This is a genomic window from Mesorhizobium sp. M0276, from assembly GCF_040321755.1.
Classification (GTDB): Bacteria; Pseudomonadota; Alphaproteobacteria; order Rhizobiales; family Rhizobiaceae; genus Mesorhizobium.
The window spans coordinates 110,651-167,290 of record NZ_JAMYSC010000010.1; the positions used below are offsets into that span (position 1 = coordinate 110,651).

Below are 56,640 nucleotides of genomic sequence, written 5' to 3' on the forward strand. Positions count from 1 at the left end.
CTTCGATGGCGACCACCTTGCGCTTCAAGCCGGCGTCGTCGACGCCGGTGCCGCGCCCAGTCCATTTTTCAGCACCACCGCCGAACAGCGCCGCCGTAATGGCGGCGGCCGGCGTGGTGTTGCCGATGCCCATTTCGCCGAAGCAGACGAGGTCGAGGTCTTTGGTCACCGCGTCGTAGCCGGCCGACACGGCGGCGAGGAAGGCTTTCTCATCCATCGCCGGCATTTGAGTGAAGTCGCCGGTCGGCTGGTCGAGATCGAGCGGAATGACGTCGAGTTCGGCGCCAGCCATGCGGGCGAGCTGGTTGATGGCGGCACCGCCACCGGCGAAGTTCGCCACCATCTGCACGGTGACCTCGGAAGGATAGGCCGACACGCCTTGCGCGGTGACGCCATGGTTGCCGGCGAAGACGAAAACCTTGACGCGATCGAGTTTTGGCATGTCGCGGCTCTGCCAGCGCGCCAGCCATGCAGCGATCGTCTCCAGCCGGCCGAGGCTGCCTTGCGGCTTGGTCAGGGTGTCCTGGCGGCGCGCAACGGCATTGGCCGCGGCGTCGCTGCCAGCCGGCAGCTCGAGGCAAGCGGCGCGCAGTCCATCGAGTGATTTGAAGGGCATGGGGGCAAAGTCTCCAAAAGAGAATCAGGTCAAAGGGAATCAGGAAAGGGCTACTGAAGCGACGAGAAGCACCGCGATTTCGCTCGCCTGCTGCAAGGCGCCGATCGTGTCGCCGGTCTGGCCACCGATCTGGTTGAGGCAAAGGGCGCAGAACGCGGCAAACAAAAGGCCGAGCAGGATGAGCGCAAAAACGGCGCCTCCCAGCCCGAGCAGGAGCAGCGGGATCGCACCGACCACGGCGCCGGCCATGGCGGCTTCCCGCGAGACGGCGCCGGCGTCGGCCGACAGGCCATCGGCCCGGGCCGGCGGCAAGAAATGCATGAAGGCGCCGAGCAGACCGCGCGAGGCCGCGTGTGCGGCCACGAGGGCGAAGAGCGCCTGTGTGGGGTCGACGAGTTGCGAAAGGACGCTCCAGCGGATCAGCAGCGACAGAGCCAGCGCCGCAGCACCATAGGCGCCGATGCGGCTGTCGCGCATGATCTCGAGTTTTTTGCCGCGCGACTTGCCGCCGCCAAAGCCGTCGGCAACATCGGACAGCCCGTCCTCATGCAGGCAGCCGGTGGTGAGCAGGGTAGCCGCAAGGGCAAGGGCGGCCGCCGGAGCCATGGCAAGGCCAAACCGTTCCGCCGTGGCAAAGACGATGGCGCCGATCAGGCCGACGACGAGGCCGGTGACCGGTGCGGCCCAGATCGCTGCGGCAAGGCTGCGGCCGCGAAAATCGAACACGGGCAGCGGCAGACGGGTGAAGAAGACCAGGCAAAGCGCGATGTCGTCGAGGACCTGCCGAGGCGACGGACTGATGTTTCGGAGCCTCATGCTCTAGCCCTTCGCTATGGCGTGGAAGAAGGTACCGCTGACATGGCCCCGCCGAAAGCCCGAGGCGCCGATCGGATTGCCCTGGCCGTCGGCAAGGTCGGCCAACGGCTCGTCATTACCGATGGCGGTCATCTGCGCATAGTGGAATTCGTGGCCGCGGATCAGCGCGCCAGCTGAGCCCAGCGGACAATCGGCACGCAACCGGGCCTCGCGGTAGCCGAGGTTCATCTTGCGCTTGGCAAAGCTGGTGGAATGGCCGAGCAGGCCAAGCATCGCATGCGTTTCGCCGGAGGCGGCCTCGAGCGCTTCGCCAAGCACCATGAAGCCGCCGCACTCGCCATGGATGGGCTTCGTCGCGGCGAATCTTGCCATTCCGGCGCGGAAATTTGCGGCGGCTGCGAGCCGGCCGGCGTGAAGCTCGGGATAGCCGCCGGGCAGCCAGCAGACGTCGCAATCTTCATCGGGTGCCTCGTCGGCGAGCGGAGAGAACGGGACGATTTCGGCACCCGACTTGCGCCAGTAGGCGGCGACATGCGGATAGAGGAAGGTGAAGGCGGCATCTTCGGCCAGCGCAATGCGTTGACCGGGCGGTGCCAGCGCGTCGGCGAAGCCGCCGGGCGCCGGGGTAAGGGGTGTCGCCAGGGCCATAATGGCGTCGAGGTCGAGCGATTTTTCCGCCATGTCGGCAAGCCGGTCGAGATGTGCCATCAGGTCGTCATATTCGCCGGCCTGCACAAGACCGAGATGGCGCTCAGGCAGGTTGAGGGTCGGATCGCGCAGGATAGCGCCGACGACCGGCAGGCCGATCGCCTCGATGGCATCGCCGGACAGCCGGCGGTGCCGCTCGCTGCCCAGCCGGTTGAGCACGACGCCGGCCATGCGCACGTCCGCATCATAGGTGGCAAAGCCCTTGGCGACGGCGGCCGCGGTGGTCGACTGGCCGGACACATCGAGCACCAGCAGCACCGGCAGGCCGTAGAGCCGCGCCAGGTCGGCTGCCGAACCGCTGCGCCCCTGCGAAGCCGGAATCCCGTCGAACAGTCCCATGGCGCTTTCGAGGATGACGAAATCGGTGTCGTCGGCTGCCTGCGCTGCCAATGCGTTGAGCAGCGACGGCGGCATCGCCCAGCTGTCGAGATTGACGCCGGAAAGCCCGGTGGCTGCGGTGTGGAAGCCTGGGTCGATATAGTCGGGACCGGATTTGGCGCCCCGCACCTTCAGCCCGCGCCGGGTGAGCGCGCGCAGGATGCCGATGGTGACGCTTGTCTTGCCAGAGCCCGAGCGCGGCGCGCCGATGATGATGGCGCGAGCCGTCATGCGTTCCCCGCCAGTGCCGCGCGCATGGCGACGATGCCGCCGACGACGATCAGCGCCGGCGAGGCAAGGCCGGCGGCAGCGGCTTCCTCGGCAATGGTGGCCAGCGTGGCGACGACCGTCCGCTCCTGCGGTGTCGTTGCGGCGACGATCACCGCCGCCGGCGTCGACGGCGCCAGCCCGCCATCGAGCAGCGCCGCGGCGATCAGCGGCAGATTGGCCATGCCCATATAGACGACGACAGGCTGGCCGGTGCGGGCGATTGCCGCCCAGTCGAGATCGTCATCGGTGCCGGCGGCATGGCCGGTGGCCAGGATCACGGCCTTGTTGATGCCGCGCATGGTGGCCGGGATGCCGGTGGCGGCCAGCGCGCTGAGCCCCGAGGTCAGGCCGGGCAGGACGCGAAATGGGATAGCTTCCCGCGCGAGCGCCAGAGCCTCTTCGCCGCCACGGCCGAAAATATAGGGATCGCCGCCCTTCAGCCTGACTACGCGACGGCCAGCACGCGCCAGCCGCACCAAGAGGGCGGTGATGTCGTCCTGTTTCATCGACGGCTTGCCGCCGCGCTTGCCGGCAAAGAAAAGCTCGGCATTTTCGGCAACGGCGACGACATCAGATGAGACCAGCGCGTCGTAGACCAGGGCATCCGCCTCGGCTAACGCCGCAAGCACTTCCATTGTCAGGCAGCCGGGGTCGCCGGGGCCGGCCCCGGCCAGCCAGACATGGCCTGGCTCGAGCCGGCGCGGTTTGAAATTCAGCCGGGACAAAGCTCTTTCGAGCGTGGCATTTTCGCCGGTATTTTTGGTGCTGCCGCTCACAATCCGTCCCGCCCGCGAAAACGCCGCTGATAGTGCGCGTCGTACAATGAACTCTCACCAAAACCTTCCGCTGCCAGCGAGCGGCCGACGAAGATGATCGCCGTACGCTCCATTGGGTCGGCGGCGAGCTGTGCCTCGATTGTGGCCAGCGTGCCGGTCAGCACGCGTTCGTCCGGCCAGGAGGCGCGGAAGACGATCGCCACCGGGCAATCGCTGCCATAGTGCGGTGTGAGTTCGGCGACGACGCGGTCGATGGCGTGGATAGCCAGATGAATGGCGAGCGTGGCGCCGGTGCGACCGAAGCCCGCAAGCGTCTCGCCGGGCGGCATTTTTGAGGCGCGGCCGGAGATGCGGGTCAGCACCAGGCTTTGCGCGACTTCGGGAATGGTCAGTTCGCGGCGAAGTGCTGCGGCAGCGGCGGCGAAGGACGGCACGCCCGGTGTCAGCGTGTAGGTGATGCCATGCTTTTCCAGCCGGCGGATCTGCTCGGCAACGGCGCTCCACACCGACAGGTCGCCGGAATGCAGGCGGGCGACATCATGGCCGGTATTATGGGCGTCCAGAAATGCGGCCTCGATCTCATCAAGCGACATCGGCGCGGTGTCGATCAGTTTTGTCCCCGGCGCGCAGTGCTGCAACAATTCGGGCGCTACGATCGAGCCGGCATGAAGGCAAACCGGGCAGCTTGCCAAGAGCCTCGCGCCGCGCAGCGTGATGAGGTCGGCGGCGCCTGGACCGGCGCCGATGAAATGGACGGTCATGGCGCGTCTCCGCTGATGGCGATGGCGCAAGTGACCGGGCCGAGCACCGTGCGGGGGCCAAGCAGTCTGGCGCCTTTGCCGGCGACGGCAAGGGCGGATGCCTCGGAAACCGATGGCGTGCCGGCCAGATCCTGCGAGAGGTCGGAATGGCTGAGCGTTTCCGGCGAGGCGGCCTGGAGCGCTGAGTCATCGACGACGATGACTGGAAGACGCAGCGCGCGGCCAGCGGCAGGGATGGCTTCTTCATCCTTCTTCAGCGTGGCAGTCGCCAGCGCCGAAAGAGCCGTCATCGCCAGCCCATGCGCTTCCAGGGCGGTTTCTATCGCGGCAAGCACGTCCTCGACGCGTACACCTTTTCGGCTGCCGATGCCCGCGACCATCATGGCTTCACCCAACTCCATTGGGTGACCGGCATGGCCGGCCGCCAGGCCTGCATCGAGCCGACGGGCGATGCGCGGGATATGGCGATCCGGGTAAGGTCGCCGCCGAGCTTCGTATGCTGGGCAAGAAGCAGGGCTTCCATCTCCAGCGTCACCGCATTGGCAACGAGGCGGCCGCCGTCGCGCAAGGCCTTGATGGCGGCGTTCAGCACGCCGGGATCGCTGCCGCCGCCGCCGATGAAGATCGCGTCAGGCGTGTCCAGCCTGGCAAGCGCCTTGGGCGCGGTGCCTTCGACCACGACGAGACCGGGAACGCCGCAGGCGGCGGCGTTGCGGCCGATGCGGGCGGCGCGGATCGGGTCGGCCTCGATGGCGATGGCGCGCATCGAGGGGTGGGCCAGCATCCATTCGATGCCGATGGAACCGGAGCCGGCGCCGATGTCCCACAGCAATTCGCTACGCCTCGGCGCCAGAGCCGACAGGGTGACGGCGCGGATTTCGCGCTTGGTGATCTGGCCGTCATGGTCGAACAGATGATCGGCAAGGCCTGATGTGAGCGGCAGCACGCGGGCTTGCGGGCTAGGATCAATCTCAATAGCCAGCACGTTGAGCGGATTGATGTTTTCGAGATCGAAGGCATCGGCGCGGGCCGAGCGCCGATTCTCGTTTGGCCCGCCCAGCGCCTCCAGGACAGTCAGCGGCGAGGCACCGAAATCGAGTTCCGTGAGCAGGCGGGCGATTGCCGCAGGGGCTTCGGCATCCGAGGTCAGCGCCAGGATGCGGGCGTCCGGCTGCAGCAGCGGCCGGATCAGGTCGATCGGTCGGCCATGCAGCGACACGGTCTCGATGTCCTGCAGCGCCCAGCCAAGCCTGGCGGCCGCCAGTGAAACGGCCGACGGGGCGGGAATGACATGCATCTCTTGGGGCTTGACCTTGCGGGCGAGCGTGGCGCCGACGCCGTGGAAGAAGGGGTCGCCGGAGGCGAGCACGCAGACGTTTTTGCCGGCAAGCGCCAGCACGTCGGCCATCTCGGCATCGAATGGAACCGGCCAGGGGCGCGCTTCGCCCTTGGCGAAGGAAGCAACAAGCGCCAGGTGCCGCTTGCCGCCGAAGATGATCTCCGCCTGCGCAATCCGCTGCTTGGCCTCGTCGCCGAGACCCGCTAAACCGTCCTCGCCGATACCGACGATGGTGAGCCATCGTGAGTTGACCCTGGCACCGTGCGGACGCTCAGCAGGCATGATGACCCACCGTATTCTGATCCTCGGCGGCACCGCTGAAGCCCGGCAACTGGCCGGAAAACTGGCGGCGCGTGCCTCGGTCACGCTGTCGCTGGCTGGCCGTACCGAGAGCCCTGTCGAACAGGGCGTGCCGGTGCGAACCGGAGGCTTTGGCGGTGCCGATGGATTGGCCGCCTATCTCAGGGAGATGCGCGTCGACCTGATGATCGACGCCACGCATCCTTATGCGGCGCAGATCTCCGCCAATGCCGCGCAAGCCGCACGCGCGTCCGGCGTGCCGATCCTTGCCCTGCGACGCCCTGGCTGGGAGCCTGTCGAAGGCGACCGTTGGACGCTGGTCGATACGTTTGGCGATGCCGCGCAGGCGCTTGGGCCGTTGCCGCGCCGTGTCTTCCTGGCGCTCGGCCGGCAAGAGGTTGCGGTTTTCGAAGCCGCGCCCCAGCACCACTATCTCATTCGCAGTGTCGATCCGGTCGAGCCCACGTTGGCCGTGCCTGATGCCGAATATCTGTTGGCCCGTGGCCCGTTTCGCGAGCCCGATGAGCGCGCGCTGCTCGAAAAGCATCGCATCGAAGTCGTCGTGTCCAAGAACAGCGGCGGCGCGGCCACATACGGCAAGATCGCTGCGGCGCGGGCGCTTGGCCTCGACGTGGTCATGGTCCGACGGCCTGATCTGCCGGATGTCCCTTCGGCTGAAACCGTCGAAGCGCTGACCGCCATTGTTGATCAATTTGGGGTCGATCATTTTGTCGAGCCCGCTGCCGAACGCGGCGTGTAGACCAGCGCCGGCTTCTCCGCGCGCCTGATGATCCGGGTTTCCGGCGAACCGATGATGATGCAGGTCGCCATGTCGGCCTTTTGCGCGTCGACGTCTGCCAACAGGTAGACCTCGATACGCTCGTCCGGGCGGCCGGCGGCGCGGCCGAAAATCACTGGCGTGGTGCCTGGCAGGATCGCGGTGAGACATTCGAAAGCGCGGCCGAGCTGCCAGGGGCGCGCCTTGCTGATCGGGTTGTAGAGCGCGATGACGAAGCCTGCGCCGGCCGCTGCCAGCAGGCGCAGTTCGATCAACTCCCACGGCTTCAGATTGTCGGACAGCGAGATGGCGCAGAAATCATGGCCGAGCGGGGCGCCGATACGGGCGGCAACCGCGAGCATGGCGGTGATGCCGGGCACGACGGCGACATCGACCGCGCGCCATTCGGCCGGGCCAGCCTCGATCGCCTCGCAGACGGCCGCCGCCATGGCGAACACACCGGGATCGCCGCCGGAGACGACCGCAACATCGTGGCCCTCGGCGGCTTTGACCAATGCATCCTTGGAGCGGGCGAGCTCCTCGCGATTGTCGGAAGCGACGCGGGTCTGATCCGAGCGCAGTTCCAGCCGGTCGAGATAGGGTTTGTAGCCGTAAAAGAATTTGGCCTCGGCGACAGCGCGGCTGGCTTCCGGCGTGACCTGATCGGCATTGCCGGGGCCAAGGCCGATGACGGTGAGACGGCCACTCATGCTTTGCCTCCCAGGGCGCCGGGGCGGCCGGACCAGCCGGCGACCAGCACGATGGCGAAGTAGGGCGCCTTGTCATCCTGCTTGTCGGCAAGCTTCATGGACACACTGCCAGCCATGGTGCCGCGCTCCACGTAGACGGCGCGCGTCAGCTTGCCGGTAGCTTCCAGAGCCCGCCTGATCTTGGGCAGGTTGCGGCCGACCTTCATGATGACGGCGGCATCTGTGTCGGCCAGCCGGCGTGTCAGCTCGAACTCGCTCATCGTGCCCGGCAGAACCGTCAGCACATCATCGCCCTGGACGATCGGGACACCAGTCTGCGACCAGCAGCCGGACATGGCGGTGACGCCAGGAATGACCTCGGTTGGAAAGCGATGGGCGAGCCGCACATGCAGATGCATGTATGAGCCGTAGAAAAGTGGGTCGCCCTCTGACAGCACGGCAACCATCCTGCCTGCCTGAAGGTGTTCGGCGACCTTCTCGGCCGAGTCCTCGTAGAATGCCGTGATCTGCGACCGATAGTCGTCGTGATCCTTGTCGATCTCTATGGTGACGGGATAGAGCAGCGGCAATTCCGTCATCTCGGGCCGGAACTGCGCTTCGACGATGGCGCGTGCGTTGCTGTTGTTGCCGCGCTTGGCGAAGTACGCCACGACATCCGCCTCGGCCAAGACCCGCGCGGCCTTTAGCGTCAGCAGCTCAGGGTCGCCGGGACCGGTGCCGACGCCAACGAGACGACCTTTTGGGAGTGCGTTCACAGGCCCGGCCTCGCCAACGCATTGACCGCCGCGGCGGTCATGGCGCTGCCGCCGAGCCTGCCGCGAACAATGGCGTATGGCACGCCATAGGAATTCTCGGCCAAAGCATCCTTGGATTCGGCCGCACCAACGAAGCCGACCGGCATGCCGATGATGGCCGCCGGCTTCGGCGCGCCGTCGCGCAGTTTTTCCAGCAAATAGAACAGCGCGGTCGGCGCATTGCCGATGGCGACCACTGACCCCGCCATGCGCTCGCCCCACAGGTCGATCGCGGCGGCGGAACGGGTGTTGCCGATCGCTTTAGCGATGTCGGGCGTGCGCGGGTCACGCAAGGTGCAGATCACCTCGTTGCCGGCCGGCAACCGGGCGCGGGTAACGCCATGCGAGACCATTTCCGCGTCGCAGAAAATCTGCGCGCCCGCCGCCAAAGCGGCGCGCGCGGCGGCAACGAAATCCGTGGAGAACACAAAACGACCTGATGCTTCGACCTGGCCGCAGGCATGGATCATGCGGACGGCGACATCGGCCTCGGCTTCGGAGAAGCGCGACAGATCAGCCTCGGCGCGGATGATCGCGAAGGAGCGCTCGTATATCGCCGTGCCGTCATGGATATAGTCGTAGGCGGCCATGCTCATTCCTGTTGGTAAGTTCGGGCCTGTCGGTAAGCCTCGGCGATAGCGGCCGGCCCGAGCCTTGTCAGGCAAGCAGCGGCGGTCTCGCCTTGATATCGTGCGCTGCGGATCATTGCCGCGACGCGGCTGATGCCGCGCGCGGCGTCATAGCCCGGCCTGTAGCCGGCAGGAAGAGCCTTTGCCGTCGCGTTCACGACAAGTCCGGCTCCGTTTTCGCCGCCGACCAGAGTGAGGGCTGCCTTGCCTGGGTGGGCGCAGCCCTTGGCGCAGCCTGAAATGTGCAGTGTGAAGTCGAGAACGTCGGCGTTTTCGGCGGCGATCGTCTCGGCAATATCACGCGTGGCGATCCGGCCGGAACCGCAGGCCGGCGTGCCGGGGCAAGCGGCGATGCGCGTGCGCGGATCGGTGGCGGCGGTGACGAAGCCGAGGCTGGCGGCGGCGTCTTGGAGGGGCTGGCTGGCGGCTGCTGGTTGGCCGAGGAGAAGCAAGGCGCGGCCGGGGGCGAGGCGGATTTCGGTTGTGCCGAGGGTGAGGGCGTTTTGGGCAAGGGTGATGATCTTGTCGGCTGGCATGCTGCCATAGGGGAGGCCGGTGCCGAGGGCGATGGCGTGGCTTATGTTGAAGAAGCCAATTGGCCGGCGAGAGTGCTCTACGGCGCCCCCCTCTGTCCTGCCGGACATCTCCCCCTCAGGGGGGGAGATTGCGCTCCCATCTTTGCTTTCGCCAATCACCAATGTTGAGCTGCGGGCGCGGACAGCGAAGCTGCCAATCTCCCCCCTTGAGGGGGAGATGTCCGACAGGACAGAGGGGGGTGTGAAGGAATGCCAACCTGCGAGAGAAGCCAACTGCCTCTCCGACAAATCCCTCGCGCGGACCAAGCGGCCTTTCTCGGCGACCATCCTGAGCACGGCAACAGCAATATCGCGCGCTGCATCGTCTTCCACCGTGACCAGCGGTCTCGCGTTCTGCCCATCGCCCGCGACAGACACCCGCCATCGAACTCCCGCATCGGTGCGCATTGCAGCAAGCCGCACATCGGCCGTCACCGAATCCAGCCCCAGCTGCCCGCCGCCGTCCACGACGACCGACACCTTCGGGCCGAGCCGTTGCGTTAGCCCAGTCTCTTCGACCGCTGCCCTGATCCGTTCCGCCAAAGGCCGGGGATCGACGATCTCCTGAGGATCGATGCCGGCAAGCGGCCCGGTCTCGACCGGCACACCGGTGCGCACCGCGATGCCCAGCGCATCGACCTCCGCCGCCAGCACGGTCGCGCTTTCCGCCGTCAGGCCGCGTATCTGCAGGCTGCCGCGCGCGGTGACTTCCATGATGCCATTGCCAAGCCGCAATGCGGATTCGGCCAGTCCGATCAAAAACTTCGGCGACAATTCTCCCGCGACCGGGTTGAGCCGCACCAGCAGGCCGTCGCCGGTCTGCATCGGCGCTGACAGGGCGGGGCAGGCGCCACGACGTGAGAAGTCGTTCATGCCGCCACCCCAAGCGCTTCCGCCTCGGCAATCAGGGCCGTGAGATCGTCGTCGATGGAATTGCGCAAGGGATGCCATAGGCCACGCCGGCGCGCCGACAGCAAGCGCTCGGCGATGATTTTTGCGGCGGCGGGGTTCTCGCGCAGGATGAAGGCGCGGACGGCTGGATTGCCGACATACGCATCGTGAACGGCCTCGATCAGCGTTCCCGATATGGCATGAGTGGTTTCGGCGAAGCCGACCAGCCGGTCGACCGTTTCGGCGAATTCGGAGGCGCCACGCGGGCCGTGGCGCATCTGGCCCGATATGAAGCGCGGATTGACGGCGCGGGCGCGCACGACGCGGGCCACCGCCTCGCCAACCGAGCGCGGCTTCGGCTTTTGCGGGTCCGTGGTGTCGAGCACGATGACGTCGGCGTTCCTGCCCAACGTTGCCAGGGCTGCCGAAAAGCCGCCGATGAAGGCGACATCGGCGGAGCCTTCGAGAATGTCGCGGCCTGGATCGTCGCCGGTGTGGACGAGAAGATCCGCTTCGGCGATGCGACCCTCGAAGGCGCCAGGGGCCGAGATGCCTTCGCCCTCGGCGCCGCCATAGGCATGCGAGGTCGCGTCGAGATAGGCGCGGCCGACCTCTTCGCGCACTCCCCAATCGCCGGAGGACAAAAGATCCTCGACGCCGGCGCCATAGGTGCCGGGCGAGGTGCCGAAAATGCGTGGGCTGACCTTGCCATCGGCGCGGGTCCTCGCCGCGAGCGGGTTTTCCGAATCCTCCTCGTCACGCGCGGCAACGGCGTTGGCGGCGGCATCGATCAGTGCGATCTGGGTCGGGAACATGTCGCGAAACAGGCCTGATATGCGCCAGGTGACGTCGACACGTGGGCGGCCAAGCGTGGCCGGCGGCAGCACTTCGATGCCGGTGATACGGCCGGTCGCAGGGTCCCATTGCGGCCGGCAGCCCATCAGCGCCAGCCCTTGCGCGATCTCCTCGCCGCCGGTGCGCAGCGAAGCCGAGCCCCAGAGATCGATGACCAGCGAGCGCGGCCAGTCGCCATGCGATTGCATGTAACCGCGTACTACCTCCTCCGCTGCCGCTCGGCCCAGATCATAGGCGGTCGGCGTCGGCATGGTGCGCGGGTCCGACGTGAAGAGGTTGCGGCCGGTGGGCAAGACGTCCGAGCGTCCCCGCGCGGGCGCGCCGGCCGGACCGGCCTTGACGTGGCGGCCATCGAGCGCCGCTAGCAATGCCGCCTTCTCCGCGTCAGCACTTTGGCGGCGCATGGCGTCGGGCTCGTCCTCGGGGGCGCGGCCGTAGATGTGCAGCCCGTCCTTGATGGCGAAATCCTTGAGGTCGCAGAGCCAGGCGTCAATGCGGCGCAGCGCTTCGTCGGGCGCGTCGGTCGTTGCGACGCCGGCTTCGGAGGCGAGGCCGGTCTTCTGCGCGGTGTCGACGATCAGCTTGGCCAGGCGGTCACGGCGGCGGCGGTCGAGCCCGTCGGCCTGGGCATATTCGTCGACCAACCGTTCCAGCTTGTGCTGGTTCTCGTCCAGTCCGGCACCGGTCAGTGGCGGCGGCAGATGGCCAAGGGTGACGGCGGCAATGCGCCGCTTGGCCTGTGCCGCTTCGCCGGGGTTGGAGACGATGAAGGGATAGATGACGGGCAGGGGACCGGTGACGATCTCGGGAAAGCAGTTTTCCGAAAGCGCAATCGTCTTGCCCGGCAGCCATTCCAGCGTGCCATGGGCGCCGACATGGACCAGCGCATGGACGTCCAGCGACTTGCGCAGCCACAAGCCGAAGGCGATCAGCGCATGGCGCGGCGGCAGTGTCGGGTCGTGATAGTCGGCGCGGCGGTCGGCCGAGCGGCCGCGGTCGGGGGCGAGGGCCACGGTGACGTTGCCGAAGGTGGCGGCACGGAAGGGGAATTTGGCAGGGGTGTGCGCTTGAACACCCCCCTCTGTCCTGCCGGACATCTCCCCCGCAAGGGGGGAGATTGGCAGTGCCGCCGCCTGCGCCTCTTCTGCAACGCTTGAGATTAGCGAAAGCGCAGATGACAGCTCAATCTCCCCCCTTGCGGGGGAGATGTCCGGCAGGACAGAGGGGGGTGCCTCGCGCAAACCTGTCTCGTCCTCTGCTTTGCCCCAGGTCGCCTCTACGGCACCCATTGCCGCCTTCGGCAATTCGGTCGAAGAGACGAGATAATCGTCAAGTTTCAGCCCGTGGCCGGACGTTTCCAGGCTCTCCAGCAACGCACGCGGTGTCTCCGGAATCCCCTCAACACCATAGCCCTGTTCCCTCAGGTCGTGCAGCATCGCCAACACGCTGGACGGCACGTCGAGGCCGACGGCGTAGCCGGTGCGGCCGGGGGCGCTCGGATAATCCGGGATCAGGATGGCGAGCTTGCGCCCGGCGCGGGGCGTCTGCTGCAGGCGGATGAAGGCCGCGACGCGGTCAGCCACCTGCGCGACGCGATCGGGTTCCGGTCGGTTGGCGAAGGCGCGGTGGCCAAGCGCGGGATCGATCTCGCTTTCGCCCTTGAAGGAAATGGCGCCGGCGAGGATGCGGCCGTCGAGCTCGGGCAGCACGACATGCATGGCAAGGTCGGCGGGGGCGAGGCCGCGCTGGTTGTTCTGCCAGATGTCGCGTCGGGTGGTGGCGACGATGACCTGGAAGACGGGCACGCCGGCGCGGTCGAACAGAGTTTCGACGCCGGGCTCGGCGCCGGAAGCGAAAGCGGTCGCGGTGATGATGGCGGCGGGTTTCAGGAAGGCCAGTGACGTTTCCACGAACGCCAGGGATGCTGGGTCCTTGAGGCTGGAGACGAAGATGGGGACGGGGTTGATGCCGCGCTGCCGCAGCGCCTCAAACAGCGCGTCGATGGGCGCGACATCGGCGGCCAGCAGCATCGAGCGGTAGAACAGGATGGGCACGACTGGGGCGTTGACGTTGTCAACGTCGAGTTCCGTCACACCCCCCTCTGTCCTGCCGGACATCTCCCCCGCAAGGGGGGAGATTGCGCCGTCATCAGGGATTTCGCCAATCGCGGATATCCGAGATAGATTCCTATCTGACGGGGCAGATGAGGAGCCGGCTTTGGTGACAGCCGATCTCCCCCCTTGCGGGGGAGATGTCCGGCAGGACAGAGGGGGGTGTGACGGAACGCCAACACTCGATGCGTCCGGCTTCTCCACAACTCCGCATGCGGGCTCGTAAAACCCAGCCTTCGGGACCGCGACCGGCTCGACGACAGGCTCATTCTGTCCCGCTAACCTTGCCAGCTTCCGCACCAGCGCGCTCATATTCGCCAGGCCGCCCTCGCGGAAATAGTCGAGCAAGCCGTCGAGTTCTTCGCGCGGCAGCGTCGAGGCTTCGATCAGCCTTAGGTCCTCGTCGCGGCATTCGCCAGGCAGCAGCGCCAGTTTTATACCGCGCGCCCGCGCCGTCGAGGCAAGCTGGTCGCAGCCGTAGCGCCACCAGTCGTAGCCGCCGAGGATGCGGACGAGGATGATCTTGGCGTGACGGGCGACGCTGTCGACCCAGAGGTCGACGGACATGGGATGGCGCAAGTCGCGCAGAGCCGCCAGCCGCATCGAGGGCAGGCGGTCGGCGTCGGCCTTCCACGCTGCCGCCAACCCGGCGAGGTCGCTGTCGGTGAAGGACAGGGCCACGATATCCGCCGGCGCCTGCCGCAGATCGACCGGCTCGGCGAGGTCGTCGAGCGAGGCGGATGTCGTGGTTAGGATGTGCATCGCAACCTGTGTCCGAAATCAGCCGGCGAGTATACGCTCGATAGCCGGGCGGTTCAGCCCCTTGAGGCCGATCACGACGAGGCGCGAGCGGCGGTCGTCCTGCGCCGTCCAGGCGCGGTCATAGTAGTGGTTGACGCGCGGCCCGACGGCCTGCAGCAGCAGCCGCATCGGCTTGCCGCCGACCTCGACGAAGCCTTTCACACGCAGCACGTTCTCTTCCTCGGCAGCCGTGGCGACGCGTTTCGCCAATTCGTCCGGATTGGCGATCGAGGCAATGTCGACGATGAACGTATCGAAGTCGTCATGCTCATGGTCGAAGGCGCCGTCGTGATGGGACTTGCGGTTCTCGATATCGTCCTCGACCGCGAGACCGAGGCCGAGCAGCACGGAGGGATCCACCTTGCCATGCGACGTCGGCACGATCTTCACCGCGCGGGCGGAGTGTTCGTTGATGATGGCGTTGGCGCGGGCGGTGCCGGTGGCGTCCATCAGGTCGCTTTTCGACAGGATGATCAGGTCGGCGCAAGCGATCTGGTCCTCGAACACTTCCTCGACCGGGTCGTCGTGGTCGAGCGTCTCGTCCTGGGCGCGCTGCGCCTGGAGTGCCTCCATGTCGTTGGCGACGCGTCCCTCGGCCAATGCCGGCCCGTCGACCACGGCGATGACGCCATCAACGGTCACGCGGCTTTTCACGCTCGGCCACTGGAAAGCCTGGACCAGCGGCTTGGGCAAAGCGAGGCCGGAAGTCTCGATCAGGATGTGGTCGACCTTCGGAGTCAGCGCGAGGATCTGGTCGAGCGCCGGCACGAAATCGTCGGCGACGGTGCAGCAGATGCAGCCATTGGCCAGTTCGACGATGTTTTCCTCGGGGCAGGTGTCGATGCCGCAGCCCTTCAGGATCTCGCCGTCGATGCCGATGTCGCCGAACTCGTTGACGATGATGGCAATACGCTTGCCGCCGGCGTTTTCCAGGAGATGGCGGACCAGCGTCGTCTTGCCGGCGCCGAGAAAGCCGGTGACGACGGTGCAGGGGACGCGGGAGACGGAAGCGGTCATTTCAGGTCCTTCACAGGTCGAGGGGAGGGATGCGGGCAACAAGGCCGCGCTTCAGGCTATCGGGGCGGCCGCGCCATGGGATCAGGCCGTCCGTCGAAGTGGCGAAGAGTTTGGCTCCAGTGACCAGATCGGCGCCGCTGGTTGGTGTCAGGTCGCCGAAGACATAGCTCCAGCAGCCGTTGCGCAGGATGGCGGCGCTGAGCCGCCGCTTGCAATTGCCGAGACATTCGACGCTGCTGATGCGAATGTTGTCGCCCGACGCGGCGCGTCGCGTGTCGTCCGCCAGCAGTTCGCCGGCGCGGGGATGGGCGTCGGAGCCGGTTTCATCGCGGCAGGAGGCGCAGACGATCACGGTGACGCCAGCCAAGGCATCATCATGGCCGGACGAAACATCCGCTGTGCCAGCCGAAAAACTGCTGTCGTGGTCCAAAGATCGTGCTCCTTGCCCGGAAACCCGCCGGACGATCGGATTCTGTAGTCGCAGACGGCAGGTCTCCTGGCTCGCGGGTCATTGCCTTGGGTAGCCGCCTTCCCGGGATCACCCAGTGGCTTTCGGCCTTGGCTCTTCGCTTACAGTTGCGGGGACAGCCGCGGATTTGGGATTTCGTCCCTCACCGCATTCCCTCTTAGCTCCTCTCGTTGAAGAGAAGAGACCGTCTGTACCGGATTTAGGCTTTTGCAGGCGGCAGTGTCAACGCGGCTTACGACACGGCGATGTCGGCCAGCGCCGGACCCAAGTCACCGGCGGGCGTCACTTCCATGCGCTCAAGGCCAAGCCAGCCCTGCATCTGTTTCAATTCCTCGAAGAGCTGAGCAGCGGTTTCAGGCGGCGCACCGGACTCGGCATAGGTGGCATGGACGCGCAGGGCACTGGCCGGCCGGTCGGCCTTGAGGTCGACGCGCGCGACGATCCTGTCGCCGAGCAGGAACGGCAGGACATAATAGCCGTATTGCCGCTTGTCGGCCGGCGTGTAGATTTCGATGCGGTAGTGGAAATCGAACAGCCGCTCGGTGCGCGAGCGTTCGAAGACGACCGGATCGAACGGTGCCAACAGGGCGCGGGCCTCGATCTTGCGCGGCAGACGGGCATCCTTGTGAAGATAGGCCGGCTTGTCCCAGCCTTCGACGCGCACCGGCAGCAATTCGCCTGTTTCAACCAATTCCTCCAGCCGGCCTTTCATGTCGGCCGGCGAGAGGCGGAAATAGTCGCGCAAATCGCCTGATGTCGCGATGCCGTGGGCGCGGGCCGAAATGCGCAGCAATTCGCGGTGCGCGTCCTCGGCGGCCGGAACCGGAAGATCGAGGATCGCCTGCGGCAGCACACGCTCCGGCAGGTCATAGAAGCGTTCGAAACCGCGACGGTGCGCCGTGGTGATGCGTCCGGCCCAGAACAGCCATTCGAAGGCATGCTTGGCATGGCTCCAGCCCCACCAGCCGCCCGAGCCCTTCTGGCCCTCGAGCGCGGAGGCGGCGGTCGGGCCGCGCTCGACGACCTGGCGGTAGATCTCTTCGACATAGGCGGCGTGCTCGCGACCCCATTTGGCGAGGCCCAGATACATTTCGTCGCCGCGCTCGGCCCGTTGCATGCGCCAGCGCATCAGCGGGTATGTCTCGACCGGCAGGAAAGAGGCCTCATGCGCCCAATATTCGAAGACCGTGCGCTTGCGCGTCATGGCCGCATTGTCGAGCAAGGCGAGAGGGTAAGGGCCAAGGCGCGAATAGAGCGGCATATAATGAGCGCGCACCACCGCGCTGACGGAATCGATCTGCAGCAGACCGGTTCGAGCCAGCACGCGGGCAAAATGGCGGCGGTCGGGCGTAGCTGTTGGGCGGGGATCGAGAAAACCTTGGGCTGCAAGCGCGATGCGCCGGGCCATGGGGAGCGAGATCTTTTCCTTCATGCAGGCGTCACTCTGAGGGCGATGATGGGTGATTCCGGACAATGCTAGCAGGGTTTTGGCGGCAACCATGTCAGGAGAGAAAAGTGGAGTAAAAGGCGAAGGAAATCAAACAGGAGCGGATCGGACCAGTTTGCCGCGATAAGCCGTCCAGGTCAGTGTTTTGAACAAGGTTTGACTTGCTTCGCTGGAAGTGCTGCGCTAACCCTCGCCGCGTTGCAGCATAGGCCCTTAAAACGGTTCAGCGGTTAAACTGTCACGCTTCCGCATTAGGGTCCGGTGCTGTAATCAACGTGGATTGGCGCCAACGGAAAGCCGAGCATGAACGCACTCTTGAGCTCATACCTGCCCATCGTCCTGTTCATCGGCGTGGCGCTGGTTGTCGGCCTGGCGCTGCTGGCCGCACCCTTCCTGGTGGCTTACCGCAACCCCGATCCCGAAAAGCTTTCCGCCTACGAGTGCGGTTTCAACTCGTTCGACGACGCCCGCATGAAGTTCGACATCCGATTCTACCTGGTGTCGATCCTGTTCATCATCTTCGACCTGGAAGTGGCCTTCCTTTTTCCGTGGGCGGTGTCGTTCTCGAAGATCGGAATGCTCGGCTTCTGGTCGATGATGGTGTTTCTGGCGGTGCTGACCATCGGCTTTGCGTATGAATGGAAAAAAGGAGCGCTGGAATGGGATTGAACGACAGTTCAGGCACCCTCGTCGCGCCGAAGCCTAAAGGTATCCTCGATCCCAATACCGGCCGGCCGGTAGGGGGAGACGATCCCTTCTTCCTCGAGATCAACAACGAACTGGCCGACAAGGGCTTTCTCGTTACGTCGACAGAGGCGCTGATCACCTGGGCGCGCAGCGGTTCGCTGATGTTCATGACCTTTGGTCTTGCCTGCTGCGCGGTCGAGATGATCCACACCTCGATGCCGCGCTATGACTCGGAGCGGTTCGGCGTCGCGCCGCGCGCGTCTCCGCGCCAGTCCGACATCATGATCGTCGCCGGCACGCTGACCAACAAGATGGCGCCGGCGTTGCGCAAGGTCTACGACCAGATGCCGGAGCCGCGCTACGTCATCTCGATGGGCTCATGCGCCAATGGCGGCGGCTACTACCACTATTCCTATTCGGTGGTGCGCGGCTGCGACCGCATCGTGCCGGTCGACATCTATGTGCCCGGCTGCCCGCCGAGCGCCGAAGCGCTGCTTTACGGCATTCTTCTGCTGCAGAAGAAGATCCGCCGCACCGGCACGATCGAACGGTAAATCCATGACCGCATCCCTGAGCGAACTGTCGACCTATCTCGGCGAGAAGCTGATCGACCGCGTGAATGACGCTGATATCGCCTATGGCGAGCTTACCATTCGCGTCGAGCCGCGCGATCTGGTCGAGGTCATGACCTTCCTGCGCGACGATGCGCGCTGCCAGTTCATCTCGATCATCGACATCTGCGGTGCGGACTATCCGTCACGCGCCAAGCGCTTCGACGTCGTCTATCATCTCCTGTCGCCGAAGCAGAATGTGCGCATCCGCGTCAAGGTGCAGGCCGACGAGGAAACCATGGTGCCGTCGATCACCGGCGTGTTCCCCGGTGCCGACTGGTTCGAGCGCGAGACCTACGATCTCTACGGCGTGCTGTTCTCCGGCCATCCCGATCTGCGCCGCCTGTTGACCGACTACGGCTTCGAAGGCCATCCGCTGCGCAAGGATTTCCCGCTGACCGGTTTCGTCGAAGTGCGTTACGACGACGAAGCCAAGCGCGTCATCTACGAGCCTGTGGAACTCAAGCAGGAATTCCGCAATTTCGATTTTTTGTCCCCGTGGGAAGGTACTGATTACGTGCTTCCCGGGGACGAGAAGGCAAAGCAGTAAATGGCTGAGACCTCCGTCCGCAATTTTAACATCAACTTTGGGCCTCAACACCCTGCGGCGCATGGTGTTTTGAGGTTGGTCCTTGAACTCGACGGCGAAGTCGTCGATCGCGTCGATCCGCATATCGGGCTGCTGCACCGCGGCACGGAAAAGCTGATCGAGGCCAAGACCTATCTGCAGGCGATCCCCTATCTGGACCGGCTCGACTATTGCGCGCCGATGAACCAGGAGCACGCTTTCGCGCTGGCCGCTGAGCGCCTGCTCGGCATCGACGTGCCGAAGCGCGGGCAGCTGATTCGCGTGCTCTACTGCGAAATCGGCCGCATCATGTCGCACATCCTCAATGTGACGACGCAGGCGATGGACGTCGGTGCGCTGACTCCGCCGCTGTGGGGCTTCGTCGAGCGCGAAAAGCTGATGGTATTCTATGAGCGCGCCTCCGGTTCGCGCATGCACGCCGCCTATTTCCGTCCTGGCGGCGTCCATCAGGACCTGCCGCAGAATCTGGTCGAGGATATCGGCAAGTGGATTGACCCGTTCCTGAAGTCGATCGACGACCTCGATCAGTTGCTGACCGGCAATCGCATCTTCAAACAGCGCAATGTCGATATCGGCATCGTAACGCTGGCCGATGCCTGGGCCTGGGGTTTTTCCGGAGTCATGGTGCGCGGCTCGGGCGCTCCTTGGGATCTGCGCAAGTCGCAACCCTATGAATGCTATTCGGAAATGGATTTCGACATTCCGATCGGCAAGAACGGCGACTGCTTCGACCGTTACCTCGTGCGCATGGAAGAAATGCGCCAGTCTGCAAAAATCATGCGCCAGTGCGTCGATCTCTTGCTGGGCAAGGAAAGCACCGGTCCAGTGTCGAACCTCGACGGCAAGGTGGTGCCGCCCAAGCGTCAGGCGATGAAGCGCTCGATGGAAGCGCTGATCCACCACTTCAAGCTCTACACCGAGGGTTATCGCGTGCCGGCCGGCGAGGTCTATGCGGCGGTCGAGGCGCCGAAGGGTGAATTCGGCGTCTATCTGATCTCCGATGGCTCCAACAAGCCCTACCGCTGCAAGCTGCGCGCGCCCGGCTTCGCGCATCTGCAGGCCATGGATTTCCTCTGTCGCGGCCACATGCTGGCCGACGTCACCGCCGTTCTCGGCTCCCTCGACATCGTGTTTGGTGAGGTCGATCGCTAAATGTCAGTCCGCCGTCTCGCAGAAGCCAGCGTCCAGCCAGCATCCTTCGCCTTCAACCGCGCGAATGCGGCCGCGGCGAAGCAATGGATCAAGAAGTACCCGAAGGGCCGCGAACCGTCGGCCATCATCCCGCTTCTGATGCTGGCGCAGGAGCAGGAAGGCTGGGTGACGAAGGCGGCGATCGAGACGATCTCCGACATGCTCGGCATGCCCCGTATCCGTGGCCTCGAGGTGGCGACCTTCTACACCCAATATCAGTTGAACCCGGTCGGCACGCGCGCGCATATCCAGGTCTGCGGCACCACGCCCTGCATGTTGCGCGGCTCGGAAGCGCTGATGGATGTCTGCCGGTCAAAGATCCATCACGACCAGTTCCACACCAACGACAAGGGCACCTTGTCGTGGGAAGAGGTCGAATGCCTCGGCGCCTGCGTCAACGCGCCGATGGTCATGGTGTTCAAGGATACTTTCGAAGACCTCACCCCCGAACGGCTGGCCGAGATCATCGACCTCTATGATGCGGGCAAGGGCGCCTCGGTAACGCCGGGGCCGCAGAACGGCCGCACGGGCTCGGAGCCGGCCTCCGGCCTCACCAGCCTGAAGAGCGAAAAGGCGATTCTCAAGTCGACCCGCGATAGGGAGGCCAGGGAGGCGGCCAAGGCCGCCAAGGCGGCGCCTGATGCGATCATCGCCACGGTCGCGCCAGTAGCAGCTGACGCTCCGGTTGCGCCGTCGAAGGCCAGCAAGCCGAAAACCGATGCGCCGGAAACCAGCCCGGCGCTGAAATCGCCTTCGCCGGTCAAAGTGGCGCCGGCCGTTGAAAAGGCGGCGAGCGTTTCGGCACCGTTGCATTCGGCCGCCAATGCCAACAAGGCGGACCCCGAGGTCGAGCAGGTTTCCAAGCAGCGCAGCGGCCCGAAGAACAAAGCCGAGCCGGCGACCGCCTTCAAAGCACCGGAAGTCAAAGTGCCGGCGGCGAAAGCCGCCAAGCCTTCCAAGCCGTCGCTGGAGGACAAGAACCGTCCAGCCGGCATCGACAGGCCGGCACTGGTCGACGACCTCAAGCTGATCTCGGGCGTCGGGCCGAAGATCGAAGGCATCCTGCATTCCCTTGGCATTTTCACTTTCGCGCAGATCGCATCGTGGAAGAAGGTCGAGCGTGAGTGGGTGGACGGCTATCTCTCCTTCCAAGGCCGCATCGAGCGTGACGACTGGGTCAAGCAGGCCAAGGCGCTCGCCAAGGGCGGCGTCGCCGAATACATCCGCGTCTTCGGCAAGAAGCCGGTCTGAGGGACGAAAAATGCTTCAGGACAAAGATCGCATCTTCACCAACATCTACGGCCTATTCGACAAGTCGCTGGCCGGCGCGCAGGCGCGCGGTGCCTGGGACAACACGCCGGGCATCGTCGCGAAGGGACGCGACTGGATCGTCAACGAGATGAAGGCGTCGGGCCTGCGCGGCCGCGGCGGCGCAGGCTTTCCGACGGGCCTCAAATGGTCGTTCATGCCCAAGCAGAGCGACGGCCGGCCGAGCTACCTCGTCATCAATGCCGACGAATCCGAGCCAGGCACCTGCAAGGATCGCGACATCCTGCGCAATGACCCGCACACGCTGGTCGAGGGGGCGCTGCTTGCCGGTTTCGCGATGGGTGCGATTGCAGCCTACATCTATGTGCGCGGCGAGTTCGTCCGTGAGCGCGAGGCGCTGCAGCGGGCGATCGACGAGGCCTATGAGGCCAAGCTGATCGGCAAGAACAACACCTCCGGCTATGATTTCGAAATCTACATGCACCACGGCGCCGGCGCCTATATCTGCGGCGAGGAGACAGCACTCCTCGAAAGCCTCGAAGGCAAGAAGGGCCAGCCCAGGCTGAAGCCGCCATTTCCGGCCAATGTCGGCCTTTATGGTTGTCCGACCACGGTCAACAATGTCGAATCGATCGCCGTGGCGCCAACCATTCTGCGCCGCGGTGCTGCCTGGTTCTCGTCCATCGGCCGGCCCAACAATGTCGGCACCAAGCTGTTCTGCATCTCCGGCCACGTCAACAATCCGTGCACGGTCGAAGAGGCGATGTCGATCCCGTTCCGCGAGCTGATCGAGACGCATTGCGGCGGCATTCGCGGCGGCTGGGACAATCTTTTGGCGGTCATCCCCGGCGGTGCATCGGTGCCCCTGGTGCCGGCCGAGCAGATCATCGATACGCCGATGGATTTCGACGCATTGCGCGACCTCAAGTCCGGCCTCGGTACGGCGGCTGTCATCGTCATGGACAAGTCGACCGATATCGTGAAGGCGATCGCTCGGCTTTCCTACTTCTACAAGCACGAGAGCTGCGGCCAGTGCACGCCGTGCCGCGAAGGCACGGGCTGGATGTGGCGGGTGATGGAGCGCCTTGTGCGCGGCGAGGCGCAGAAGCGCGAGATCGACATGCTGCTCGACGTCACCAAGCAGGTCGAGGGTCACACGATCTGCGCGCTGGGCGATGCGGCGGCATGGCCTATCCAGGGCCTGATGAGGCATTTCCGCGGGGAGGTGGAGCGGCGCATCGACGAGTTTTCGCGCAACGCGCACCGGGCCGAACCGGTGATGGTGGCGGCGGAATAGAAGAATTTTTTGAATGCGGGCGAGAGCCCGAAGGGAAATACGGGCAAGTGCCCGATCTGAGATAACCGGGGCGGGCGAACGAAGAAACGACCAGGAGAATCTATGGCGCCGTATTCGACTCCCAATCCATTGATGCCCAATTTGGACCAGCTCGAGAAAATGAACCAGGATCTGACCAGGATGATGCCGAAGGAGATGGCCAGTGCCGTCAACCTTCTCGTACATCCCGTGGCGGGTGTGGCGGCGATGTCGGCGCTTGGCCTCGGGTTCGCCAATCACGCATTCGGCGTCTGGCTGGGCGCGCTTTCGGGGGCGGCGGAGGCCTCGCAACGGCTGCTGCAGCCGATCGTCGATGATTTCGAGGCGCGCGTCGCGCAGTTCGACGATCCGAGTCCGTCCTCCACCAGGGCGCGCGCGACGGCGAAAACCATGATTGCCGAGGCGCAGTCCTTTGCCCAGGAAGTCACGGACATTGCCGCGAAGGAACCGGCCGCTGCAGTGCCGGCGGCGAATGCCGTCCCGGCGGCCGGCGACGCCGCCGATGTGCTGATGCCAGAGGATTTCAGACAGCCCAAGGCGATAGAAAAGCCGGCAGAACCGGCGGACCTCAAGGCCATATCGGGTATCGGTCCCAAGCTGGAAAAGGTTCTCAACGGCCTGGGCATCTGGACCTATGCCCAGATCGCGGCATGGACGCCGCAAGAGGTTGCCTGGGTCGAGGACTATCTGTCGCTCGGCGGACGTATCGGCCGCGACGACTGGACGGCCCAAGCGGCGGCGCTCGCCGTCACGAAGTGAATGAAATGCCCGGTGTGGTTTCGACCATGCCCGGAAAAAGAGATTGCGGGAACTCCGCAGGGGTTTGAGGCGAATGGCAAAGCTCAAGGTCGACGGGAAAGAGATCACTGTACCCGACCACTACACGCTGCTGCAGGCGGCGGAAGACGCTGGCGCGGAAGTGCCGCGCTTCTGCTTCCATGAGCGGCTGTCGATCGCCGGCAATTGCCGGATGTGCCTGATCGAGGTGAAGGGCGGACCGCCCAAGCCGCAGGCTTCCTGTGCCATGGGCGTGCGCGACCTGCGCCCCGGCCCGAATGGCGAGGCGCCGGAAATCTTCACCAACACGCCGATGGTCAAGAAGGCCAGGGAAGGCGTGATGGAGTTCCTGCTGATCAACCATCCTCTGGATTGCCCGATCTGCGACCAAGGCGGCGAATGCGACCTGCAGGACCAGGCGATGGCCTTCGGCGTCGATTCCTCGCGCTATCATGAAAACAAGCGCGCGGTCGAAGACAAGTATATCGGGCCTCTGGTCAAGACGGTGATGAACCGCTGCATCCATTGCACGCGCTGCGTCCGCTTCACCACGGAAGTCGCCGGCATCTCCGAACTCGGCCTGATCGGCCGTGGCGAGGACGCCGAGATCACCACCTATCTCGAAAGCGCGATGACCTCGGAGCTGCAGGGCAATGTCATCGACCTGTGTCCGGTCGGCGCCCTTACCTCGAAACCCTTTGCGTTCCAGGCGCGGCCGTGGGAGCTAACCAAGACCGAATCCATCGACGTGATGGACGCGGTCGGCTCGGCGATCCGCGTCGACAGCCGGGGCCGCGAAGTGATGCGCATCCTGCCGCGCGTCAACGAAGCGGTGAACGAGGAGTGGATTTCCGACAAGACCCGCTTCATCTGGGACGGCCTGCGCACGCAGCGCCTCGACCGCCCCTATGTGCGCAAGGACGGCAAGCTGGTTCCGGCAAGCTGGGCCGAGGCGTTCGCCGCGATCAAGGACGAGGTGTCGAAGACCGCTCCCGAGAAAATCGGCGCCATTTCAGGCGATCTCGCCGCGGTCGAGGAAATCTACGCGCTGAAGCTGCTGATGGCCTCGCTCGGTTCAAGAAATATCGACTGCCGCCAGGACGGTGCCGCCCTCGATCCGGCGCTTGGCCGTGCGAGCTATATCTTCAACCCGACCATTGAAGGCATCGAGCAGGCCGATGCGGTGCTGATCATCGGCGCCAACCCGCGCTACGAAGCCTCGGTGCTCAACGCCCGCATCCGCAAGCGCTGGCGGATCGGCAATTTGCCGGTCGGTGTCGTCGGCGATGTCGGCGACACGCGCTATGACTACGAACAGCTGGGCGCCGGCCCGGATTCGCTGAAGGATCTGGCGGACGGCAACGGCAAGTTCTTCCAGGTGCTTAAGAAGGCGACACGTCCGCTTGTTATCGTCGGCCAGGGCGCGCTGGCGCGCGCCGATGGCGCGGCCGTGCTCGGCCAGGCGGCAAAACTAGCCGCCGCTGTGAACGCTGCTCGCGCGGACTGGAACGGCTTTGCCGTACTGCACAATGCGGCCGGACGTGTCGGCGGCCTCGATCTCGGCTTCGTGCCGGGCGAGGGCGGCAAGAATGTTGCCGGCATGCTGGGCGACATGGAGCTGCTGTTCCTGCTCGGCGCCGACGAGATCGACATGGCCAAGACCGGCGGCGCCTTCGTCGTCTATATCGGCACGCATGGCGACAAGGGCGCACACCGCGCCAATGTCATCCTGCCGGCTGCCGCCTATACCGAAAAGTCGGCCACCTATGTCAACACCGAGGGCCGCGTGCAGCAGACCAACCGTGCCGGCTTCGCGCCGGGCGAAGCGCGCGAGGACTGGGCGATCCTGCGGGCCCTGTCGGATGTACTGGGCAAGAAACTGTCGTTCGATTCGCTGCCGCAACTGCGCGCAAAACTCTACGGAGAATACCCGCACCTGGCCCGCATCGATCAGGTCGCGGCCGGCAATGCCGAGGACATCGCCAAAGTGGCCAAGCTCGGCGGGCGCCTGAACAAGGGCACCTTCACCTCGCCGGTCAAGGATTTCTACCTGACCAACCCGATCGCGCGGGCATCGGCCGTGATGGCGGAATGCTCGGCGCTGGCCAAGAGCGGCTTCAAGCAGGCGGCGGAATAAGCATGGACACTTTCTTCTCCTTCTACGTGCTGCCGGCGCTGCTGATCCTGTTGAAGTCGGTCGTGCTGATCGTCGTGCTTTTGATCTTCGTCGCCTACATCCTCTACGCCGATCGCAAGATCTGGGCGGCGGTGCAATTGCGCCGCGGCCCGAACGTCGTCGGCCCCTGGGGCACGCTGCAGGCATTCGCCGATCTGCTAAAGTTCGTCTTCAAGGAACCGGTGATCCCGTCCGGCGCCAACAAGGGCGTCTTCCTGCTGGCGCCGCTGGTCTCGGCCGTGCTGGCGATCTCGGCCTGGGCGGTCATCCCGGTCAGCCAGGGCTGGGCGATCGCCAACGTCAATGTCGGCATCCTCTATGTCTTCGCCATTTCCTCGCTCGAGGTCTATGGCGTGATCATGGGCGGCTGGGCGTCCAACTCGAAATATCCATTCCTCGGCGCGCTGCGTTCGGCCGCGCAGATGGTGTCCTACGAAGTCTCGATCGGCTTCGTCATCGTCACCGTGCTGCTCACTGCCGGCTCGCTCAACCTGTCCGAAATCGTGCTGTCGCAGCATGACGGGCTTGGTACGCGGCTTGGCCTGCCCAACACCTTCCTCGATTGGAACTGGTTGGCACTGTTCCCGATGTTCATCATCTTCTTCATCTCGGCACTGGCCGAGACGAACCGTCCGCCTTTCGACCTGGTGGAAGCCGAATCGGAACTGGTCGCCGGGCACATGGTCGAGTACTCGTCGACGCCGTTCCTGCTGTTCTTCCTCGGCGAGTATGTCGCCATCGTACTGATGTGCGCGCTGGCCACCATCCTGTTCCTCGGCGGCTGGCTGCCGCCCTTCGATTTCGCGCCGTTCACCTGGGTGCCGGGCGTCATCTGGTTCGTGCTGAAGGTCTGCTTCGTGTTCTTCGGCATTTCCATGGTGAAGGCCTTCGTGCCGCGCTATCGCTACGACCAGCTGATGCGGCTTGGCTGGAAGGTGTTCCTGCCTATCTCGCTGTTCATGGTGGTCGCCACCGCCGCCGTCCTCAAGATCACGGGGTTTGCGTGATGTCCACTCTTTCCCAAGCCGCAAAATCGCTGCTGCTGCAGGATTTCGTCAGCGCCTTCTTCCTGTCGATGCGCCAGTTCTTCGCGCCGAAGGAGACGATCAACTATCCGCACGAGAAGGGGCCCACCAGCCCGCGCTTCCGGGGCGAGCACGCGTTGCGCCGCTATCCCAATGGCGAGGAACGCTGCATTGCCTGCAAATTGTGCGAGGCCATCTGCCCGGCTCAGGCGATCACCATCGAGGCCGGGCCGCGCCGCAATGACGGCACGCGCCGCACGGTGCGTTACGACATCGACATGGTGAAGTGCATCTATTGCGGCTTCTGCCAGGAAGCCTGCCCGGTCGATGCCATCGTCGAGGGGCCGAATTTCGAATTCGCGACGGAGACGCGCGAGGAACTCTACTACGACAAGGACAGGCTGTTGGCGAATGGCGACCGTTGGGAGCGCGAACTGGCGCGCAACATCTCGCTGGACTCGCCGTACCGCTGATATTTGACGCATGGACGGGGCGAGAGGCCTCGGCCAGAGGATGATCCCGAAAAGTTGCAGCCTTTTCGGACCTGATCATCCTCAGGAATTCTGAGTGGCGCATGTTTCTTTCGATCGGGTCTTTCAACCCGATCGGAACATGGGCTAGGAACACGCAACTTGCCGACCGGAGGCGGTGGCAAAAATCGAAACAGGACGAGCGTCCTGTTCGGACAGGAACCTGGGGGAACCCCAATGCTGAGTGGACTAGAGGCGGCCTTTTTCTACCTCTTCGCCTTTGTCGCGGTGGCGTCGGCGTTCATGGTCATTTCGTCGCGCAACCCCGTGCATTCGGTGCTGTTCCTGATCCTGACCTTCTTCAACGCCGCCGGCCTGTTCATGCTGACCGGGGCCGAGTTCCTGGCGATGATCCTGCTCGTCGTCTATGTCGGCGCGGTCATGGTGCTGTTCCTGTTCGTGGTCATGATGCTCGACGTCGATTTCGCCGAGATGAAGGAAGGTGCCCTGCAGTATGCGCCGATCGGCGCCATGGTTGGGCTGATCCTGGCGGCGGAGCTGATCGTCGTGCTAGGCGGCTATACATTCGCGCCGCAGCTCGCCTCTACGGTCTCGAAACCCATCCCGGATCTCGCAGCGCGGACAAATACGGCCGCACTCGGCGACATCCTCTATACCGACTACCTCTACTACTTCCAGATTTCGGGCCTCATCCTGCTTGTCGCCATGATCGGTGCCATCGTACTGACGCTGCGCCACAAACCGGGGATCAAGCGGCAGTCGATCGCGGCCCAGGTCGGCCGCACGCCGGCGACGGGCATGGAAATCCGCAAGGTCAAGACAGGCGAGGGGCTCTGAGATGGTTGTCGGCATCGCGCATTACCTGACCGTATCGGCGATCCTGTTCACGCTCGGCGTGTTCGGCATCTTCCTGAACCGCAAGAACGTCATCGTCATCCTGATGTCGGTCGAGCTGATCCTGCTTGCTGTGAACATCAATTTCGTCGCCTTTTCGGCCGCACTTGGCGACCTGGTCGGCCAGGTTTTCGCGCTGTTCGTGCTGACGGTCGCGGCGGCCGAGGCCGCCATCGGACTTGCCATTCTCGTCGTCTTCTTCCGCAACCGCGGCTCGATCGCGGTCGAAGACGTGAACATGATGAAGGGTTGACGGAACCACCATGTATCAGGCCATCGTCTTCCTTCCGCTGCTCGGCTTCCTGATCGTCGGCCTGTTCGGCACGTCGCTCGGCGCCAAGGCGTCCGAATACATCACCTCCGGCTTCCTGGTGATCGCGGCCGTGCTGTCGTGGATCGCGTTCTTCACCGTCGGTTTCGGCCATGGCGAGGTGTTCACCGTGCCCGTGCTGCGCTGGATCCAGTCGGGCGGACTGGAAGCGTCCTGGGCGCTGCGGATCGACACGCTGACGGTGGTGATGCTGGTGGTGGTCAACACCGTGTCGGCGCTGGTCCACATCTACTCGATCGGCTACATGCACCACGATCCGAACCGCCCGCGCTTCTTCGCCTATCTGTCGCTGTTCACCTTCGCCATGCTGATGCTGGTGACGGCGGACAATCTGGTGCAGATGTTCTTCGGCTGGGAAGGGGTCGGTCTCGCCTCCTACCTGCTGATCGGCTTCTGGTACAAGAAGCCGTCGGCCAATGCCGCGGCGATCAAGGCCTTCGTCGTCAACCGCGTCGGCGATTTCGGCTTTGCGCTCGGCATCTTCGGCTTGTTCGTGCTGTTCGGCTCGGTCAATCTCGGCACTATCTTCGCCAATGCGGCTACGTTCGTTCCGGCCGAAGGCGCGCCACAAGGCGCCGCCGTGCTGACCTTCCTTGGCTATGCGCTGGACAAGCAGGCGGCCATGACGATCGTCTGCCTGCTCCTGTTCATGGGTGCCATGGGCAAGTCGGCGCAGGTGCCGCTGCACACCTGGCTGCCGGACGCCATGGAAGGGCCGACGCCGGTTTCCGCACTGATCCATGCCGCCACCATGGTGACGGCCGGCGTGTTCATGCTGGCGCGCCTGTCGCCGCTGTTCGAACTGTCGCATTCGGCACTGATGGTTGTCACCTTCATCGGCGCCTTCACCGCCTTTTTCGCGGCGACGGTCGGCCTTGTGCAGAACGACATCAAGCGCGTCATCGCCTATTCGACCTGTTCGCAGCTCGGCTACATGTTCGTGGCGCTCGGCGTCGGCGCCTATGGCGCGGCGATCTTCCATCTGTTCACGCATGCCTTCTTCAAGGCACTGCTGTTCCTCGGTTCTGGCTCCGTCATCCACGCCGTTTCCGACGAGCAGGACATGCGCAGGATGGGCGGCTTGCGGACGCTGATCCCGACCACTTACTGGATGATGGTGATCGGCACGCTGGCGCTGACTGGCGTCGGCATTCCGGTGACGGTCATCGGCACCGCCGGCTTCTTCTCCAAGGACGCCATCATCGAGAGCGCCTTTGCCAGCCACAATCCGGTTGCCGGCATGGCCTTCGTGCTTTTGGTCATCGCCGCCTGCTTCACCTCCTTCTACTCCTGGCGGCTGATCTTCATGACCTTCCACGGCCAGCCGCGGGCGAGCCATGAGGTGATGCACCACGTCCACGAATCGCCGCCAGTGATGCTGGTGCCGCTGTTCATCCTGGCGGCCGGCGCGCTGTTTGCCGGCATCATCTTCCACGGCGCCTTCATCGGTGAAGGCTATGCCGAGTTCTGGAAGGCGTCGCTGTTCACGCTGCCGGAAAATCGCATCCTGCACGAGATCCACGAATTGCCGCTGTGGGTCGAACTGTCGCCGTTCATCGCCATGCTGATCGGTTTCGCGGTGGCCTGGAAGTTCTACATCCGCTCGCCGGAAATGCCCGTCAATCTGGTTGCACACCATCGCGGGCTCTATGCCTTCCTGCTCAACAAATGGTATTTCGACGAACTCTACGACTTCCTGTTCGTGCGGCCCGCCAAGCGCCTCGGCCATTTCCTGTGGAAGACCGGCGACGGCGCCGTCATTGACGGCCTCGGCCCGGATGGCATCTCGGCGCGGGTCGTCGATGTCACCAACCGCGTGGTCAAGCTGCAGACCGGCTATCTCTACCACTATGCCTTCGCCATGCTGATCGGCGTTGCCGCACTCGTCACCTGGATGATGCTCTGATGACCGCCTGGCCAATCCTCTCGCTGGTCACCTTCCTGCCGCTGGTTGGTGTGCTGCTCATCCTGTTCATCAACGATGACAGTGAAAACGCGCGCCGCAACATCCGCGCGATCGCTCTGTTGACGACGACGTTCACGTTCGTCATCTCGCTGTTGATCTGGACCGGTTTCGACAATTCGCAGTCCGGCTTCCAGTTCGTCGAGAAAGTTGCCTGGCTCGACTCCGGCATTTCCTACCATATGGGCGTCGACGGCATCTCGATGCTGTTCGTCATCCTGACGACCTTCCTGATGCCGCTCTGCATCCTGGCGTCGTGGGAATCGATCGAGAAGCGCGTCAAAGCCTACATGATCGCCTTCCTGCTGCTCGAAACGCTGATGATCGGCGTGTTCTGCGCGCTCGATATCGTGCTGTTCTACGTCTTGTTCGAAGCCGGCCTGATCCCGATGTTCATCATCATCGGCGTCTGGGGCGGCAAGCGGCGCGTCTATGCGTCGTTCAAGTTCTTCCTCTACACGCTGGCCGGCTCGGTGCTGATGCTGCTCGCCATCATGGCGATGTTCTACCAGTCCGGCACGACCGACATCCCCACTCTGTTGACGCACAATTTCCCGGCCAACATGCAGACATGGCTATGGCTCGCCTTCTTCGCCTCTTTCGCGGTGAAGATGCCGATGTGGCCGGTGCATACCTGGCTGCCGGACGCGCACGTCGAGGCACCGACGGCGGGGTCGGTCATCCTGGCAGCTATCCTCTTGAAGATGGGCGGTTACGGGTTCCTGCGTTTCTCCTTGCCGATGTTCCCGCTGGCGTCCGAGATGTTCGCGCCGCTGGTCTTCGTGCTCTCCGTCGTCGCCATCATCTACACTTCGCTGGTGGCGCTGATGCAGGAGGACATGAAGAAGCTGATCGCCTATTCGTCGGTCGCCCATATGGGCTTCGTCACCATGGGCATCTTCGCCATGAACCAGGAAGGCGTGCAGGGTGCCATCTTCCAGATGCTCAGCCACGGCCTCGTCTCCGGCGCGCTGTTCCTGTGCGTCGGCGTTATCTACGACCGCATGCACACGCGCGAGATCGACGCCTATGGCGGCCTGGTCAACAACATGCCGAAATACGCCGCCGTGTTCATGATCTTCACCATGGCCAATGTCGGCCTGCCCGGCACCAGCGGCTTCGTCGGCGAGTTCCTGACCATGCTCGGCGTGTTCCGGGTCAATACCTGGGTGGCGTTCTTCGCCGCCACCGGCGTCATCCTGTCGGCCGCCTACGCGCTCTGGCTCTATCGCCGGGTGATCTTCGGCGCGCTGACCAAGGACAGCCTGAAAAACCTGCTGGATCTGTCGCCGCGCGAGAAGCTGATCATCTACCCGCTGGTCATGCTGGTCATCTTCTTCGGCGTCTATCCCGCACCCGTCTTCGACGCGACGGCCGAATCGGTCAAGTCGCTCGTCACCAATGTCACTGCATCCATCGGCGCCGCGCAGACCGCGGCGGCGAACTGACCAGAGGTTTTGCGAAACATGACGCCGGACCTTCTCTCCAGCCTGTCGCTCTCGACGCCAGAGTTGATCCTTGCCGTCGGCGCCCTGGCGCTGCTGATGGTCGGGGCCTATTCGCGCGCCAACACAGCCAACACGGTGACTGGCATTGCCGTCGCCGTGCTGGTGATCGCCGGAGCCTGGCTGATCTTCCAAACCGGGCAGGGCAGCGCCTACGGCAATGCATTCATCCAGGATACCTTCGCCCACTTCATGAAAGTGCTGGCGCTGGTCGGCTCGGCGGTGACGCTGGTTATGTCGATGCGCTTTGCCAAGGCGGAACGGTTCGACAAGTTCGAATATCCGGTGCTGATCCTTCTCTGCACGCTCGGCATGATGCTGATGATCTCCGCCAACGGCATGATCGGCCTCTATCTCGGCCTCGAACTGCAGTCGTTGGCGATCTATGTGCTGTGCGCGATCAATCGTGACAATCTGCGCTCGACCGAGGCCGGCCTCAAATATTTCGTCCTCGGCGCGCTGTCGTCGGGCATGCTGCTCTACGGCATCAGCCTGGTTTACGGCTACACCGGCAACACCGGCTTCCAGGAGATCGCAACGGCACTGGGCAGCGGCGAGCGCCAGCTTGGCCTCGTCTTCGGTCTCGTCTTCGTGCTGGCCGGCCTTGCCTTTAAGATCTCGGCGGTGCCGTTCCACATGTGGACGCCCGACGTCTATGAGGGCGCGCCGACGCCGGTGACGGCCTTCCTGGCGGCGGCACCGAAGATGGCGGCGATGGCGCTGATCGTGCGCGTCACCATGGGCGCGTTCAAGCCGATCGCCGCCGACTGGCAGCAGATCATCGTCTTCATCTCGATCGCTTCGATGGCGCTCGGCGCCTTCGCCGCGATCGGCCAGACCAACATCAAGCGGCTGATGGCTTATTCCTCGATCGGCCATATGGGCTACGCGCTGGTCGGCCTTGCCGCCAACAGCCAGGCCGGCGTGCGCGGCGTCGCCATCTACATGCTGATCTATCTGGTGATGACGCTCGGCACCTTCGCCTTCATCCTCGCCATGCGGCGCAAGGAAGGCAATGTCGAGCAGATCAGCGATCTGGCCGGCCTGTCGTCGACCAACCCGATCATGGCGACGATCCTGACCATCCTGATGTTCTCGCTGGCCGGCATTCCGCCGCTCGCCGGCTTCTGGGGGAAATGGTACGTCTTCCTCGCCGCCATCAATGCCAATCTCTACGCGCTGGCGATCATCGGCGTGCTGGCCTCTGTCGTGGGCGCCTATTATTATCTGCGCATCATCAAGATCATGTGGTTCGACGAACCGGTCGGCGGCTTCGTGCCGATGGCGAGCGAATTGCGTGTCGTGCTCGGCGTCTCCGGCGCCTTCGTGCTGTTCTATGTGCTGATCGGCGGACCGATCGGCACCTATGCCGAAGCCGCCGCCAAGACGTTTTTCTAGACGGCATGGCATTTCGGCTGGCTCCAACCTCGGCGTCGGAAGGGTTCCGGCTCGAGGCGCATGACAGCGTCGGCTCCACCAATGCGCTGGCACTGGACCACGCAAGGGCCGGCGACCCAGGCAGGCTGTGGGTTGTTTCCAAGAAACAGGAAAGCGGGCGCGGACGACGTGGCCGCGTCTGGGCAACACCCGAAGGCAATCTGGCGGCGACGCTGCTCGTCATCACCAATGCCGAGCTTCGCCTTGCCGCGACGCTGGGTTTCGTCGCCGGGCTGGCGCTGGCCGATGCGCTCGACGCCGTCGTGCCGAAGGGCCGGATCGCCATCGGCCTCGACGGCGGCAGTGAGGGAAAGAACCGTTTCGAGCTGAAATGGCCGAATGACGTGCTTGCCTCCGGTGCCAAGCTGGCGGGCATCCTGCTGGAATCGGCGATCCTGGAAGGCGGCCGTTTCGCGGTGGCAGTCGGCATCGGCGTGAATGTGGTGGCATACCCTGAGGATTTGCCCTATCCGGCAACATCATTGCGTGCGCTGGGCGCGACATGCGATGCGGAAACACTGTTCCTGGCGCTGTCGGATGCCTGGAGCGAGAATGCCCGGTTGTGGGACGAAGGGCGCGGACTTGCCGCCGTCAGGCGACGCTGGTTGGCTCGCGCGGCGGGGCTCGGTGGGCAGGTTGCTGTCAGAATTGACGGTAATGTCGTGCGTGGGATCTTTGAAACCATTGACGAGGACTGCCGTTTCGTGATCCGCGACGATGAAGGTTCTGTTCTGACGATTGCCGCCGGCGACGTGCATTTCGGCGCGGTCGCGTCTGCCCGCGTCTAGGGTCGTTCGCTAGCGGCTCTAAGTGTTTGTTTTCATGCAATTCCTGTGGGAAAATCGTTAGACACTTTTCCTGGAATTGCTTTATGGACTTGGTCTGAGGACCAGGAAGGGAAAAATCATGGCGAAAGCGGAAAACGCCGACCTTGTCTTCGTGCCGCTCGGCGGCGTTGGCGAGATCGGCATGAACTTCGCTCTTTACGGCTACGGTCCGCCGAGCGCGCGCGAGTGGATCGTTATCGATGTCGGTGTGACCTTCCCCGATGCCACCCTCCCCGGGGTCGACCTCGTGCTGCCAGATACGCGCTTTATCGAGGAGAACCTCGCCAATCTGCGCGGCATCGTCATCACCCATGCGCATGAAGACCATTATGGCGCGCTGCTCGACACCTGGCCGAAGCTGAAGGCGCCGGTGTGGATGACGCCGTTCAGCGCCGGCTTGCTCGAAGCCAAGCGGCAAGGCGAGCAGGGGGCTCCGAAAATACCGGTGACGATCTACAAGGCGGGTGAGAAATTCACTGTCGGTCCGTTCGAGATCGAGGCCATTCCGGTCGCGCACTCCATTCCCGAGCCGATGTCGCTGGCGATCACCTCGCCGGCCGGCACCGTCATCCACACCGGTGACTGGAAGATCGATCCGGAGCCGACGATCGGGCCGAAGACCGACGAGGCGCGTTTCCGCGCCTATGGCGACAAGGGCGTTCTGGCGCTGATCTGCGATTCGACCAACGCGCTGCGGGAAGGCGAGTCGCCGTCGGAGGTCGCGGTCGGCGAAGGACTGAAAGGCGTCATCCAGGCTGCCAAGGGCCGTGTTGCCGTCACCACATTTTCCTCCAATGTCGGCCGCATCGTCTCCATCGCCAGGGCGGCGCGCGATGCCGGCCGCCAGTGCCTGGTGCTCGGCCGCTCGCTGAAGCGGGTGATCGATGTGGCTGGCGAACTTGGCTATATGGACGGGCTGCCAGAGTTCATCGCCGAAGAGGATTTTGGCTTCATCCCGCGCGAAAACCTCGTCATCATCTGCACCGGCAGCCAGGGCGAGCCACTTGCCGCATTGGCCAAGCTGTCGCGCGACGAGATGAAATCGGTATCATTTACGGCCGGCGACACGGTGGTGTTTTCCTCGCGCACCATTCCAGGCAACGAGAAGGCGATCCTCGAGATCAAGAACCGCCTCATCGACCTCGGCATCAAGATCATCGAGGACGGCGATGCGCTGGTGCATGTCTCCGGCCATCCGCGGCGCAGCGAATTGCGCAAGATGTACGAATGGGTTCGACCGCAGATCGGCGTTCCCGTGCATGGCGAGGCGGCGCACCTGGTGGGGCAGGGATCACTGATGTCGACTTCGGGCATCGGCCAGGTGGCGCAGGTACGCGACGGCGACATGCTCAGGCTTGCTCCTGGCCCTGCCACCATCATCGACCAGGTGCCGTTCGGCCGCATCTACAAGGATGGCAGGCTGATCGGCACCGATCAGGCGATGGGCATCCGCGACCGGCGCAAGCTATCCTTTGCCGGCCATGTCGCGGTCAATGTCGTGCTCGACGACAAATATGAGCTTGCCGGCGATCCCGACCTGGTCGCCATCGGCGTCGCCGAGGCCGACGGCCGTGGCGAGACGCTGGAGGACCTGATGATCGATGCGGCAATCGGCGCTGTGGACTCGATCCCCCGTCAGCGCCGAAAAGACCTCGACCTTGTGCAGGAAGCGGTCCGGCGCGCCGTGCGCGGCGCAGCCAACGAAGCCTGGGGCAAGAAGCCGCTGGTGACGGTGTTTGTGACGAGATGAGGGAGTAGGCAGTAGGCATTAGGCAGCAGAGGAAAAATGACAGAGATGCAGATCTATCACCATTCCCTACTGCCTACTGCTTATTGCCCTGAGGAAAACCTATGCTCGAACGCCTGAACCATGTCGCGCTTGCCGTGCCGGATCTGGCTGCTGCCGTCGCCGCCTATCGCAACACGCTTGGCGCTGACGTGACGGAGCCGCAGGCGCTGCCGGAGCATGGCGTCACGGTGGTGTTCGTCAATGTCGACAACACCAAGATCGAGCTTCTGGAGCCGTTGGGCGACGGGTCGCCGATCGCTGCCTTCCTGGAGAAGAACCCTTCCGGCGGCATGCATCATCTTTGCTATGAGGTCGACGACATCCTGGCCGCGCGTGACCGTCTCAAGGCTGCCGGCGCCCGTGTGCTCGGCGACGGCAACCCGAGAACCGGCGCGCACGGCAAGCCGGTGCTGTTCCTGCATCCGAAGGATTTCTTCGGCACGCTGATCGAACTGGAGCAATCATGAGCTGGGTTTCGTTCACCGCCCTGTTTTTCGCGACCTGGTGGGTGGTGCTGTTTGCCGTGCTGCCGTTCAGTGTGAAGACGCAGGATGACGATCATGATGTGACGCTGGGCACGGTTCCGAGCGCGCCGCGCGGTCCCCATATGCTGCGCGCCGTGATCCGCACCACCCTCGCCACGGCCGTCCTCATGGGCATTTTTTATGGCCTGACGCATGGGTTGGGATATAGCCTCAACGACATCCCGCACATCGTGCCGGAATTCAACCAAACCCCAACCAAATAAACCGCCCCGCAAGGGCGTTTTTACCAGCCGGAATGCTGCGCGTTCCGAACAGGAATGCCGTGCCGTTTGCGGCTGCGCGAGTGCTGCCGCAAGGTAAGGTAGTTTGGCAACTCGTTGCGCTAAGCGGGTGATTGCACAAAAAAAAAGCAAGGCACAAGGCCTTGCAATTTAAACGCGTCCGATCTGTTTCCGGTTTCCGGTGGCAGCGAGTAACCGCGCCTAGATCGCATCCTCCCAAGACTTTGACCGCGTAGGAGAGCAGATTTTTTTCTACCCTCTCGGTTATGAGGGCACATTAGCCTAACGCGAATGAAAATGTCACGAAGAATTTTGCCTTGAAACGGGCATTCTCGTGCTGCACTGCACAATAGTGCGGCAGGCGTTGCTTGGGAAACGACCTGCAAGGCGCGCGGCGCAATCACGGCGCCTTGGAACGCCGCGCGTTTGCCCGATCCGCGAAGGACAGTGCAACCGTTTTACTCGCAGCAGCGCCGTATTTTTGAAAATCAATTTCCGATTTTCGGACCGGTGCGTCCGGGTTTCCATTCCGCCATGAAATGGCTATGAAGCCGGGGCAAGCAAGCCCGTGCCGCGCCGATTCCCGCGCGGCGATCCTCACTCACGGACCAGTCCATGCGTTTGTCGCGCTATTTCCTGCCTATCTTGAAAGAAAATCCGCGCGAGGCTGAAATCGTCTCGCATCGGCTGATGCTGCGCGCCGGCATGATCCGCCAGCAGGGGCAGGGCAGTTTCTCGTGGCTGCCGCTCGGCAAGCGGGTGCTGGACAAGGTCTGCCGCATCATCCGCGAGGAGCAGAATCGTGCCGGTGCGCTGGAAATCCTGATGCCGACCATCCAGTCGGCCGATCTGTGGCGCGAAAGCGGCCGCTATGACGACTACGGCAAGGAGATGCTGCGCATCAAGGACCGGCAGGACCGCGACATGCTCTACGGCCCGACCAATGAGGAAGTGGTCACCGAGATCGTCCGCGCCTATGTGAAATCCTACAAGGACCTGCCGCTCAATCTCTACCACATCCAGTGGAAGTTCCGCGACGAAGTGCGGCCGCGCTTCGGCGTCATGCGCAGCAGGGAATTCCTGATGAAGGATGCCTATTCCTTCGACCTCGACTTCGAGGGCGCCAAGGCGGCCTACAACAGGATGTTCGTGTCCTATCTCAGGACGTTTACGCGCATGGGCCTGCAGGCTATCCCGATGCGGGCCGACACCGGACCGATCGGCGGCGACCTCAGCCATGAATTCATCATCCTTGCCGATACCGGCGAGAGCCAGGTCTACTGCCATCGCGACTATCTTTCGCTCGATGTGCCTGGAGAGAAGACCGATTTTGCCAACGACGCCGAGATCGGCGGCATCGTCAAGACGTGGACGACGCCTTACGCCGCCACCGACGAGATGCATGACGAGGCGGCTTGGGAAAAGATCGGCGAGAACGACAAGGTTTCGGCTCGAGGCATCGAGGTCGGCCACATCTTCCATTTCGGCGACAAATATTCCAAGCCGATGGGCGCCAAGGTGACCGGCCCCGACGGCAAGGATCATTTCGTCTCCGGCGGCTCCTACGGCATCGGTCCGTCGCGCCTTGTCGCGGCGATCATCGAAGCGAGCCATGACGACAACGGCATCATCTGGCCGGAGGCGGTGGCGCCGTTCGACATCGGGCTGATCAACATGAAGGCGGGCGACGCCGAGTGCGACCGCGTCTGCGACGAGTTGCATGCCGCTTTCGTCGCTGCCGGCAAGGACGTGCTCTATGACGACACCGACCAGCGCCCCGGCGGCAAGTTCGCCACCGCCGACCTGATCGGCCTGCCGTGGCAGGTGATCGTCGGACCGCGCGGCGTGGCCAGCGGCGAGATCGAGATCAAGAATCGCAGGACCGGCGAGCGCGAGACGCTGCCGATCGCGGACGCGAAAAAGCGCTTCGGTATCGCCGCATGAGCGAAGCGGTGGCGACAAGATCGGCGGGCGCCGGGCCCTTTTCCATCTTCGAGCGCATGGTCGCCTGGCGCTATTTGCGCTCGCGGCGCAAGGAGACGGTGATCTCGGTGATCGCCTCGATCTCGTTCCTCGGCATCATGCTGGGGGTCGCCACGCTGATCGTGGTGATGGCGGTGATGAACGGCTTCCGCGCGGAGCTGCTGACACGCATTCTCGGCGTCAACGGTCATCTCATCGTGCAGCCGCTCGATTCGCCCCTCGAGGATTATGCCCAGGTCGCCGGCCGCATCAACGGTGTATCAGGCGTCAGATACGCCATCCCACTGATCGATGGTCAGGTGCTGGCACAGGGCAATGTCGGCGGCGGAACCGGTGCGCTGGTGCGCGGCATCCGCGGCGAGGATCTCGGCAAGATCGCCATCGTTGCCGGCAACATCAAGCAGGGCTCGATCGCCGATTTCGATACGGGCGAGGGCGTGGCCATCGGCAAGCGCATGGCCGAGAATCTCGGCCTGACGCTCGGCGACACCATTACCCTGATCTCACCGGAAGGCGACGTGACCCCGATTGGCACGACGCCGCGCATGAAGGGCTACAAGATCTCGGCGATCTTCGAAGTCGGCATGTCGGAATATGACACGTCCATCGTCTACATGCCGTTCTCCGAGGCGCAGCTTTATTTCAACATGGACGGCCGGGCGCAAACGATCGAGATCTATGTCGACAATCCCGATGACGTCGACGCGCTGAAACCGAAGGTGGAGGCGGCGGCGCAGCGGCCGATCGACATGGTCGACTGGCGCCAGCGCAACGAGACGTTCTTCTCCGCCCTGCAGGTCGAGCGCAATGTCATGTTCATGATCCTGACGCTGATCGTGCTGGTGGCGGCGCTCAACATCATCTCCGGCCTGATCATGCTGGTGAAGGACAAGGGCCACGACATCGCCATCCTGCGCACCATGGGAGCGTCGCGCGGCGCCATCCTGCGCATCTTCCTGATGACGGGGGCAGCGATCGGGGTGACCGGCACGCTCGCCGGCGTGCTGCTCGGCGTGCTGATCTGCACCAACATCGAATCTATCCGCCAGTTCTTCTCCTGGATGACCGGCAAGGTGCTGTTCAACCCGGAGCTCTATTTCCTCAGCCAGCTCCCGGCGAAGATGGATCCGCGCGAGACGACCTATGTCATCCTGATGGCGCTCGGCCTGTCATTCCTGGCAACGGTTTTTCCAGCATGGCGGGCCGCGCGCCTCGATCCCGTCGAAGCCTTGAGGTACGAGTGATGGCCGAGGCCATTATCGAGTTGAAGAGCGTCGAGCGGCACTATGTCCAGGGGCCGCGCAAGCTCACCATTCTCAACGGCGCGGATTTCTCGCTGAAGCGCGGCGAGATGGTGGCGCTGGTGGCGCCGTCGGGCACCGGCAAGTCGACGCTGTTGCACACGGCCGGCCTCTTGGAGCGTCCCGATGCCGGCGACGTCATCCTCGCCGGCCGCGCCTGCGGACGCCTCTCCGACGACGACCGCACGGCGATCCGCCGCAACGATGTCGGGTTCGTCTACCAGTTCCATCATTTGCTGCCGGAATTCTCGGCGCTGGAAAACATCATGATGCCGCAGCTCATCAAAGGGCTGAGCCGCAAGGAAGCGGCGGAGCGCGCGGCACAGCTGCTCGACTACATGCAGATCGGCAAGCGCGCGTCGCACCGGCCGTCCGAGCTTTCCGGCGGCGAGCAGCAGCGCGTCGCCATCGCCCGCGCCGTTGCCAATGCGCCGCTGGTGCTGCTGGCGGATGAGCCGACCGGCAATCTCGACCCGGTCACCGCCTCCTATGTGTTCGAGGCGCTGGCGGCGCTGGTCAAGCAATCGGGCCTCGCGGCGCTGATCGCCACCCACAATCACGAGCTGGCGTCGCGCATGGACCGGCGCGTCACGCTGGCCGACGGCAAAGTCGTCCCGCTTTAGCGCATGCCGATATCCAGATGATGCCGGCCTGACCTGAATCTCGACGGGCCCTGGTCGGCGCCGGGCGACCGTCGCACGCCCGTCAACCTTTTCTTAACCCTGCCGATCTGACCTCCCGAAAATTCCGGAGGCGGCCGGATTGTGCCCGTTGACATTTGAACAAAATTAGAACAAAATAGGAACATATCAACAACAGGAGAGAGTTATGACCGATCTGGTTCAGGATGTCATCTCACTGGTTTGCATGAGCACTTTCCTCGTTTCCATGGCAATCTGGATCGGAGCCATGTGATTTTGGCGGCATTCGGCGCCGCGGATCCTGCGCGGCCAAGACCGTTGCGCCCGTTAAGCCTTTCTTGCCGCCGCGACGATAGGGTGATCTGAAGACAGGGGAGCAACATCCAAGTGTCGCCCATCGTCACGGCCATTCTGGTGGCCAGCAATCTCGGGCTGATCTTTCTCTTGATGACCGTGCCGTTTGGTTTGCGCACGGTCCGGCTGTCTCGTCTGGTGGCGATGGACCGGCAACGTCTCTGGCAGGCGCTGTGGCCGCTCGGCAGCGATGCCGGCTGGTCCGGTGAGATACTCTCGGCCGAAGGGCCGGACGGCGAGGGCGTGGCTCGAATCATGCTGTCCTGGGAAGGAAGCGATGGCAAGCCGATCGAGCGCAAGTCGCGGTTTGAAGACGTCGTAGAGGGAAGCCGCTTTTCGATGCGCGTCATCGAGGACACCGCGCTCGATGCTTCGTTCTGGAAGGATTATCGCGAAACCGCCGAACTTGTTTCCGAGGGCAACGGCACGCGGGTGACGCTCAGCCAGACCGATCGTTATCGCGGCGTTGCCTTCCTGGTGTTCCGCTATTTCGCCATGCGCCGCGAACTCTCCAAGCTGCAGCGCTGGGCGCGAACCGGGCAATATCGCAAGGGCGGCTGGTTCGAGCATCCGCTGAGCCAGGTGGGGTTCGCCGGTCTTTCGGCGCTGATCCTATGGCCGTTCTTCGGCCTTCATCTTGGCGGGCTGGCACTTGCAGCGATCCTGACATCGGTGGTCGCCCTGCATGAGCTTGGTCACATGGCTGCATTTCGGCTGATGGGCCACCACAGGGCGCGGATGATCTTCATTCCGTTGCTCGGTGGCATCGCCATTGGCGGGCGGCCCTATGACAGCCGTTTCGAGGTCGCCTTCGTGGCGTTGATGGGCGCCGGTTTCTCCGCCTTCCTGGTGCCGATCGCAATCGCTGCCAGCACCTTTGCTGGCGCGGAAGGGCATCGGTTGGCGGCTGGGCTGCTGGCGACGCTGGCTGGCTTCGCCGCCCTGTTCAATATCGCCAATCTTGTGCCGGTGTGGAAGTTCGACGGCGGCCAGGTGCTGCGCCAGATCTGTCCGGGGCCCATCGTGCTGGCGCTGGCCTCGTTCTTCCTGCTCTCGGCCTTTCTGGCGGTGGGTTGGCAGGCCGGCTTTTCCTCAAACTTTCTGCTCGCTACAGGAGCGGTGTTTTCAATTCTCAGCTTGCTGACGATGAGCAGCGGGTTCAAGCCGCGCCACGAGCTGAAGCCGATCCGCACCGTTGACCGCTTCGCCATGGCGGCGGCGCTGCTGGCGGTGTTCGCCATCCATGGCTACGGCGTCTTGTGGGCCTCAGCTCAGCTAATTTGAGCCGTGCCGGATCAGGAAGAATCAACCCGCCTTGCGTGCGGCTTCGACAGGCAATGCCGTGGCTGGACCGAAGACATCCTCGAAGGCGGATTTCAGCGCGAGATCGAGGTCGGCCATTGTCAGGGGAAGACCGAGGTCGACGAGGCTGGTGACGCCATGGTCCTGCACGCCGCAGGGCACGATGCCGCTGAAATGGTCGAGATCCGGTTCGACATTGATGGCGATGCCGTGAAAGCTCACCCAGCGTCGCAGCCGGATGCCTATTGCCGCGATCTTGTCCTCGGCCGGCGAGCCGTCCGGCAGGGAAGGGCGATCCGGACGCACAACCCAGACACCGACCCGGTCCTCGCGGCGCTCGCCATGCACGTTGAAGGCTGCGAGCGTGCCGATGATCCACTGTTCGAGCGCGGCGACGAAAGCGCGCACATCCTCGCGTCGTCGCTTCAGGTCGAGCATGACATAGGCAACCCGCTGGCCCGGTCCATGGTAGGTGTATTCGCCGCCGCGTCCTGCTTCAAACACCGGGAAGCGGTTGGCGTCTATCAGATCCTCGCCGCGGGCACTGGTGCCGGCCGTGTAAAGCGACGGATGTTCGACCAGCCAGACCATTTCGCCGGCGGCCCCGCTGCGGACCGCCTCGGCGCGCGCCTCCATGAAGGCAAGCGCATCGGGATAGGCGGTGAGGCCTGGTTCGACGCGCCATTCGACCGGTGCCGACCCGGGGAGCGGCAGGAACGACGTGGCGATCTGGCTGCGTTCTGGCATGGCGTATCTCGTGTTGCCCTCATATGGCGCCAATCCGGCGAAACGTCCAGTTCGGCCCTGCATTGCCATCCTGTGGAACGTTATGCCAATCGCCTGACATTATTGCGTGCCGCGCACTTGTTTCGCCGGAAACGATTTGCTACACGCCGCGAGCCGGTCGGTTCCGGCTCTACCACGTGCGGTCGTGGCGGAATTGGTAGACGCGCAGCGTTGAGGTCGCTGTGGGGCAACCCGTGGAAGTTCGAGTCTTCTCGACCGCACCAGTATCTCTTCCCAGAATCCGATTTGTGCCAGCCTCCGCCCGCTGCGGGCAGGGCGCATTTCGTTTGATATTCCCGCGCTTTACGCCATTTCCTTATTGAACATCGGATTCTCCCAAAACCGGTTTCCACTTTTGGGCCCGATGTTCTAGACCTGATTTGCACCTTTTCCGGGATTGCGATGGCGGGAGGCGCTGGTGGAAGGCCAGGACGAACGGATGACCGGCGCCAGGGCCGCCGAGGAACACCAAGCCGATATCTATGGCGAGGACGGCGCCGTTCTTTCGTCCTTCCTAGCCCAGATCGGTGCTGCGATCGCCGATCGCGACACGCTCTCGCTGAAGCGTGAAGTCGACGATCTGCACCAATCGGAACTCGGCGACCTGCTTGAGGCGCTGCACCCCGACCAGCGCCGCGCGCTGGTTGAACTGTTGGGCGCCGACTTCGACTTCTCCGCGCTGACCGAGGTCGACGAGGCGATCCGCATGGAGATCGTCGACAATCTGCCCAATGCGCAGATCGCCCAGGCGGTGCAGGAACTCGATTCCGACGACGCGGTCTACATTCTCGAGGATCTCGACCAGGAAGACCAGGACGAGATCCTGTCGCAGCTGCCGTTCACCGAGCGGATCAGGCTGCGCCGCTCGCTCGATTATCCGGAAGAGACCGCCGGCCGCCGCATGCAGACGGAGTTCGTCGCGGTGCCGCCGTTCTGGACGATCGGTCAGACCATCGACTACATGCGCGAGGACAACAACCTTCCGGAGCGTTTCAGCCAGATCTTCGTCATCGATCCGAGTTTCAAGCTGCTCGGCGCCATCGACCTCGACCAGATCCTGCGCACCAAGCGCTCGGTCAAGGTCGAGGAGGTGATGCATGAGACGCGGCACGCCATTCCCGCCACCATGGACCAGGAAGAGGCGGCGCGGGAATTCGAGCAGTACGATCTTTTGTCGGCCGCCGTCGTCGACGAGAACGAGCGGCTGGTCGGCGTGCTGACCATCGACGATGTCGTCGACGTCATCCAGCAGGAGGCCGAGGAAGATCTGATGCGCATGGGCGGCGTCGGCGACGAGGAGCTCTCCGACAGCATCTTTTCGACCTCGCGCTCGCGCGTTCCGTGGTTGCTGATCAACCTTTTGACCGCGTTCCTGGCGGCGTCGGTGATCAGCCTGTTCGACCGCACGATCGAACATATCGTGGCGCTGGCGGTGCTGATGCCGATCGTCGCCGGCATGGGCGGCAATGCCGGCTCGCAGACCATGACCGTCACCGTACGGGCGCTGGCGACCAGGGATCTCGACATCTACAACGCCAGCCGCATCATTCGCCGCGAGATGGGGGTCGGCTTCATCAACGGCATAATCTTCGCCATCCTGATCGGTGTCGTCGCGGCGGCCTGGTTCCGCGATCCCAATCTGGGCGGCATCATCGCGGCGGCGATGATCATCAACATGTTCGTGGCCGCGCTCGCCGGCATCCTGATCCCGCTGTTGCTCGACCGTTTCAAGGTCGATCCAGCGGTCGCTTCCGCGGTCTTCGTCACCACTGTTACCGATGTCGTCGGCTTCTTTGCGTTTCTGGGCATCGCCACATGGTGGTTCGGCGTGTCCTGAAGGCCGTGCCGCCGCCCGCAATTGACTTTTACGTAAACGCCGTGCGAGGCTGGCGCGGGGGGCCATGTCGATTCCGGCATGGCATGGGTTTGGTCGGGATTCCGGCGTGTGGGAGTGATAATGCGGGAATATTATTCGATCACCGAGTTGACTCGCGAGTTCGACGTATCGACGCGGACGCTGCGCTTCTATGAGGACGAAGGACTGGTGCAGCCGGTGCGGCGTGGCCGCACGCGACTGTTTCGCCCCTCCGATCGCCACCTCATCCGGCAAATCATGCGCGGCAAGAGACTTGGTTTTTCGATCAACGAAATCCGCGAAATCATCCAGATGTACAAGGAGCCGCCCGGCGAGGTCGGTCAACTCAAGCTGATGATCAAGCGCATCGAGGAAAAGCGCGAGGATCTCAGGCAGAAGCGCCGCGACCTCGAGGAAACGCTCGCCGAACTCGACCAGGCCGAAGAGTCCTGCGTCGAGCGGTTGGTGGAGCTTGGCGTCAACACCTGAACGGCCAATGATCGCGGCCGTTCCGGCAAGTCTGCGTCTTCTCACAGGGCCAGCGAAACAACCGCGCAGCCATAGGCTTCGAGTTCAATCGCGCCGCCGACCGGGCGGCCCGTCAAGAGATCGATACCCAGCGGTACGTTCGGGACGGTGATGGAAGTATCCCTGGTATTCAAAACGAACATCAGTTGACGGTCGTCGGTTTCGCGCATGGATACCTCCACCCCGGCCGGCAGTTCGGGCAGCAAGGGCACCACGCCGGCCTTGGCCAGCACGACATCGGCGATTGCTTCGGCAAGCTCGGGCGTCAGATAGGTGCCGACATAGACGACGCGACCCTGGCCGAGTTGGCGAGAGGTGATGGCCGGCTGTCCGGCGCAAAAACGGTTCGACCATGTGCCCAGCACCTCGGCGTCCGGCGCGACCTCGAGCAGCTCGTAGAGGTGGGCTGCCTCGAACTGCCTGTTGCCCAGGGTGAAACGATATTTGCGCTCCGCCGACGAAGACGGCATTGGTGACGGAGGCACGTAGGCGCCCATCGCGGCCTGCCGGAACAAGGGGAACAGCCCAGTGCCGCCCTCCGGAACCAGGCGGCCGAATTCGGTGACCTTGACGCCGCTCAGCGCCGAAAGCTCGCGCCCGGGTGCTTGCTCGCGAACAATGTGGTTGTTCTCGTCTCGGGTGCCGGTCAACGCCGACAGGATCAGCGTGCCGCCGTTGCGGACGAACGTCTCGACCGGGGCATTCCATTCCTGCTTCCACATCACCCAATGCGGAACATAGAGCGCCTTGAGCCGTGACAGATCGTCTTCAGGATGGATGAAGCCGCAGGCAATGCCATTCTGGTAGCAGTAGCGATGCAACAGCGTGGCGTCTTCAAGCGGGCTCGGTAATCCCATAGGATAGGTCTTGTGCGCCTCCTGGTTGTCGAAATCGGCACCGGCAATGCCGAGGTCCATGCGCACCACGGTGCCGAGGATCTGGTCCTTGATGGCGGCGATCTCATGGAAGAAACGGCTTGCCTCGTCGTAGCGGCGACGCGGCACATCGTCGTGATCGATGACCCCCATCCAGTAGATCTCGGCACCGAAGTGGGCTGGGCGCCAGCGGAAGAACATGATGCCGTCGGCGCCGCGCGCCACGGACGTCATAGCCATGCGGCGCATCTCTCCCGGCTCCGGCGTCATTGTCGAAAAACCCGGCTGGCTGCCGAAACCGGAAGCCTGCTCCGGCACGATGTAATTGCCGGTGTATGCGCGGCAGATGTCGAGATGCAGTGCTTGGGTGGCCGCATGTCCACCGGTGCGCCTCATCTCGTCGTACAGCATCGGATAGATATCGAAGCCGATGAAATCGAGGTCTTGCCCGAACTGGCCGCGGAAATCGATGTCGGCGAGCTGGCCAAGATTGTGAAAGATGAACCAGTCCGGATTGGTGGCGCGCAGGATCTCGACCTGGTCGTGCTGGAAAGCCGCCGTCGCCGCGGCCAGGAACCGGTGGTAGTCCTGCACATGCCCAGGGCTCGGATAGGACGGCATCAGCGGGCGCGGCAGGTCGATCTGCGAGAAATCGTCGTAGGCGGTCGCCCAGAAATGGCCGCCCCAGGCGAAATTCAGCGCGCCGATCGCACCGTATTTGTGCTGGAGGAATTTCTGGAATTCCAGCCGTGTCGCCGGCGCGAACGATTCTGAAACGGTCGTATTGAGCTCGTTGTCGGTCTGCCAGCCGATGACGCGGGGATTGTTCCTGTAATGCTCGGCCATGGCGCGCGTGATGCGCCGGCTATGGGCGCGGAACACCGGGCTGGTGGTGTCGGCATGTTGGCGCGATCCGTGGCTTGCGGGGCGGCCGCTCACATCGACACGCAGCACCTCCGGATAGTTGGCGGTGAGCCAGCGCGGCGGTGTGGCCGTCGGCGTGCACATGATGGTGTCGATCCCCGTGTTCGCGAGAACCTCGATCGCGCGGTCGAACAGGCCGAAATCGACCTTGCCTTCGTAGGGTTCGAAGATGTGCCAGGCGAACTCGCCCATCCGGACCGTGTTGACCCCGGCTGCAGCCATGCGTTCGGCATCGCGCTGCCAGCAGCTTTCGTCGACATGTTCGGGATAATGCGGCGCTCCCAGCAGGAAGCGGTGGAGGTTGAGTGGTCGCCATACCGAAAGCGGGGCGGGCTTGTTGCGCTGCATACGAATGATACTCTTGGATTCGGGGGTCAGGTTGCGGGGACGGGTTTTCGCGGCGTCAGCGTGCGGCCATCGGGTCCGAAGAGATAGGCATCGGCGACATCGAAGCCAGCCGTGAGTTGGGCCCCGACGCTGATCGGAGACACCTTGTTGAGCTGGACCGTGAAATTGCCTGTGCCGCTGTCCGAATTGGTCGCCTGAAGAGGAGAGGCGTCGAGGTAGAGAACCGTTTCCCGGCCCAGATGTTCGACCAATCGTACCAAGCCTGGGAACGATGCCTGGCGCGCGTTCGCCGCCTCGACCAGGTGCAGATTTTCCGGCCGGATACCGACGGTCACCGCGTCGCCTGCCGAAAGGCCGTCGATGCCGCCAAAGCCAAGCGCCGGCATTCCGGCCGCCGTCAGCGTGATCTCGCCCGCACCGACGGTTTCCACCCGCGCTTCGATGAAGTTCATGCGCGGCGCGCCGAGAAAGCCGGCGACGAAGATATTCGCCGGATTGGCGTAGAGTTCGAGAGGAGAGCCGACCTGCTCGACCCGCCCTTTGTTCAGCACCACGATCCGGTCCGCCATGGTCATGGCCTCGATCTGGTCGTGGGTGACATAGACCATCGTCGATCCGAGTTGGGCGTGAAGGCTGGAAAGCTCGACCCGCATCTGCGTACGAAGCGCGGCGTCGAGGTTCGACAGCGGTTCGTCGAACAAGAAGACTTCAGGCGAGCGCGTTATGGCGCGGCCGATCGCGACGCGCTGGCGCTGCCCGCCCGACAATTGCTTCGGGCGCTTGTCGAGCTGCTCCTCGAGGCGAAGTATCTGCGCGGCGCGCTTGACGGCGGCATCGATCTCCGCCTTCCGGCGTTTCGCCATCCGCAAGCCGAAGCCCATGTTCTCGGCCACGGTCATGTGCGGATAGAGTGCATAGGACTGGAAGACCATGGCGATGCCGCGATCGCCGGGCTCTTCCCTGGTGACGTCGCGCCCGTTGATCACGACCTGGCCGGAGTTGATGGTCTCAAGCCCGGCGATCGTCTTCAGCAATGTCGATTTTCCGCAACCGGAGGGCCCGACCATGACGACGAACTCGCCCTTTTCGATCCTCAGGTCGACTGCCTTCAAGGCATGATAGCCGGCATAGTGCTTGTCGACCTTGCGCAGTTCCACGCTGCTCATCGCACGCCGCCCTTCTGTGTTGGCCGGCGTCCGTACGGTGCGGCCTGAATTCCTCGAACAAAAATCATCCCTTGACCGCCCCCGTGGTGAGGCCGCTGATGAAGTGCTTCTGCATCAGGAAGAACATGACTACCGGCGGCAGGGCGACGAAGATCGTTGCCGCCGAGACGATGTTCCAGGCGGACGTCCATTCGCCGCGCAGATTGTTCAGCCCGGCCGTGACGGGTTTGACGGCGTCGCTCTGGGTAAGCACGATCGCCCAGAAATAATCATTCCAGATGAAGGTGAAGGTGAGGATGGCCAGCGCCGCCAGCGCCGGCCGTACCAGGGGGACAACCACATGGCGCAGCACCTGGAAGGGCGATGCGCCCTCGGCGCGCGCGGCCTGGAACAATTCGCCCGGCAGTGCCGCGATGAAGTTTCGCATGAACAGCGTCGCAAAGCCGGTCTGGAAGGCGATGTGGAACATGATCAGCGCGTAGACCGTGTCGTAGAGGCCGAGCCTGACCATGAGGTCACGCACCGGGATCATCATGACCTGGGCCGGCAGGAAATTGCCGCCGACGAACAGCGCGAAAATGAGATTTGAGCCGCGGAACGGATAGCGCGACAACACGAAGCCGGTCAACGTCGACAGGATCAGCACGCCGATCACCGAGGGGATGGTGATCAGCAGGCTGTTGAGGAAGAAGCGCAGCATCGCGGTCTGCTCGAAGACCGCCGTGTAATTCTCGACCAGGCTGAACTTCTGTGGCCAGCCCCAGTAATTGCCTGCCATCAATTCCTCATTGGAGCGGATCGAGGTCAGCATGACGGCAATCAGCGGCAGCAGCCACAGCGCGACGACCAGCGTCACGCCGCCGACGTAGAGCGCACGCTTGATCTTGGCGTCTTCGGGGATCGGGCGCGGATACATCAGGCATTGCTCCGTTCGGCCTTGATAAGGCCGTGCAGGTACCAGGCGATGAAGGCGCTCATGATCACGAAGAGCACCGTGGCGATCGCCGCGCCATAGCCGAAGCGATAGGAAAAGATCGATTCCTCGTACATCTGGTAGGCGAGCACAGTCGACGAGCCGTAGGGACCGCCGGTGGTCATGACGGCTACCATGTCGAAGGAGCGCAGCGCGCCGATCACCGTCACTGCGATGGCGATGAAGCCGACTTGCGACAACTGCGGCAGGACTACGTGGCGAAGCATGCGCCAGCCGCGTGCTCCGTCGACGCGTCCGGCGCCGATCAGATCCTCGTCGAGGTTGTTCAGCCCCGCCAGGAACAGAACCATGCAGAAGGCGATCTGCGGCCAGAGAGCCGCGGCGGCGACCGCGAAAGTGGCGAAATTCTCGTCGGAAAGCAGCGCCGGCGCGGTGGCACCGAACAGGCCGAAGATCAATTGCAGCAAGCCGAAGGTGGGATCATAGACCCAGCCGAAAACGACACCCACGGTCACCGTAGCCAGCACCAGAGGGACAAAGAACAGCGACTTCAGAATGCGCATGCCGCGGATCTGCTGGTTGACGATCAGCGCGAGTGCGAGACCGATCGGCGGCGCCAGCATGAAGATCAGCAACCAGATGATGTTGTTCTTCAGCGAGACGTAGAATTGCGGGTCCTCGGCCAACTCGGCATAGTTGGCGAGGCCGACCCAGGTCTTGGCGCCGATACCGTCCCATTCGTGCAGCGAAATCCAGACCGTCTCGACGGAGGCGGCAAGGATCACCAGGCTGAACAGGATGAGGCCCGGCAGAAGGAACAATGCCGGCGTCAACCAATGACGATGTCTGCGCCAGAAGCGGGGCATGGGAATTCATCCAAAAAGGAGACGGGGCCGCCAGGGCAAGCGGCGCCCGTCAAGTCCGGGAGGACTAAGCTGCGTTCAATTTGTCTCAAAACCGCTGCGCGCTTTTGAGCGACAGCATCAGCTGAATATTCTCTTGCGGGTCTTTTCCAGCCGTTCGAGGATCTGATCGCGCCGTTCGGGTTTGACCATGAATTCCTGAAGCCCGGTCATGCCTTCCTGGGCCATGTCCGGATCGGTGTCGCGATCGTAGTATTGCGACGTGCCGACCACTTTCTTCAGCTCTTCCACGGCGGCGTTGACCAGCGGGTCGTTGCTGGGTGGGCAGTCGTTGCGCGGCGGGATCGCTCCCTCGGCGGCGAGGAAGGCTCCGAGATTCTCCGGTTTGTAGAAATAGGCGAGGAAGTCGCGCGCGCCTTGCTTGTTCTTGGCGTTGGCCGGAACATGAACGGAGTTGACCGAAAAATCCTCATATCTGGCGACACCGGGGATGATTTCGGGAAACGGCGCGTAGGCGAGCTGCGGGAGGTCTGCCTCCGGGAAGGCGGACCTGACGAAACCACCAAGGTCCATCATGGCGGCTTTCTTCTGCGCCAGGGCAGCGCCGGCTTGCTCCCAGCCGAAGGAACTGTGGTTCGGCGAGAAGAACCCGGCCTTGATCAACTCGTTCCATTTGTCGAAGACGGGCGTAAGCATCGGATCGGTATACTGGACTTTCCCGTCCATCAGGGCGATGTGCTTGTCGAGGCCGTTGATGCGCAGGTTCATGTGGTCGAACCAGCCGCCCGCGGGCCAAAGCTCCTTGGTGCCCATGCTCATCGGGATCATGCTTGCGGATTTCGCGGCCTCGCCAAAGGCGAGAAAATCGGTCCACGTCTTCGGCGGCGTCCAATTGTGTTCGGCAAAAACATCCTTGCGGTAGAACAGACCCCAAAGCAGGCCGCCCGTCGGCAGGCCATACTGCTTGTCGCCGACCGTGACTGCATTTGTCGTGGCGCCGAGCACGCTCTTGTAGTTCTCTCGGGCAAACAGATCGGAGATGTCGTCGAACAGGCCCTTGGTGACAAAGGCCTTCATGCGATTGCCGGAGAACCAGAAGCAGATGTCGGGGGCGCCGACGACAAGATAGCTGCGGATCGCCGTCTTGTGCGCCTCGTGATCCATATTGTTGATGGTGATCTTGGCGCCGGATTTCGCCTCGTACTCGGCTGCCAGCCTGTGCAGGATGTCGCGTTGCCCGGCGTTGCTGAGATTGGAAATGATGGTGATTTCCTGCGCCTGCGCCAGGGCCGGCAAGCAGAGGCTCCCGGTGGCAGATGCAGCGAGAGCCGCGCCCGTGCCCTTCAGGAATCGGCGTCTTGTCGTGGATAGCATCGTAGCGGTGATGGTCATGGCTTTTATCTCCTCCCTGAGAACAGCCGGATTCCAATTGAACCACGGCGAGTCGTAGCGTATGCAGATGGGGCCGGTCAATACTTAATTTACAAAATTAACAATGAGGCGAAGATGAAACTGAAAGGCGACCAGCAGACGTCGCGCTCGATCAATCGCCGGCTGATTCTCAACCTGCTGCGAAGGGAAGGGGCGATCAGTCGTGCCGAGATTGCCGCGATCACCGGACTAAGCCCGGCGGCGGTAACGTTCGTCGTCACCGACCTGTTGCACGAGAACATTCTGATGGAGGGAGAGGCCAGCGTCGGAGCGCCGGGGCGGCGGCCAATCCCGATCAACATCAATTATGCCGGCCGCCTTGTTGTCGGGTTCAAGCTGATGGTCGGTGCGATCGATTGCGTGCTGACTGACCTGGCCACGACACCGCTTGTCTCCAAACGCGTCGCTGTGCCCGATCAGTCGCCGCGAAGCACGGTAGAAGCCTGCGCCGCCGCTGTCAGCCAGTTGCTTGCCGATCGGGCCGCGCCAACCGGGGCGCAGCTCAGCGGCATCGGCATCGCCGTGCCTGGGGTCATCGACAATGGCGTCTGCCGGCTCAGTCACCGGTTCAATTGGACCGACGTGCCGATAGCGGCCATGCTGGCCGATCTTGTCAATGTGCCCGTGTGGGCCGACGACGATACCAACGCTTTCGCGCTGGCGCAGCAATTGTTCGGTCTCGGCCGGCATCACCGCACTGTCGGCGCGCTGGCCATTGGCGCCGGCATCAGTTGCGCGGTGGTGATCGATGGTTCGGTCCATCACGGCGCGAACGGGGCCGCGGGCAAGATCGGGCACTCCATCTATGATCCAAACGGGCCGCAATGCGAGTGTGGCCGCCGCGGATGCCTTCAGACGTTCTTCTCCGAACCAGCATTGGTGAAGCGGTGGCGTGAGAGGAAGGGCCTCTCAGCCGACGTTGACCGCTACGACATGGTCAGAGCGGCCAAGACCGGTGACGAGGTGGCCGTGAATTTGCTGCGCGAAGCGGGCGAAGGCATCGGCAGGTTTCTGGGCAGTTTCTGCAACATCATCGATCCGGAGGTGATTGTCGGCGGCGGCGAAGCGGTGAGCTTCGGCGACTACCTCTTCGAGCCCATGCGCGACGCGCTACGGCGTTACGCAATGTGGACTCCACCGCCGATCACGCCGGACTGGGCAGACGATTCGTGGGCGCGGGGCGCCGCCGCTCTCGCTACCCAGCGGCTGTTTGATTTCGAAAGCAGGCCTGGAGAAGTCGCGGCCGTATAGGCAATACTCGAACTCCGACGCCCGCGGTGAGGCTTGCTCAAATCCAGCGCCGCACGCGTTTGGCGTAGTCGCGGTATTTCTTGCCGAACTTCGCCGCCAGCACCTTTTCCTCGCCCTCGATCGCCATCTTCTGCGTGGCGAAGGCCGCGATGAACGCCAGCGGCAGGAACCAGACTATCCCTGAGACAAAGGCGACGCCGATCAACAGCAGCGTGTTGGCCAGATAGATCGGATTGCGCGTGATGCCAAAGGGACCTGTGGTGACGAGGTGGTCGGGCACCGCGTTCGGATTGAGCGTGGTTCTGGCGCGGATCATGGTGCGGATGGCGGTGAACCAGAGTGCCGCGACGCCGAACAGTGCTACCCAGCCGGCGGCGAACAGAATATCGCCCAGGAGGTCACCGATCCAGGGCAGGGGATAGAGCAGGCCCAGCGCGATGCTGATGGCGATGGCGGCGATGTAGATCAGCGGCGGCCACGGGATGAGCCCCGGCTTCGGCTGTTTCTCGGTCATTTGACCCCTTCCTCCATCAACTTGCTGTCGGTGTTGGCGGTACACATGCCGGCAAGGTCGGACAAGTGTGATTTCCATTCCGCAGTCTGATCGTTGTTGTAGAGCCGATCAAGCGTCGCCTCGCCCTCGAGCGTATCGAGCATGCAGACACAGTAGCTGGAACAGAACTCGGTGTCGCGCGACTGCTCGCAGGACAGCTGGCAGGTTTTGAGGAAATTCACCTGCGGGGTTTCGACCTGCGCCGGCATGATCTGCGAGAACAGCCAAACGCAGCCGATCAGCAATGGCTGGTGGATCAGGTAGAAGGCCAGGCTGTGCCGGCCGATGAAGACCAGCGGGTTGGCCCAACGCCCGGTCTTGAGGTTCGCCAGCCACGTCAAGACACCCGCGCCCGCGGCAAGCCTGGTGGAGCCTATGCCGAAAAGCACAGCGCCGAACCATGGGAACAGTGGAACGTAGTCGTTGGAACGCGGATTGATCGCCGACAGGCCGACCCACCACAGCCATGGATGGTCGAAGGCCTCGAAGCGCAAATAGACCGGCGCCGCGATGACCAGCGCGGCAACCACCATGGTCAGCAAAGCCGGCAGGCGAAGAAACAGCAGGCCGAGCAGGCTGGCCAGCGCAATCTCGTGCAATATGCCGAAGAAGATGAAACCGTCCGGGGTGGCGATGCGGGTGACGATCGAAATCGCGATCGCGGCCCCGGCTACCATGGCGAACCGCTTCCAAAAGCCGTTCCAGCGGATTTTCTTGCCATGGGCGAGGTACAGGCTGACGCCGACCAGGAACAGGAATGTCGAGGCGATGCAGCGCGCGTAGATCTTCCACCAGCCAAAGGCGGTCAGGCCGGGATCGGTGTAGCCGAAGAATTCCAGATCCCAGGTGAAGTGGTAGCTCGCCATGGCGATCAGCGCGATGCCGCGCACGATGTCGATGACGACGATGCGCCTTGGTCGATCCTGGACGGGTGCGGTCGGCGTTTGGATGGTCATGGTCTCGCATTCTGTTTCGGCCCCGCAAAACGACTATCACGGTTGCACCGGGCAAAAGAAGGCCGGGCGTCTGACAACGCGGACAGGATCAGGCGCCGCTTTAGGCCAGTGGCGGAAAGCCTTTGGCCAACTTCGCTTTTTGCCTGATGTGCGTCGGTTTCCTCATATTGGCGCCGGCATCGCCACCGCAGATTTGGCCCGGCAAATCTGCTTCGGGGAGAGCTATGTCCACCCATGTGCGCCATCCGATCTGGCTTCCGGCCCTCAAGGCCGCGGACGCGCGCACCTTCGCCTCGCTCTATGCGGTCGAATCCTTCGCCCGCGCCACGGTGTCGAGCGTCATCCCGATCCAGGCCTACGAGATCCTGCACAACGAGCAGGTCGTCTCGATCCTCTACACCGTCGTGGCGATGCTCGGCCTGTCGGTGACGCTGTTCATGCCGATGCTGATCCGCCGCTTTGCCCGCCGCTGGGTCTACACGGCAGGCGCCTGCCTGCTGGCCATCGGCTCGCTGTTCTTCGTCACCCATACGCTTGCCGGGCAACTGGCGGGCATGCTGTGCCGCGTGATGGGCGCCAGCGCGCTGTCGATCACGCTCAACCTCTACATCATGGACCATATCCGCAAGACCGACTTCATGCAGGCCGAATCGCTGCGCATGGCGTGGTCGATGTTGGCCTGGACCGGCGGGCCGACGCTCGGCATCTTCCTCTACACGCACTTCGGCATCTATGCCGCGCATGGCGCCGTGGCGATCTTCGCCCTGGCGTTGTTGGCGCTGTTCTGGACCTACCGGCTCGGCGACAACCCGTCGATTCGCCCGGGCAAGACGCGCCCGGTCAACCCGCTCGCCAATATCGGGCGCTTCATCGCCCAGCCCAGACTCAGACTGGCCTGGCTGATCGCTTTCGGCCGCTCCTGTTTCTGGACGACGTTCTTCGTCTATGGGCCACTGTTCATGGTCATCACCGGCGAAGGCAAGCTGGCCGGCGGGCTGCTGGTTTCGGCCGGCAACGCGCTGCTGTTCATGGCCATCTTCTGGGGCAAGGCAGGAAAGCGCTTTGGCGGCCGCAGGACGATGACATTTGCCTATTTCGCCATGTCGGCCATGCTGCTGGCGGCAGGCTTCGTCGGCGAGACCGTGCCGCTGCTCACCGGCGCCTTCCTGCTTGGCGGCGCCTTCTTCACCATCGCGCTCGACGCACTCGGCTCGACCGCCTTCATGCGCTCGGTGCGCTCCTATGAAAGATCGCAGATGGCGGCGGTCTACCGGACCTATCTCGATTTTTCCGAACTGACGCCGCCGCTGGTCTATTCGGTGGTGCTGGCGTTTTTCGGGCTGGGCTCGGTCTTCGTCACCCTCGGCCTGCTGGCGGCGGTTTGCGGCTTCGTGACGTGGCGCTATCTGCCGAAATCGCTTTGATCTTCAGGGCTTTGGTGGAAGTGCCGCATGCCAATGTGCCTGCGGCAGCGGAGGCCCTTGCTGGCACGACGCTTTCGCGATGGTTGCCGCCGGAATTTGGTTTGCTGGAGGCGAGGATTCTGCCTATAGTCGCCAATGTCGTCGGTTCCATTTTGGAGCCAAGAGGGAATGCGGTGAGGGCGAGTTTCGCCCAATGCCGTGGCTGCCCCCGCAACTGTGTGCGGTAGTCCTCTCCATATGCCACTGAAGATTTCTTCTTCGGGAAGGTGGGGAAGGGCGCTGATCCGCGAGCCAGGAGACCTGCCGGCGACAGGAAACTGACTTCGATGCCCTCGGGTGGAGGGCGAAAGGACAAGACATGACTACTGCTTCCGTCTCCCTCGGCGCCTCCGTCTCCTCGCAGTCGCGCTTCATGCAGCTCGCGCTTGCTGCGCTGCTCGGCGTTTTCGTGATGGGCTTT

General features: G+C 63.6%; 52 protein-coding genes, 1 tRNA gene and 2 riboswitches (2 of these 55 only partly in view). Of the genes, 30 read left to right on the top strand and 23 right to left on the bottom strand.

Going from position 1 to position 56,640, the window contains the following annotated elements; all coding sequences use genetic code 11:
- The 7 genes in view from cobT to cbiE are tightly spaced (at most 39 nt apart) and all read right to left on the bottom strand, a layout consistent with a single transcriptional unit that may run on beyond the window.
- Positions 1-616: the 5' portion of a nicotinate-nucleotide--dimethylbenzimidazole phosphoribosyltransferase gene (cobT, locus tag NKJ01_RS10445; protein WP_352727697.1), read on the bottom strand. 395 nt of this gene lie to the left of the window's left edge; 616 of the gene's 1,011 nt are visible here — the first part of the coding sequence; the start codon lies at positions 614-616; its stop codon lies beyond the left edge, outside the window.
- Between the two features lie 39 nt (positions 617-655).
- Positions 656-1,432 carry an adenosylcobinamide-GDP ribazoletransferase gene (gene cobS / locus NKJ01_RS10450; protein WP_352602954.1) on the bottom strand — a complete coding sequence of 259 codons (777 nt, stop codon included), beginning with the start codon at positions 1,430-1,432 and terminating at the stop codon, positions 656-658.
- Between the two features lie 3 nt (positions 1,433-1,435).
- Complete coding sequence (locus tag NKJ01_RS10455; RefSeq protein WP_352727699.1) at positions 1,436-2,749, bottom strand: cobyrinic acid a,c-diamide synthase CobB; 1,314 nt, start codon at positions 2,747-2,749, stop codon at positions 1,436-1,438.
- Positions 2,746-3,564 (bottom strand): uroporphyrinogen-III C-methyltransferase, encoded by an 819-nt coding sequence (gene cobA / locus NKJ01_RS10460; protein WP_352727701.1) that lies wholly within the window; start codon positions 3,562-3,564, stop codon positions 2,746-2,748. Before cobA ends, NKJ01_RS10455 begins: the two co-directional genes overlap by 4 nt.
- Positions 3,561-4,325 (bottom strand): precorrin-4 C(11)-methyltransferase, encoded by a 765-nt coding sequence (gene cobM, locus NKJ01_RS10465; protein WP_352727703.1) that lies wholly within the window; start codon positions 4,323-4,325, stop codon positions 3,561-3,563. Before cobM ends, cobA begins: the two co-directional genes overlap by 4 nt.
- Positions 4,322-4,708 carry a cobalamin biosynthesis protein gene (locus NKJ01_RS10470; protein ID WP_023757122.1) on the bottom strand — a complete coding sequence of 129 codons (387 nt, stop codon included), beginning with the start codon at positions 4,706-4,708 and terminating at the stop codon, positions 4,322-4,324. The genes cobM and NKJ01_RS10470 overlap by 4 nt, the downstream gene beginning before the upstream one ends.
- The gene (gene cbiE / locus NKJ01_RS10475) at positions 4,705-5,946 is read right to left on the bottom strand and encodes a precorrin-6y C5,15-methyltransferase (decarboxylating) subunit CbiE (protein WP_352602944.1); all 1,242 of its coding nucleotides are present in this window, start codon (positions 5,944-5,946) and stop codon (positions 4,705-4,707) included. The genes NKJ01_RS10470 and cbiE overlap by 4 nt, the downstream gene beginning before the upstream one ends.
- A gap of 1 nt (position 5,947) precedes the next feature.
- Here cbiE and NKJ01_RS10480 point away from each other — a divergent pair, with 1 nt between their 5' ends.
- Complete coding sequence (locus NKJ01_RS10480; protein WP_023757124.1) at positions 5,948-6,724, top strand: cobalt-precorrin-6A reductase; 777 nt, start codon at positions 5,948-5,950, stop codon at positions 6,722-6,724.
- Here NKJ01_RS10480 and NKJ01_RS10485 read toward each other — a convergent pair.
- The 8 genes from NKJ01_RS10485 to NKJ01_RS10520 form a co-directional block, all read right to left on the bottom strand.
- Complete coding sequence (locus NKJ01_RS10485; protein WP_352727706.1) at positions 6,688-7,452, bottom strand: precorrin-3B C(17)-methyltransferase; 765 nt, start codon at positions 7,450-7,452, stop codon at positions 6,688-6,690. The genes NKJ01_RS10480 and NKJ01_RS10485 overlap by 37 nt on opposite strands.
- Positions 7,449-8,207 carry a precorrin-2 C(20)-methyltransferase gene (locus NKJ01_RS10490; RefSeq protein WP_023757126.1) on the bottom strand — a complete coding sequence of 253 codons (759 nt, stop codon included), beginning with the start codon at positions 8,205-8,207 and terminating at the stop codon, positions 7,449-7,451. Before NKJ01_RS10490 ends, NKJ01_RS10485 begins: the two co-directional genes overlap by 4 nt.
- Entirely contained in the window at positions 8,204-8,836 is a 633-nt protein-coding gene (locus NKJ01_RS10495; RefSeq protein WP_352727708.1) for a precorrin-8X methylmutase, read from the bottom strand. The genes NKJ01_RS10490 and NKJ01_RS10495 overlap by 4 nt, the downstream gene beginning before the upstream one ends.
- 2 nt (positions 8,837-8,838) lie before the next feature.
- Positions 8,839-10,323, bottom strand: a complete 1,485-nt coding sequence (cobG, locus tag NKJ01_RS10500; RefSeq protein WP_502905873.1) for a precorrin-3B synthase — start codon at positions 10,321-10,323, stop codon at positions 8,839-8,841.
- Positions 10,320-14,069: a cobaltochelatase subunit CobN gene (gene cobN / locus NKJ01_RS10505; protein ID WP_352727710.1), complete on the bottom strand. Its 3,750-nt coding sequence runs from the start codon at positions 14,067-14,069 to the stop codon at positions 10,320-10,322. Before cobN ends, cobG begins: the two co-directional genes overlap by 4 nt.
- An 18-nt stretch (positions 14,070-14,087) precedes the next feature.
- Positions 14,088-15,125 carry a cobalamin biosynthesis protein CobW gene (gene cobW, locus NKJ01_RS10510; RefSeq protein WP_352727712.1) on the bottom strand — a complete coding sequence of 346 codons (1,038 nt, stop codon included), beginning with the start codon at positions 15,123-15,125 and terminating at the stop codon, positions 14,088-14,090.
- Between the two features lie 10 nt (positions 15,126-15,135).
- Complete coding sequence (locus tag NKJ01_RS10515; RefSeq protein ID WP_352727714.1) at positions 15,136-15,555, bottom strand: DUF1636 family protein; 420 nt, start codon at positions 15,553-15,555, stop codon at positions 15,136-15,138.
- Positions 15,556-15,594: 39 nt separating this feature from the next.
- A riboswitch (cobalamin riboswitch) is annotated at positions 15,595-15,798 on the bottom strand.
- A 28-nt stretch (positions 15,799-15,826) separates the two neighbouring features.
- Positions 15,827-17,026, bottom strand: coding sequence for a winged helix-turn-helix domain-containing protein (locus NKJ01_RS10520; RefSeq protein WP_352727716.1), 1,200 nt, complete (start codon positions 17,024-17,026; stop codon positions 15,827-15,829).
- Between the two features lie 318 nt (positions 17,027-17,344).
- Between NKJ01_RS10520 and NKJ01_RS10525 the strand changes: the two genes are divergently transcribed.
- The 23 genes from NKJ01_RS10525 (at position 17,345) to NKJ01_RS10635 (ending at position 42,268) form a co-directional block, all read left to right on the top strand.
- A complete protein-coding gene (locus tag NKJ01_RS10525) occupies positions 17,345-17,710 on the top strand; it encodes an NADH-quinone oxidoreductase subunit A (RefSeq protein ID WP_010910112.1) in 366 nt (121 codons plus the stop codon).
- Positions 17,701-18,282 (top strand): NuoB/complex I 20 kDa subunit family protein, encoded by a 582-nt coding sequence (locus NKJ01_RS10530; protein WP_023757133.1) that lies wholly within the window; start codon positions 17,701-17,703, stop codon positions 18,280-18,282. Before NKJ01_RS10525 ends, NKJ01_RS10530 begins: the two co-directional genes overlap by 10 nt.
- Before the next feature lie 4 nt (positions 18,283-18,286).
- Entirely contained in the window at positions 18,287-18,889 is a 603-nt protein-coding gene (locus NKJ01_RS10535) for an NADH-quinone oxidoreductase subunit C (protein ID WP_023757134.1), read from the top strand.
- Entirely contained in the window at positions 18,890-20,080 is a 1,191-nt protein-coding gene (locus tag NKJ01_RS10540; protein WP_023757136.1) for an NADH-quinone oxidoreductase subunit D, read from the top strand.
- Positions 20,081-21,370: an NADH-quinone oxidoreductase subunit E gene (locus NKJ01_RS10545; RefSeq protein WP_023757137.1), complete on the top strand. Its 1,290-nt coding sequence runs from the start codon at positions 20,081-20,083 to the stop codon at positions 21,368-21,370.
- 10 nt (positions 21,371-21,380) lie between these two features.
- The gene (gene nuoF / locus NKJ01_RS10550) at positions 21,381-22,685 is read left to right on the top strand and encodes an NADH-quinone oxidoreductase subunit NuoF (RefSeq protein ID WP_352602917.1); all 1,305 of its coding nucleotides are present in this window, start codon (positions 21,381-21,383) and stop codon (positions 22,683-22,685) included.
- 102 nt (positions 22,686-22,787) lie between these two features.
- Complete coding sequence (locus NKJ01_RS10555; RefSeq protein WP_352727719.1) at positions 22,788-23,483, top strand: helix-hairpin-helix domain-containing protein; 696 nt, start codon at positions 22,788-22,790, stop codon at positions 23,481-23,483.
- Between the two features lie 73 nt (positions 23,484-23,556).
- Complete coding sequence (nuoG, locus tag NKJ01_RS10560; RefSeq protein WP_352602913.1) at positions 23,557-25,638, top strand: NADH-quinone oxidoreductase subunit NuoG; 2,082 nt, start codon at positions 23,557-23,559, stop codon at positions 25,636-25,638.
- Positions 25,639-25,640: 2 nt separating this feature from the next.
- Entirely contained in the window at positions 25,641-26,684 is a 1,044-nt protein-coding gene (nuoH, locus tag NKJ01_RS10565) for an NADH-quinone oxidoreductase subunit NuoH (RefSeq protein ID WP_023757141.1), read from the top strand.
- The gene (gene nuoI, locus NKJ01_RS10570) at positions 26,684-27,175 is read left to right on the top strand and encodes an NADH-quinone oxidoreductase subunit NuoI (RefSeq protein ID WP_352727722.1); all 492 of its coding nucleotides are present in this window, start codon (positions 26,684-26,686) and stop codon (positions 27,173-27,175) included. Before nuoH ends, nuoI begins: the two co-directional genes overlap by 1 nt.
- A gap of 234 nt (positions 27,176-27,409) precedes the next feature.
- On the top strand, positions 27,410-28,030 hold the full coding sequence (locus NKJ01_RS10575) for an NADH-quinone oxidoreductase subunit J (RefSeq protein WP_352727724.1): 621 nt from the start codon (positions 27,410-27,412) through the stop codon (positions 28,028-28,030).
- A gap of 1 nt (position 28,031) precedes the next feature.
- On the top strand, positions 28,032-28,340 hold the full coding sequence (nuoK, locus tag NKJ01_RS10580; protein WP_019858930.1) for an NADH-quinone oxidoreductase subunit NuoK: 309 nt from the start codon (positions 28,032-28,034) through the stop codon (positions 28,338-28,340).
- A gap of 10 nt (positions 28,341-28,350) precedes the next feature.
- Complete coding sequence (gene nuoL, locus NKJ01_RS10585) at positions 28,351-30,324, top strand: NADH-quinone oxidoreductase subunit L (protein WP_352727726.1); 1,974 nt, start codon at positions 28,351-28,353, stop codon at positions 30,322-30,324.
- Positions 30,324-31,829, top strand: a complete 1,506-nt coding sequence (locus tag NKJ01_RS10590) for an NADH-quinone oxidoreductase subunit M (RefSeq protein ID WP_352727728.1) — start codon at positions 30,324-30,326, stop codon at positions 31,827-31,829. Before nuoL ends, NKJ01_RS10590 begins: the two co-directional genes overlap by 1 nt.
- Before the next feature lie 18 nt (positions 31,830-31,847).
- Positions 31,848-33,284: an NADH-quinone oxidoreductase subunit NuoN gene (gene nuoN / locus NKJ01_RS10595; protein ID WP_023757145.1), complete on the top strand. Its 1,437-nt coding sequence runs from the start codon at positions 31,848-31,850 to the stop codon at positions 33,282-33,284.
- A 5-nt stretch (positions 33,285-33,289) separates the two neighbouring features.
- Positions 33,290-34,111: a biotin--[acetyl-CoA-carboxylase] ligase gene (locus tag NKJ01_RS10600; protein ID WP_352727730.1), complete on the top strand. Its 822-nt coding sequence runs from the start codon at positions 33,290-33,292 to the stop codon at positions 34,109-34,111.
- A 118-nt stretch (positions 34,112-34,229) separates the two neighbouring features.
- The gene (locus NKJ01_RS10605) at positions 34,230-35,900 is read left to right on the top strand and encodes a ribonuclease J (protein ID WP_352727732.1); all 1,671 of its coding nucleotides are present in this window, start codon (positions 34,230-34,232) and stop codon (positions 35,898-35,900) included.
- Between the two features lie 101 nt (positions 35,901-36,001).
- The gene (mce, locus tag NKJ01_RS10610; protein WP_352727734.1) at positions 36,002-36,406 is read left to right on the top strand and encodes a methylmalonyl-CoA epimerase; all 405 of its coding nucleotides are present in this window, start codon (positions 36,002-36,004) and stop codon (positions 36,404-36,406) included.
- Positions 36,403-36,687 carry a DUF1467 family protein gene (locus tag NKJ01_RS10615; protein ID WP_352602899.1) on the top strand — a complete coding sequence of 95 codons (285 nt, stop codon included), beginning with the start codon at positions 36,403-36,405 and terminating at the stop codon, positions 36,685-36,687. The genes mce and NKJ01_RS10615 overlap by 4 nt, the downstream gene beginning before the upstream one ends.
- A gap of 633 nt (positions 36,688-37,320) precedes the next feature.
- The gene (gene proS / locus NKJ01_RS10620) at positions 37,321-38,649 is read left to right on the top strand and encodes a proline--tRNA ligase (protein ID WP_352727738.1); all 1,329 of its coding nucleotides are present in this window, start codon (positions 37,321-37,323) and stop codon (positions 38,647-38,649) included.
- The gene (locus tag NKJ01_RS10625; RefSeq protein WP_352727740.1) at positions 38,646-39,932 is read left to right on the top strand and encodes a lipoprotein-releasing ABC transporter permease subunit; all 1,287 of its coding nucleotides are present in this window, start codon (positions 38,646-38,648) and stop codon (positions 39,930-39,932) included. Before proS ends, NKJ01_RS10625 begins: the two co-directional genes overlap by 4 nt.
- The gene (locus NKJ01_RS10630) at positions 39,929-40,612 is read left to right on the top strand and encodes an ABC transporter ATP-binding protein (protein WP_023757151.1); all 684 of its coding nucleotides are present in this window, start codon (positions 39,929-39,931) and stop codon (positions 40,610-40,612) included. Before NKJ01_RS10625 ends, NKJ01_RS10630 begins: the two co-directional genes overlap by 4 nt.
- Before the next feature lie 405 nt (positions 40,613-41,017).
- Positions 41,018-42,268: a site-2 protease family protein gene (locus tag NKJ01_RS10635; RefSeq protein WP_352727742.1), complete on the top strand. Its 1,251-nt coding sequence runs from the start codon at positions 41,018-41,020 to the stop codon at positions 42,266-42,268.
- Between the two features lie 21 nt (positions 42,269-42,289).
- Here NKJ01_RS10635 and lipB read toward each other — a convergent pair whose 3' ends face one another.
- A complete protein-coding gene (gene lipB, locus NKJ01_RS10640) occupies positions 42,290-43,033 on the bottom strand; it encodes a lipoyl(octanoyl) transferase LipB (protein WP_352727744.1) in 744 nt (247 codons plus the stop codon).
- Between the two features lie 178 nt (positions 43,034-43,211).
- On the opposite strand from lipB, the gene NKJ01_RS10645 reads away from it, so the two are divergent.
- The 3 genes from NKJ01_RS10645 to NKJ01_RS10655 all read left to right on the top strand — a co-directional run bounded on the left by NKJ01_RS10645 (position 43,212) and on the right by NKJ01_RS10655 (position 45,416).
- Positions 43,212-43,296 (top strand) — tRNA-Leu (locus NKJ01_RS10645).
- Between the two features lie 215 nt (positions 43,297-43,511).
- Entirely contained in the window at positions 43,512-44,909 is a 1,398-nt protein-coding gene (gene mgtE, locus NKJ01_RS10650; protein WP_502905874.1) for a magnesium transporter, read from the top strand.
- A gap of 120 nt (positions 44,910-45,029) precedes the next feature.
- Positions 45,030-45,416 carry a MerR family transcriptional regulator gene (locus NKJ01_RS10655; protein ID WP_006203215.1) on the top strand — a complete coding sequence of 129 codons (387 nt, stop codon included), beginning with the start codon at positions 45,030-45,032 and terminating at the stop codon, positions 45,414-45,416.
- Between the two features lie 41 nt (positions 45,417-45,457).
- Here the strand turns inward: NKJ01_RS10655 and NKJ01_RS10660 are convergent, their stop codons facing one another.
- From NKJ01_RS10660 to NKJ01_RS10680, 5 genes are all read right to left on the bottom strand, one after another.
- Positions 45,458-47,602, bottom strand: coding sequence for a beta-galactosidase (locus NKJ01_RS10660; RefSeq protein WP_352727748.1), 2,145 nt, complete (start codon positions 47,600-47,602; stop codon positions 45,458-45,460).
- A gap of 26 nt (positions 47,603-47,628) precedes the next feature.
- Positions 47,629-48,768, bottom strand: a complete 1,140-nt coding sequence (locus NKJ01_RS10665) for an ABC transporter ATP-binding protein (RefSeq protein ID WP_352727750.1) — start codon at positions 48,766-48,768, stop codon at positions 47,629-47,631.
- Positions 48,769-48,832: 64 nt separating this feature from the next.
- Positions 48,833-49,684 (bottom strand): carbohydrate ABC transporter permease, encoded by an 852-nt coding sequence (locus tag NKJ01_RS10670; protein ID WP_352727752.1) that lies wholly within the window; start codon positions 49,682-49,684, stop codon positions 48,833-48,835.
- Positions 49,684-50,568, bottom strand: coding sequence for a carbohydrate ABC transporter permease (locus NKJ01_RS10675; protein WP_352727754.1), 885 nt, complete (start codon positions 50,566-50,568; stop codon positions 49,684-49,686). Before NKJ01_RS10675 ends, NKJ01_RS10670 begins: the two co-directional genes overlap by 1 nt.
- Before the next feature lie 117 nt (positions 50,569-50,685).
- The gene (locus tag NKJ01_RS10680) at positions 50,686-51,957 is read right to left on the bottom strand and encodes an ABC transporter substrate-binding protein (protein ID WP_352727756.1); all 1,272 of its coding nucleotides are present in this window, start codon (positions 51,955-51,957) and stop codon (positions 50,686-50,688) included.
- A 114-nt stretch (positions 51,958-52,071) separates the two neighbouring features.
- Between NKJ01_RS10680 and NKJ01_RS10685 the strand changes: the two genes are divergently transcribed.
- Positions 52,072-53,247, top strand: a complete 1,176-nt coding sequence (locus tag NKJ01_RS10685) for an ROK family protein (RefSeq protein WP_352727758.1) — start codon at positions 52,072-52,074, stop codon at positions 53,245-53,247.
- 37 nt (positions 53,248-53,284) lie between these two features.
- On the opposite strand, the gene NKJ01_RS10690 is transcribed toward NKJ01_RS10685, so the two are convergent.
- Positions 53,285-53,761 carry a methyltransferase family protein gene (locus tag NKJ01_RS10690; protein ID WP_352602881.1) on the bottom strand — a complete coding sequence of 159 codons (477 nt, stop codon included), beginning with the start codon at positions 53,759-53,761 and terminating at the stop codon, positions 53,285-53,287.
- Entirely contained in the window at positions 53,758-54,756 is a 999-nt protein-coding gene (locus tag NKJ01_RS10695; RefSeq protein WP_352727760.1) for a heparan-alpha-glucosaminide N-acetyltransferase, read from the bottom strand. Before NKJ01_RS10695 ends, NKJ01_RS10690 begins: the two co-directional genes overlap by 4 nt.
- Before the next feature lie 224 nt (positions 54,757-54,980).
- Here NKJ01_RS10695 and NKJ01_RS10700 point away from each other — a divergent pair, with 224 nt between their 5' ends.
- Entirely contained in the window at positions 54,981-56,180 is a 1,200-nt protein-coding gene (locus NKJ01_RS10700; RefSeq protein ID WP_352727762.1) for an MFS transporter, read from the top strand.
- Positions 56,181-56,305: 125 nt separating this feature from the next.
- Positions 56,306-56,502: riboswitch (cobalamin riboswitch) on the top strand.
- Positions 56,503-56,538: 36 nt separating this feature from the next.
- Positions 56,539-56,640, top strand: the 5' portion of a protein-coding gene (locus tag NKJ01_RS10705; protein ID WP_023757164.1) for a CbtB domain-containing protein. It continues 78 nt past the right edge of the window; only the first 102 of its 180 coding nucleotides appear in the window; it begins with the start codon at positions 56,539-56,541; its stop codon lies off the right edge, out of view.

Coding starts and splice junctions, on each gene's coding strand:
- cobS (WP_352602954.1), bottom strand. CDS start 1,432: ATGAGGCTCCGAAACATCAGTCCGTCGCCTCGGCAGGTCCTCGACGAC.
- NKJ01_RS10455 (WP_352727699.1), bottom strand. CDS start 2,749: ATGACGGCTCGCGCCATCATCATCGGCGCGCCGCGCTCGGGCTCTGGC.
- cobM (WP_352727703.1), bottom strand. CDS start 4,325: ATGACCGTCCATTTCATCGGCGCCGGTCCAGGCGCCGCCGACCTCATC.
- NKJ01_RS10470 (WP_023757122.1), bottom strand. CDS start 4,708: ATGATGGTCGCGGGCATCGGCAGCCGAAAAGGTGTACGCGTCGAGGAC.
- cbiE (WP_352602944.1), bottom strand. CDS start 5,946: ATGCCTGCTGAGCGTCCGCACGGTGCCAGGGTCAACTCACGATGGCTC.
- NKJ01_RS10480 (WP_023757124.1), top strand. CDS start 5,948: ATGACCCACCGTATTCTGATCCTCGGCGGCACCGCTGAAGCCCGGCAA.
- NKJ01_RS10485 (WP_352727706.1), bottom strand. CDS start 7,452: ATGAGTGGCCGTCTCACCGTCATCGGCCTTGGCCCCGGCAATGCCGAT.
- NKJ01_RS10495 (WP_352727708.1), bottom strand. CDS start 8,836: ATGGCCGCCTACGACTATATCCATGACGGCACGGCGATATACGAGCGC.
- cobG (WP_502905873.1), bottom strand. CDS start 10,323: ATGAACGACTTCTCACGTCGTGGCGCCTGCCCCGCCCTGTCAGCGCCG.
- cobN (WP_352727710.1), bottom strand. CDS start 14,069: ATGCACATCCTAACCACGACATCCGCCTCGCTCGACGACCTCGCCGAG.
- cobW (WP_352727712.1), bottom strand. CDS start 15,125: ATGACCGCTTCCGTCTCCCGCGTCCCCTGCACCGTCGTCACCGGCTTT.
- NKJ01_RS10520 (WP_352727716.1), bottom strand. CDS start 17,026: ATGAAGGAAAAGATCTCGCTCCCCATGGCCCGGCGCATCGCGCTTGCA.
- NKJ01_RS10525 (WP_010910112.1), top strand. CDS start 17,345: ATGAACGCACTCTTGAGCTCATACCTGCCCATCGTCCTGTTCATCGGC.
- NKJ01_RS10530 (WP_023757133.1), top strand. CDS start 17,701: ATGGGATTGAACGACAGTTCAGGCACCCTCGTCGCGCCGAAGCCTAAA.
- NKJ01_RS10535 (WP_023757134.1), top strand. CDS start 18,287: ATGACCGCATCCCTGAGCGAACTGTCGACCTATCTCGGCGAGAAGCTG.
- NKJ01_RS10540 (WP_023757136.1), top strand. CDS start 18,890: ATGGCTGAGACCTCCGTCCGCAATTTTAACATCAACTTTGGGCCTCAA.
- NKJ01_RS10545 (WP_023757137.1), top strand. CDS start 20,081: ATGTCAGTCCGCCGTCTCGCAGAAGCCAGCGTCCAGCCAGCATCCTTC.
- nuoF (WP_352602917.1), top strand. CDS start 21,381: ATGCTTCAGGACAAAGATCGCATCTTCACCAACATCTACGGCCTATTC.
- NKJ01_RS10555 (WP_352727719.1), top strand. CDS start 22,788: ATGGCGCCGTATTCGACTCCCAATCCATTGATGCCCAATTTGGACCAG.
- nuoG (WP_352602913.1), top strand. CDS start 23,557: ATGGCAAAGCTCAAGGTCGACGGGAAAGAGATCACTGTACCCGACCAC.
- nuoH (WP_023757141.1), top strand. CDS start 25,641: ATGGACACTTTCTTCTCCTTCTACGTGCTGCCGGCGCTGCTGATCCTG.
- nuoI (WP_352727722.1), top strand. CDS start 26,684: ATGTCCACTCTTTCCCAAGCCGCAAAATCGCTGCTGCTGCAGGATTTC.
- NKJ01_RS10575 (WP_352727724.1), top strand. CDS start 27,410: ATGCTGAGTGGACTAGAGGCGGCCTTTTTCTACCTCTTCGCCTTTGTC.
- nuoK (WP_019858930.1), top strand. CDS start 28,032: ATGGTTGTCGGCATCGCGCATTACCTGACCGTATCGGCGATCCTGTTC.
- nuoL (WP_352727726.1), top strand. CDS start 28,351: ATGTATCAGGCCATCGTCTTCCTTCCGCTGCTCGGCTTCCTGATCGTC.
- NKJ01_RS10590 (WP_352727728.1), top strand. CDS start 30,324: ATGACCGCCTGGCCAATCCTCTCGCTGGTCACCTTCCTGCCGCTGGTT.
- nuoN (WP_023757145.1), top strand. CDS start 31,848: ATGACGCCGGACCTTCTCTCCAGCCTGTCGCTCTCGACGCCAGAGTTG.
- NKJ01_RS10600 (WP_352727730.1), top strand. CDS start 33,290: ATGGCATTTCGGCTGGCTCCAACCTCGGCGTCGGAAGGGTTCCGGCTC.
- NKJ01_RS10605 (WP_352727732.1), top strand. CDS start 34,230: ATGGCGAAAGCGGAAAACGCCGACCTTGTCTTCGTGCCGCTCGGCGGC.
- mce (WP_352727734.1), top strand. CDS start 36,002: ATGCTCGAACGCCTGAACCATGTCGCGCTTGCCGTGCCGGATCTGGCT.
- NKJ01_RS10615 (WP_352602899.1), top strand. CDS start 36,403: ATGAGCTGGGTTTCGTTCACCGCCCTGTTTTTCGCGACCTGGTGGGTG.
- proS (WP_352727738.1), top strand. CDS start 37,321: ATGCGTTTGTCGCGCTATTTCCTGCCTATCTTGAAAGAAAATCCGCGC.
- NKJ01_RS10625 (WP_352727740.1), top strand. CDS start 38,646: ATGAGCGAAGCGGTGGCGACAAGATCGGCGGGCGCCGGGCCCTTTTCC.
- lipB (WP_352727744.1), bottom strand. CDS start 43,033: ATGCCAGAACGCAGCCAGATCGCCACGTCGTTCCTGCCGCTCCCCGGG.
- mgtE (WP_502905874.1), top strand. CDS start 43,512: ATGACCGGCGCCAGGGCCGCCGAGGAACACCAAGCCGATATCTATGGC.
- NKJ01_RS10655 (WP_006203215.1), top strand. CDS start 45,030: ATGCGGGAATATTATTCGATCACCGAGTTGACTCGCGAGTTCGACGTA.
- NKJ01_RS10660 (WP_352727748.1), bottom strand. CDS start 47,602: ATGCAGCGCAACAAGCCCGCCCCGCTTTCGGTATGGCGACCACTCAAC.
- NKJ01_RS10665 (WP_352727750.1), bottom strand. CDS start 48,768: ATGAGCAGCGTGGAACTGCGCAAGGTCGACAAGCACTATGCCGGCTAT.
- NKJ01_RS10670 (WP_352727752.1), bottom strand. CDS start 49,684: ATGTATCCGCGCCCGATCCCCGAAGACGCCAAGATCAAGCGTGCGCTC.
- NKJ01_RS10675 (WP_352727754.1), bottom strand. CDS start 50,568: ATGCCCCGCTTCTGGCGCAGACATCGTCATTGGTTGACGCCGGCATTG.
- NKJ01_RS10680 (WP_352727756.1), bottom strand. CDS start 51,957: ATGACCATCACCGCTACGATGCTATCCACGACAAGACGCCGATTCCTG.
- NKJ01_RS10685 (WP_352727758.1), top strand. CDS start 52,072: ATGAAACTGAAAGGCGACCAGCAGACGTCGCGCTCGATCAATCGCCGG.
- NKJ01_RS10690 (WP_352602881.1), bottom strand. CDS start 53,761: ATGACCGAGAAACAGCCGAAGCCGGGGCTCATCCCGTGGCCGCCGCTG.
- NKJ01_RS10695 (WP_352727760.1), bottom strand. CDS start 54,756: ATGACCATCCAAACGCCGACCGCACCCGTCCAGGATCGACCAAGGCGC.
- NKJ01_RS10700 (WP_352727762.1), top strand. CDS start 54,981: ATGTCCACCCATGTGCGCCATCCGATCTGGCTTCCGGCCCTCAAGGCC.